We start from the raw sequence: 55,968 nt of genomic DNA, 5'->3' as shown, positions 1-55,968 counted from the left end.
GCGGCGCTCTTCGCCGGCGTGGCCGCCCACACCCCCGGCCGGCAGCCGTCCCCGGCCTCGGCGGGCGCGGGGCTGCTGCTCGCCGCGCACGCCCACGGCCGCGGCTGGGGGTACCCGGTCGGCGGTTCCCAGGCCATCGCCGACGCGCTCGTCGCCGATCTGCTCGCGCACGGCGGCAGCCTGCGGCTGGACACCGAGGTGCGTTCCCCGTCCGACCTGGAGCCCGCCCGGGTCACCCTGCTCGACACGTCGCCGGGCTTCCTCGCCCGGTTCGCCGGCCCCCGCCTGCCCGATCGGTACCGCCGGGCACTGGCGCGCTTCCGCTACGGCGCCGGGGTGGCGAAGGTCGACTTCGCCCTCTCCGGCCCGGTCCCGTGGACGAATCCGGATGTGGCCCGGTCGCCCACGGTGCACGTCGGCGGCACCCGGGCCGAGGTGGTCGGCGCCGAACGCGAGGTGGCCCGGGGGCGGTCGGCGGAGCATCCGTTCGTGCTGGTCACCCAGCCCAGCGTGCTCGATCCCACGCGGGCGCCGGCGGGCTGCCACGTGCTGTGGGCCTACGCCCACGTGCCGCCCGGCTCGGACGAGGACCTGACCGAGGCGATCGTGTTGCAGATCGAGCGCTTCGCGCCCGGATTCCGGGACACGATCCTGGCCAGCACCGCCCGGTCCGCCCGGGGGATGGCCGCGCAGGACCCGAACCTCGTCGGCGGCGACATCCTCGGCGGCGTGGTGTCGCTCCGCCAGCTCGTCAAACGCCCGGTGGTGTCATCCCGGCCCTGGCGGACGCCGGTCCCCGGCCTCTACCTCTGCTCGGCGTCGACCCCGCCCGGTCCCGCCGTGCACGGCATGAACGGATGGTACGCGGCCACCCTGGTCCTGCGGCACGAGTTCGGCCTCGACGCGTTCCCGTCGCTCGCGCCCGACAGCACGGCACCCGACAGCGCCCGCGCCTGAGCAGCGCCACGGCTCGGGGTCAGTCCTCATCCGTCTCGTACCGGGCCGGCTGTTCGGGTGCGCGGAGGCGGTCGATCTCCCGGCGTTCCCGCTTGGTCGGGCGCCCGGCGCCGCGATCGCGCATCGGGAGCAGCGCCACCTCCTCCCGGGGCGGGGGCGGCGGGGTCATGTCGACGAAGCACTCCGCCGCGACCGGCGCGCCGACGCGCTTGGTGACGATCTTCGCCACCACCAGCACCCGGTCGAAGCCGCTGCTGCGCACCCGCACCTCGTCGCCCACGCGCACGGGCTGGGCCGACTTGGCCCGTTCGCCGTTGACCTTGACGTGACCGGCCCGGCAGGCCGCGGTGGCCTGGGAGCGGGTCTTGAACATCCGCACGCCCCAGGTCCAGCTGTCGACGCGGGCTGAGCCCAGAGGTTCCATGCCTCGACTCTAGGCCAGGCGGCTAGAACGGTCCGAGCATCACCCAGGCGATGAGCAGCATCGTGACCAGGAAACCGGTCAGGAAGTTGAGCCAGAGAAACCGCTTCCAGCCCGCGTTCGCGGTCTCCGCGCGCTCGTCCGTGACCGAGCGGAACGGCCAGGCCGCACCGATGTACGGCAGCGCGAGCACCGCGCCGAGCAGTCCGGGCCAGCCGGTGAAGAGCATCAGCAGCCCGGCGAGGGCCCAGAACGCGATCGCCAGGCGAACGGTGCGCGCCGCGCCGAGTGCGGTCGCGATCGAGGCGATCCCGCCTTCCCGGTCCGGCACGATGTCCTGCACCGCGCCGAACGCGTGGCTCGCCATGCCCCAGAGGAAGAACGCGAGGAGCAGGGCCACCAGCCCGGGCGTGAAGACGGCGCCGGCCACGACCAGGCCGTAGACCGCGGGGCTGACGAAGTGCGTGCTCGACGTCGCCGAGTCGATGAACGGGCGTTCCTTGAACCGGAGGCCGGGCACCGAATAGGCGGCGACGGCGAAGAGGCTGATCGCGAGCACGAGCCAGGACAACGGATGCCCCGTGCCGGCCAGCAGGAGCATCGCCGCGAGCACGGGAACCGCGGTCACCACCCCGGCGACCAGCACCAGCCGGTGCAGGCCCGGGTCGAGCATGGCGCCCTCGACGCCGCCCTTGCGCGGGTTGCGGAGGTCGGACTCGTAGTCGAAGACGTCGTTGATGCCGTACATCAGCAGGTTGTAGGGAATCAGGAAGAACAGCGTTCCCACGATGAGCAGGGCGTCGACCCGGCCCGTGGTCACGATGTAGGCGGCCGCGAACGGGTAGGCCGTGTTGACCCAACTCAGCGGCCGCGACGAGAGCAACACCTGGCGGGTCTTCCACAGCGTGGGGGTGGGGGTCTCAGTCATCGGTCTCAGTCATTCGTTTTCTTTCCAGCAGCGCCCAGACCGCGGGCAGCAGGAGCGCTGCCCCCACAGGATAGGCGAAGTCTTCGATCGGGGCCACACCGATGCGCAGCCCGGAGATCCGGTTCGGATCGTAGTCGACCAGCCCGATCGCGATCATGATGTTGTCGAAAATGGCCGTCAGCACGATCACGACGGCCAGAGCTATCAGGGTGGCGGCGATCCCGCGCCGGGAGAGCGCGCCGCGGCGAACGGCCACGAGGTACACGGCCGCCGCGAGCACGAGGAAGACACTGTTCAGGAGCAGGTACGTCATCCGTGTGTCCCGTCGTCGACGCCGGGGCGGGCCGGCCGGGCGCCCCGCCGCCCCAGGAGGAGGCGCGCGCCCTGCACCGCGTTCAGGGTGAGGTAGCAGAGGAAGGTGAGGAAGACGAGTTCCTCCACCGGCAGCTCCGGGGCCAGCTGCAGGCCCGTCATCAGGTCGGTCTCGCCGCGATAGAAGATGCCCAGACCGATCCCGAAAAGGTCCCAGAGCAGGAAATACGCCACCCCCGCGCCGAGCACCACGGATGCCCGCACCGGGTTCTGCCAGAAGGACAGCCGGAAGCGCGCGTCGAGCAGCACCATCGCGCCCAGGCTCGCCAGCAGGGTCAGCAGGTAGGCGACCTGCACCGCTACCGGGCTTCCGGCCGGGCGTGCCGCACGGAGTTCGGCAGCGGTTTGTCGGGCAGCGGCTCCGGCAGCGGTCCGGTGGACGTGTCCGCGTTGATGCGTTTGAGCAGGATCTCAGCGCTGATCAGGCACATCGGAAGCCCGATACCCGGAATGGTGGTGCCGCCGGCGTAGAACAGGCCCTCGACCTTCGCGGAGGCGTTGGAGCCGCGCAGGAACGCGCTCTGACGCAGGGTGTGCGCCGGGCCAAGGGCCCCGCCGCGCCAGGAATTCAGGTCGTCGGCGAAGTCGCCGGGGCCCACGGTGCGGCGCACCACGATCCGATCGAACAGGTCGGGGATGCCGGCCCACTCGCTGAGCTGACGGATGGTGTCGTCCGCGATCTTCTCGATCGCCGGCGAACCGGCGCCGTTGATCCCGCCGTGGCCGAGGCCCGGGTCGGCGGGGATCGGCACCAGCAGGAACATGTTCGTGTGCCCCTCGGGGGCGACGCCCGGGTCGGTGGCGCTGGGCATGCACGCGTAGAAGGAGGCCGGCGAGGGCACGCTGGTCGTCTTGCCGAAAATGCGGCCGAAGTTCTCGGCCCAGTCCTCGGTGAAGAAGAGGGTGTGGTGCTTCAGCTCGGGAAGGTCGCCCCTGATCCCGAGCATCACCAGCACGGCGCCGGGTCCGGAGACCTTTTTGCGCCACCAGCTCTCCGGGTAGGTCCGGGAGGCGGCCGGGAGCAGCTCGGTTTCGGTGTGGTGCAGGTCGGCGGCCGAGACGACGGTGTCGGCGTCGAGGGTGACCAGGGTGCCGTCCTCCGTGCGGTAGCTGACGCCGGCGACGGCGGTCCCGGCGCCCGGGGTGGTGCGGATGGCCGTGACTCTCGCCCCGGTGATCACGGTCACGCCCTGGGCGCGGGCGATGTCGGCGATGCTGTCGATCAGCCGGGTGAACCCGCCCTGGGGATAGAGCACGCCGTCGGCCATGTCGAGGTGACTCATCAGGTGGTACATCGAGGGGGTCTGGTCCGGGGAGGAGCCGAGGAACACGGCCGGGTAGCCGAGGATCTGGCGCAGCCGGTTGTCCTTCACATAGCCGGCGGCGAACCGGTCCAGCGGCTGCAGGAGCAGGCGCGCCAGCCGACCGAGCCGGCGGAGGACATCCGGAACCAGCAGCGGCCGGAAGCTCGCGAAGCTCGTGTACAGGAAGCGCTTGACGGCCATGTCGTACGTCTCTTTGGCGGAAACGAGGTAGCGGTCGAGGGCGGCACCCGCGCCGGGTTCCAGGCTTTCGAACAGGGCGATGTTGTCGGCCCGCTCGGCCGCGATGTCCACCGGCTCGCGGGTGTTCTCGAAGAACACGCGGTAGCCGGGGTCCAGCCGGGTCAGGTCGAGCTGTTCGGCGGAGGACGTGCCGAACAGACGGTAGAAGTGGTCGAACACCTCCGGCATCAGGTACCACGACGGACCGGTTTCGAATCGGAACCCGTCCACCTCCCAGGAGCCGGCCCGGCCGCCGAGGGTCGCGTGCGCCTCGAGCAGGGTGACCCGGTGGCCGTCCCTGGCCAGCAGGGCGGCGCTGGCCAGCCCGGCGATGCCGCCGCCGATGACGACGGTGTGCCCAGCGGCGTGTCCAGCCGTGCTGCTCATCGCTTCCACGCTCCCGGGCCGAACGATGCGGCGAGTGCAATCATGATTTTCTCCGGATCCGGCACCCGTACCCGGGCGCTCATCAGTGCTCGCGCGGGGGTGACGCGCAGCTTCGCCGACAGGCGGGCGAAGAGGCGGTGTGCGGCGGCGACCGCGCGGCGGCTCCCCACCGGAAGCATGGGCAGCACGCGTGCGGCTGCGTCGAGGTCGGCGTCCATATCGTCGAGGAGCTCGTTCTTCTGTGTCTCGGTCAGGGTGAGCAGGTTCACGCCGGGGAAGTAGTTGCGTCCGAGGGCGTCCCGATCGGCGGCCAGGTCGCGCAGGAAATTGACCTTCTGGAACGCGGCGCCGAGGCTGCGGGCGCCGGTCTCGAGCACCTCGAGCTCGGCGGCCGTGCGCGGGGTGTCCTGAACGAAACAGCGCAGGCACATCAGCCCGATCACCTCGGCCGAACCGTAGATGTACTCCGCCACGCCGGCGGCATCGAACGGCGACGGGTCGAGGTCGCGGCGCATCGAGGCGAAGAAGGGCGCGGTCAGGCTCGTCCCGATCCCGGCCTCCCGGGCGGTCGCGGCGAAGGCGTGCACGACCAGATTGGTGCTGAAGCCCGTCTCGATGGCCCGGCCGGTCTCCCGTTCGAGCCCGTCCAGCAGCTCCCGCTGGCCGCCCACGCTGACCCCGGCCTGACTAGCGGCGCCGTCCACGATTTCGTCGGCGATCCTAACGAGGGCGTAGATGGTGCGCACCTGGCTTCGCACGCGCGGCTCCAGGAGCCGGGCCGCGAGGCCGAACGAGGTGGAGTAATGGCCGATAACCGTGGCCGAACTGGCCCGGGCGGCGGCGTTGTACTTGGCGATGCCGGTGTGCTCGGCGGGGGTGTCCCGGATCATCGGCTGCGATTCACTGCGGTGCCGGCCAGGGTGGTGAGCAGCGCCCGGAGCGCCGCCGGGATGGCGGGGGTGTCCAGCGCCCGGGCGGCGCGGTCGGCGTGGTCCGCGGCGAGCTCGGTCGCCGACTGCAGGGCGCCGCAGTCCCGGATGCTGGCACGAACGGCCTCGGCCTCCGCCTCGGTGAGGTCTGCCTTTCCGATGAAGGGGGCGATGCCGGTCCAGGCCGGTGTGGTGCCCGCATGGGCGATCAGGGCCGTCTGCTTGCCTTCACGCAGATCGGTGAGCACGCTCTTGCCGGTCACCGCCGGGTCCCCGAACACGCCGAGGATGTCGTCGGTGAGCTGGAAGGCCACCCCGATCAGCCGGCCAAACGCACCGAGGGCGTCGATCGCTTCGGCCGAGGCGCCGGCGAGGACCGCGCCGGCCTGCAGGGGTGCTTCGAAGGAGTACACGGCCGTCTTCTGCTCCAGCGTCGACACCACCCGGTCCACCGACAGGGGATGCTTCGAGGCGGTGTTGGTCACGTCCGCCAGCTCCCCGGCAGCGGACACGAACACGGCCCGGTCGAGAAGGTCGAGCAGTCGCCCGCGCAGTTCGAGCTCCACAGGAAGCAGGGCGAGGGCGCGGTGCGCTTCGCTGAGGGCCAGGTCGCCGGCCAGGATGGCGGCGGTCGCCGCCCAGGCATCCGCCTGGTCTTCGGCTCCGTGGGCGAGCGCCCGCTCGGCGAACGTGCCGGCGATGTTGGCCACGCCGCGTCGGGCCAGGTCCCGGTCGATCACGTCGTCGTGGATGACGAATGCGGTGTGCAGCAGCTCGAAGCTCACGGCGACGGGGGTGGCCAGGGTGAGGTCGGTGCCGCCGAGGCCCGAGAACGCGGCCAGCACGAGGGCGGGGCGCACCCGTTTTCCGCCCGTGCTGGCCCGCTCGAGGCAGTCCCAGAGGGCGACATAGTGGTCCCCGTAGTCACTGGCCCGCAGGCGTGCCGCCGCGAAGAAGCGTCCCAGTTCCGTTTCCACCCCGACGGTCTGGATTTCATGCATCGAAGCTCGTCAGTTCGGCCAGCTGCAGGCCGAGCCAGGGGCTGAAGGCCCAGGGGGCGTCGCGCACGGCACGCTGGAGGGTGGCAGGGTCGACCCAGGCGAACTCCATCACCTCGTCGGGGTTGGGAACCGGGTCGGCGTCCGCGCGGGCCAGGTAGACCGGGCAGATCTCGTTCTCGACGATGCCGCTGCTGTCGACGGCCCGGTAGCGGAAGTCCGGCAGTGTGACGGCCAGGTCCGTGACCTCGAGGCCGAGTTCGAAGCGGGCACGGCGCGTGATGGCCTCCGTCATCGGCTCGTCGGGCAGAGGGTGGCCGCAGAAGGAGTTGGTCCAGACGCCCGGCCAGGTCTTCTTGGCCAGGGCTCTCCGGGTGACGAGCACGTCGCCGGCCGGATTGAGCACGTGGCAGGAGAACGCGAGGTGCAACGCCGTGTTCGTGTCGTGCACGCTGAGCTTGGGGGCAGTGCCGATTTCATGCCCCGCTTCATCCAGCAGAACCACGAGTTCCTCTAGCACTTCGACCCCTGCATAGCTGCCCTTTCTGGCGTTCCAGCAAAGATACCGGAAAAAGTGTCTAACTTTGTTAGCTAAATCTGAGGCTAGCACGCAGCACCGTGCGGACGCGTCATCCGGGGGACTGGCGGGGCGGGTCAGGGCGAGCCGGAGAACGCTTAAACTGAGGGGGTGAACACCCCCGCAGCAGACCATGTGCACGCCCTCCTCGCCTCGTACCCCGATTTCCCGCAAGCGGGCATCCTGTTCCGCGACCTCAACCCGGTGTTCGCCGACGCCAAGGCGTTCCGGTCCCTGATCGACGAACTGGCCGGCCGGTTCGACGGCCAGTTCGACGCCGTCGCGGGCATTGAGGCTCGCGGCTTCCTGCTGGCCGCCGCCGTCGGCTACGCGGCGGATGTCGCCGTGCTCGCCGTGCGCAAGGGCGGCAAACTGCCCGGCTCGGTGCTGAGCGAGGAGTACGACCTGGAATACGGATCGGCGTGCCTCGAGCTCGAGATCGGCCAGCTGGCCGCCGGCTCGCGTGTGCTCGTCCTCGACGACGTCCTGGCCACCGGCGGAACCATCGCCGCCACCTCGCGCCTGGTCGAGCGGGCCGGTTACCACCTGGCCGGGGTCGGCGTCGTGCTCGAGCTGACCGACCTGGTCGGCCGGTCCCGCCTCGGCGACGCCCCCGTGCACGCCATCGTGGCCCTTTAGTAGTTCCCGTTCCGGTCGAGAGTGGCCGCTGTGCCGGGCACTCTCGACCGGAACGGGCACGGTCGCCCGACGACCGGGTGACACCGGGCAACACGAAGGGTTTTCACGGCCGGGGTGCCCCATGCTTGTGCCATGAGCAGTAACGGCGACAGGTGGGTGTACGGGCCCGATGGCGGCAAGTTCTGGGGGCTGTTCGGCGCTGCCGGCCTGCTGGTGCACCACCTCGAGCTGGGGGTGCTGCTGCAACACCGCGCTCTCTGGAGCCATCAAGGTGACACCTGGGGGCTGCCCGGGGGAGCGCGGCACGAACACGAGACCGCCCTCGAGGCGGCGCTGCGCGAGGCCGGGGAAGAGGCCGGCGTCCCGGCCGACCTGGTCACGGTGCAGTTCAGTTCGGTCCTGGACCTCGGGTTCTGGTCGTACACCACGGTGGTGGTCCGGGCCACGGAGCCCTTCGACCCGGTGATCAGCGACCAGGAGAGCATTGCGCTCCGCTGGGTCCCCACCGAACAGGTCGGGGATCTTCCGCTGCATCCGGGATTCGCCGCCAGCTGGCCCGCCCTGCGCGCCCGTCTCGCCTGAGCCGCGCTACGGCGCTTCCCTGACCACGTCCGCCGGCGTTTTGTCCGGGCGCCACCCGCGCCAGGACGGATGCCGGAGGCGGCCGGCCGCGGTCCAGTCCGCGAACTCGACCTCGCCGACGAGCACCGGACGAACCCAGCGGGCGTCCCGGGCGTCGGCGACGGGCACGTCCGCGAACGGGCCGTCCGCCGTTTCGAGGGGGTCCAGCCGGGCCCGGAGGTCGTCCAGGTCCCGGTCCCGGAAGCCCGTACCCACCCGGCCGATATAGCGAAGCCGGCCCCCATCCGGGATTCCCATCAGCAGAGACCCCGCCGAGCCCGACCGCCGGCCGTTGCCGGGCCGCCACCCGCCGATGACGACCTCCTGGCTGAGATGATGCCTGATCTTGATCCACGACCGGGAGCGGCGCCCGGCCTGGTAGCGGCCGTCGAGGGTCTTGGCGACCACGCCCTCCAGACCGAGGTTCCGGCTGGATCGCATGGCCTCGGCGGAGTCGCCGTCGAAAGCCGGCGGAACCTGCACCGCGCCGGTCACCTCCAGGATGTCCGCGAGGACGGCCCGGCGTACGGCGTAGGTGCGGTCCAGGAGCGGCTCCCCGTCGCGTTCGAGCACATCGAAGGCCATGAACCGCACCGGCGTCGCCGCGACGGCGGCGTCGATCTGGCGTCGGTCGGTCAGGCCCATCCGGGTCTGGAGCAGGCCGAAATCCGGCCGCCCGGCGCGGTCGAGGGCGACGATCTCCCCGTCGAGCACGGCCGAATCGGCCCGGAGGGCGCCGGGCAGCGTCGCCACCAGCTCCGGATAGGCCGGCGTGACGTCGTTGCCGTTTCGGGTCAGCAGGCGCACCTCCGCGGCGGGATCGTCCTCCGCCCGGACATAGGCCAGGGCACGGATCCCGTCCCACTTCATCTCGAAGGCCCAGGCGTCGTCCTCCGGCAGATCGGTCACCGAGCCGAGGGTGGCGAGCATGGGCCGGTAACGGATGCGCCGGTCGGCCCCGGCGGAGGAACCGACGCTCCCCGAACGCGCCGGCGGATACGACCCGGACGAGGGCCGGGGCTTCATCAGGTGGATCAGCCAGTTCTTGCCGCCGGTGCGGATCAGCGCGAACCGGGCCGATCCGTTCAATCCTCCGCGCGGCTCGCCGTTCAGGGTGGCGATCACCTCGTCGTCCCGCCATTTCTCCAGGTCGTACGCGCCTCGGTCCCAGATGCTGACCGTGCCGGCACCGTACTCACCTGCCGGGATGACGCCCTCGTACGCGCCGTATTCGAGCGGGTGGTCCTCCGTCCTGACGGCGAGCCGGTTCTTCGCCGGATCAGTCGGCACGCCGCGCGGCAGGGCCCAGGAGGCCAGCACCCCCTCGTGCTCGAGGCGCAGGTCGTAGTGCAGATTGCGGGCATGGTGCTCCTGGATCACGAAGGACCGGCCGTCGCCCGCCGTCACGACGCCGGCCGGCATCGGCTCCGGGGTCGTGGACGCGTCTCGCTTGCTGCGGTAGACGGCCAGGGCATCCGCCCCCGGCCCGCCGACGGCGGCGACACCGGCCGGGTCCCCGCCACCCGAGTGCGCGGTGAGCAGGCCGGCCAGCGGATCGCCCCCGCGCTCGACCCGGTGCATGGCCTGCCGAAAATCGACCTGCGCGAGGCCGGGGGAGGCCAGCTCGCGCCAGGTGCGGGGCATCGCGACCATGGGGCGCAGCGTCCCGCGCAGGGAATACGGCGTGATGGTCGTTTTGGAACTGTTGTTCTGGCTCCAGTCCACGAACACCCGGCCAGGGCGCTTCGCCTTCTGCATATCGCTGACCACCTGGTCCGGGTGGTCGGCCTCGAGTGCCCGCGCCAGTTCGTGGGCGACCTGCGAGACCTGCTCGGACGTGTGGCTCAGGTCCAGGGCCGCATACAGATGAATGCCCTTGCTTCCGCTGGTAACGGGCAGCGGGTCGAGACCCATGTCCCGCAGGATCGCCCGGGCCAGGCGGGCGACCTCCGCGCACTCGGACAGGCTCACCCCCTCGCCCGGGTCGAGGTCGAGCACGAGCCGGTCGGGATTGCGCGGACTGCCGTCCGGCCCGAACTGCCACTGCGGCACGTGGATCTCGAGGGCGGAGATCTGGCCCAGCCAGGTCAGCGTGGCCAGGTCGTTCACCAGCGGGTACTCGTTCACGTGGTGAGTGTGCTGCAGCCGGCCGCGCCTGACCCAATCCGGGGTGGAACTGTCGAGGTTTTTCTGGAAGAAGACGTGGCCCGGTCCCTCCGCGGTCCCGACGCCGTGCACCCACCGCTTGCGGGTGGCGGGCCGGTTGGCGGCGTGCGGGATCAGCACGTCGGCCACGGCGGCGTAGTAGCCGAGCACATCCGCTTTGGTCGTGCCCGTCTCCGGGTACAGCACCTTGTCGAGGTGGGTGAGCGTGATCCGGCGCCCCCCGACCATCACGACCTGCCTCGAACCCCCGTGTTCCGGCACCTCGCTCATGAGGTCAGCATGCTCTCCGGTCCCCGGCGCCGCTAGGCCGTGCAGGCTAGCCCCGGGCCCGTGACCGGTGTCTACTGAGGGAATGAGATCGTTCTGGAAAGGCGCGATCACCTTCGGACTCGTCAATGTGCCCGTCAAGGTGTACAGCGCGACCGAAGACCACGACGTGGCGCTGCACCAGGTGCACGACGCGGACGGCGGGCGCATCCGGTACCAGCGGCGGTGTGAGAAGTGCGGCCGCGTGGTCGACTACGCCCATATCGGCAAGGCCTGGGACAGCGGCGACAGGACGGTGATCATCTCGGATGAGGACCTGAGCCGGCTGCCGGCCGAGCGAAGCCACGAGATCGAGGTGGTCGAATTCGTGCCCAGCGAACAGCTCGACCCGATCATGTTCGAGCGCAGCTACTACCTCGAACCGGACGGGTCGTCGGCCAAGGCGTACGTGCTGCTGCGCCGGGCGCTCGAGGCCACGGATCGCACCGCGATCACGCGGTTCGCGCTGCGCCAGAAGACGCGCCTCGGGGCGCTCCGGGTGCGCGATGACGTCCTGCTGCTGCAATCACTGCTCTGGAGCGACGAGGTGAGGGACGCCCGCTTTCCCGCCCTCGACGAGCCGGTGCGCATCTCGGCCCAGGAACTCGAGCTCTCGGCCGCCCTCGTGGAATCGTTCGCCTCCGACTTCTCCCCGGAGGATTTCCGGGATGACTACCAGGACCAGCTGCGGGAACTCCTCGACGCGAAACTCGCGGCCGGGGACGCGGTGGACACCGAGGCCACCCTCGGCCGTCCGACCGGCGAGGAGGGCGGGGGAGAGGTCCTCGATCTGATGGAGGCCCTGCGCCGCAGCGTGGAGCGGAGCCGCAGCGGGCAGCAGGACCGTGGTTCGGAGCAGAAGAAGCCGGAACACGGACGGGCCCAAAAACGCGGGTCGGTCGGCTGACGGGATGGCGCAGACCGATCCGGCGGTGCCTCGGTAGACTCGGGATCGTGGCCGGGTCAGAGGGAACCAACGTCAGTACGAAGGTCATCACGCTGCCCAATCTGCTCAGCATGCTCCGACTGGCCCTGGTGCCGGTCTTCCTGGTCCTGCTGATCCAAGGTGAGGATGCCTGGGCTCTCCTCGTCCTGGCCGTCGCCAGCTTCACCGATTTCCTCGACGGTTTCCTGGCCAGGCGGTTCAGTCAGATCACCCGACTGGGACAACTGCTCGACCCCGCGGCCGACCGGTTGTACATCTTCGCCGCGCTGCTCGGGCTGGCCTCGCGCGACCTCGTGCCGTGGTGGATCGTGCTGGTCGTGGTGGGGCGGGACATCTTCCTGCTCGGGCTCGGCGTGATCCTGGCGAACTTCGGGTTCGGGCCCCTCCCGGTGCACCTGCTCGGCAAAGTGGCCACGTTCTGCCTCTTCTACGCCCTGCCCATGATCATGCTGGGCGAGGCCTTCCCGGCGGTGGCCTGGTGGTCGATGCCCGTGGGCTGGGCCTTCGGGCTGTGGGGAGCTTTTCTTTACTGGTGGGCGGGCATTATCTACGCAATCGAGACGGCCAGGGTGATTCGCCTTCCGCGGGTAAATCCGGCCCTCCGATCCGATACGCTGGAGGACTAGGAGGTGTACGGTGATTGATTCCAAAAAGACGAATGAACCCCAGCGCAAGGCTGCGCCGCAAAACTTTGCCAACACCGACACGACCATGACCTTCGGGCAGGAGTTCGCGGCGCAGTTGGCCGCGATCGACGGCGTAGTGACGGCCGAGGAGCAGGAAGCCATCGCGGCTCTGCCCTCAGGGTCCGCCCTGCTCGTGGTGCGTCGGGGTCCCAACGCCGGCGCGCGTTTCCTGCTGGACGCGGACGTGACGACGGTCGGTCGCCACCCCAACGCGGACATCTTCCTCGACGACGTCACCGTCTCGCGGCGGCATGCGGAATTCCTGCGGCACGGAACCGCCTTCGAGGTCAAGGACCTCGTCTCCCTCAACGGCACCTACTTCGACGGCGTGCGGATCGACTCCGCGCTGCTCCACGACGGAGCCGAAGTCCAGGTCGGCAAATTCCGCCTCACCTTCTACGCCTCCCGGCACGACCTCAAGCTCCTGGCGAGCGACTAGTGTCGGCGTCCTCCGCCCAGGCCAGAGCGCCGGGCGCGACGTCACTCTTGAGCATCGGACAGGTGCTGGCCCGGCTGACGCCGGAATTCCCGGACCTGACTCCGTCGAAGCTGCGGTTCCTCGAGGAACAGCGGCTGGTTTCGCCTGCCCGCACCGAATCCGGGTATCGCAAGTTCTGCGCGGGCGACCTGGATCGCCTCCGCCTGGTGCTCTCCATGCAACGGGACCACTACCTCCCGTTGAAGGTCATCCGCGCCTACCTCGACGATCTCGATGCCGGGCTGTCGCCGGTCCTCCCCGGCGGGGTGACGCCGGGCCCCTCGATGCTGACCACGGCGCGCCGGCTCAGCCGGGACGAGCTCGCTCGCGAGGCCGGGGCCTCCGCCTCCCTGCTCCACGACGCCGTGTCAGCGTCGATCATCCTGCCGGCCGACGTCTACGGCGACGATGCACTGAGTGTGCTCCGCGCCCTGGTGGAACTGCAACGCAGCGGCATCGAGCCTCGCCACCTCCGCAGTTTCCGCGGGGCGGCCGAACGCGAACTCGGCCTGATCGAGAGCGCCCTCGTTCCGCTGTCCCGTCGCAAGGACGCCTCCAGCCGCGCCAAGGCCGCCGAGATGGCGGTGGAAATCGCCGGACAGCTCGAGGTGATTCGCGGCAGCCTGATACGCTCCGCCCTGGGCCGACTGACCAAGTAAGTCCTACACTGGGCCTGACCCGACCTTTTCGGCCCGACACGCAAAGTGTTCGACCGGATGTCGTTGATCAGGGCCGCCCACCTCGGTAGCGTTGATCCAGCGATCATCTGCGTCGCAGTCCCACCCCGAGAGGCAAAAAGTATGAGCGAGCTCCATCAGCGTGACGAGGGCTCTCGCTACAGCGAGGGTCTGCTCTTCACCGACGGGATGCCGGAGCTCGACGACAAATCGGGTTACCGCGGCGCTGTGGCGGCTCGGGCCGCCGGGATCAGTTACCGCCAACTGGACTACTGGGCCCGCACCGAACTGGTCCAGCCCACCGTGCGCGGCGCTGCCGGGTCCGGCACCCAACGTCTCTACGGATTCCGCGACATCCTGGTTCTGAAGCTGGTCAAACGACTGCTCGACACCGGAATCTCCCTCCAGCAGATTCGCACCGCCGTGAACCAGCTGCGCGAATCCGGCGTCAGCGACCTGGCCCAGACGACGCTCATGAGCGACGGGGCCAGCGTCTACCTGTGCACGTCCAACGACGAGGTCATCGACCTGGTCAGCCGCGGCCAGGGCGTCTTCGGCATCGCCGTCGGCAAGGTGCTCCGCGAGGTCGAGACGACCCTCGTCGAGCTGGACACCCAGGCGGTCGACCCCGCGGACGAACTCGCCGTCCGCCGTGGCAGCCGCAAGGTCTCTTGAGAACAGCCGAGACCAGCTGAGACCACCCGGCCGGCTCACGCCAGGCCGGTGCCCGCTCGGGCGCCGTCCTCAAGACAGGGCGCGCTCAGGTCAGCGCTGCTCCGCGTACTCGGCGATGCGGGCCGTGCGCAGAATCCGCTCCAGCAGCTGGTCGAAGTAGCGCGCCATCTCCTGGGCGCTGTCTCCGGGCCACGTGTGCAGCGGCTTCGCCGCGCCCTGAGCCTGCTGCAGGGAGGTGCGCTCGGGAAGCTGGGGGCTGAGCACGAGCGGACCGAACATGTCCCGCAGCTCCTTGATCCGGAACTGGTGTTCGAGGGAGGCGACTCGGGCCCGGTTGACGATGATGCCGAGCGGCTGGAGTCTGGGGCTGAGTCCGCGCCGGATCTCCTCGATCGCGCGCAGAGCGCGGTCGGCGGCGGCCACGGAAAAGAGGCCGGGTTCTGTCACTACGGCCACCCGGTCACTCGCTGCCCACGCCGTGCGCGTGAGCGCGTTCAGGGACGGGGCGCAGTCGATCAGCACCAGGTCGTAGTCCTTCTCGACCGTGGAGAGAGCCTCCTCGAGCTTCCAGATGTCCCGGATGCTGGGGTGCGGGCCGTCGAAGTTGATGGCGGACGGGCTGCCGATCATCACGTCGACGGTGCCGGGCCGGCCGCGGGTCCACCCGCTGGGAACGATGGCCGCGCGAACGACCTTTTCCTTGGGAGAGGCGAGCACATCGGCGATGTTGAGGTGGCCGGCGACCTCGATATCCATCCCCGTCGACACATCCGACTGTGGATCAATGTCCACAACCAGGGTTCGCACGCCGCGGGCGAAGGCAGCAGACGCCAGACCCAGGGTCACTGTGGTCTTGCCTACTCCTCCCTTGAGGGAGCTAACGCTTAGTACGTGCACAAGTAGATACGTTACCTTCACTAGTCTTGGAGAACCTAACCGTTGGCTGTGTGCGGCTCCGCGCTTGAGAGGTCCTGATGTTCACGAAAATCCTTGTTGCCAACCGCGGTGAAATCGCGATCAGGGCCTTCCGGGCCGCCTACGAGCTCGGCGCGAAAACGGTCGCGGTGTTCCCGTTCGAGGACCGCAACTCCCTGCACCGGCTGAAGGCCGACGAGGCGTACCAGATCGGCGAACCGGGTCACCCGGTGCGTGCCTACCTCACGGTGAGCGAGATCATCCGGGTGGCCAAGGAGAGCGGCGCCGACGCGATCTACCCCGGTTACGGCTTCCTGTCCGAGAACCCGGAGCTGGCCCTCGCCGCCCGGCAGGCCGGCATCACGTTCATCGGCCCGGGCGAGCATGTGCTCGAAATGGCCGGCAACAAGGTCACCGCCAAGGAGCACGCGATCGCCGCCGGGGTGCCCGTGCTCAAGTCCAGCGCGCCCTCCCGCGACGTCGACGAGCTGATCGCCGCGGCAGAGGAGATCGGCTTCCCGATCTTCGCGAAGGCCGTCGCGGGCGGCGGCGGGCGCGGCATGCGCCGGGTCGCCCAGATGAGCGAGCTGCGCGGGTCCCTCGAAGAGGCCATGCGCGAGGCGAACAGTGCCTTCGGCGACCCGACGATGTTCCTGGAGCAGGCGGTCCTCCGGCCCCGCCACATCGAGGTGCAGATCCTGGCCGACTCCACCGGCGAGACCGTGCACCTGTTCGAGCGGGACTGCTCCGTGCAGCGTCGCCACCAGAAAGTGATCGAGATCGCTCCCGCGCCGAACCTGTCCGACGAGATCCGCCAGCGGCTCTACGCCGACGCGGTCGCCTTCGCCCGGTCGATCGGCTACGTCAACGCCGGCACCGTCGAGTTCCTGCTCGACACGGTCGGCGAACGTGAGGGCCAGCACGTGTTCATCGAGATGAACCCGCGCATCCAGGTCGAGCACACCGTGACGGAAGAGGTGACGGATGTCGACCTCGTGCAGTCCCAGATCCGCATCGCGGCGGGCGAGAGCCTTCGCGACCTCGAACTGACCCAGGACAAGATCCAGCTTCGCGGGGCCGCGCTGCAGTGCCGCATCACGACGGAGGACCCGACCATGGGTTTCCGCCCGGACACCGGCAAGATCACCACGTACCGCTCGCCCGGCGGCGCCGGGATCCGGCTCGACGGCGGCACGATCAACCCCGGCGCCCACATCAGCCCCCACTTCGACTCGATGCTCGCCAAGCTCACCTGCCGTGGCCGTGACTTCCCGTCCGCGGTCACCCGCTCCAAGCGCGCCCTGGCCGAGTTCCGCATCCGCGGCGTGTCCACGAACGTCTCGTTCCTGCAGGCCGTCCTCGACGACCCCGACTTCGCGGCCGGCAACCTCAGCACCTCCTTCATCGACGAGCGGCCGGAGCTCCTGCGCGGTCGGGCATCCAAGGACCGCGGGACCAAGATCCTGAACTGGCTCGCCGACGTCACGGTGAACAAGCCCAACGGGGTGCCGATCACCCTGCTGAACCCGGCCGAGAAGCTGCCGAAGCTCGACCTGGCCGAGCCGGCACCTTCCGGCTCGCGCCAGCGACTCCAGCTGCTGGGCCCGGCCGGCTTTGCCGCCGCGTTGCGCGCCCAGACGGCCCTGGCCGTGACCGACACCACGTTCCGCGACGCTCACCAGTCGCTGCTGGCGACCCGGGTGCGCACCCGCGATCTCGTCGCCGTGGCGCCGTACGTGGCACGGATGACCCCGCAGCTACTTTCGGTCGAGGCCTGGGGCGGCGCCACCTACGACGTGGCCCTGCGTTTCCTCGGCGAAGACCCGTGGGAGCGGCTCGCGTCGTTGCGGGAGGCTCTGCCCAACATCAACCTGCAGATGCTGCTGCGCGGGCGGAACACGGTCGGATACACGCCGTACCCGACCGAGGTGACCGACGCGTTCGTGCGGGAGGCCGCCGCGACCGGTGTCGACATCTTCCGCATCTTCGACGCCCTCAACGACGTCTCCCAGATGCGCCCGGCCATCGATGCCGTGCTCGCGACCGGATCATCCGTCGCCGAGGTCGCGCTCTGTTACACCGGCGACCTGCTCGACCCGGCGGAGAAGCTGTACACCCTCGACTACTACCTGCGGCTCGCCGAGCAGATCGTCGAGTCGGGCGCGCACGTCCTCGCGATCAAGGACATGGCCGGCCTGCTCCGGCCCGCGGCCGCGGAGAAGCTCGTCACCGCTCTCCGGGACCGGTTCGACCTCCCGGTCCATGTGCACACCCACGACACCCCGGGCGGCCAGCTGGCCACCCTGCTGGCGGCGGCACGCGCCGGCGCCGACGCGGTCGACGTGGCCAGCGCCCCGATGGCCGGCACCACCAGCCAGCCCTCGGCATCCTCTCTCGTCGCCGCGCTGGCCCATACCGAACGCGACACTGGCATCTCGCTCAAGGCCGTCTGTGACCTCGAACCGTACTGGGAAGACGTGCGCCGGGTCTACCACCCCTTCGAATCGGGCCTGCGGGCGCCGACCGGGCGGGTGTACACCCACGAGATCCCGGGCGGGCAGCTGTCCAACCTGCGCACGCAAGCGGTCGCCCTCGGCCTCGCCGACGACTTCGAACTGATCGAGGACATGTACGCCGCGGCCAACGACATCCTCGGCCGCGTGCCCAAGGTGACGCCGTCGTCCAAGGTGGTCGGCGACCTCGCCCTCTACCTGGCCGCGGTGCGCGCCGACCCCGCCGACTTCGCGGAGAACCCCGGCAACTACGACGTGCCCGACTCGGTCATCGGCTTCATGGCGGGGGAGCTGGGTGACCTGCCCGGCGGCTGGCCGGAGCCCTTTCGCAGCAAGGTGCTCGCCGGACGCACCGTCCGCATCGGCGTGACCGAGCTGACCGCGGACGAGCGCGGCGCCCTGAACGGCGACAGCCTCACCCGCCGCGCCATGCTCAACCAGCTGCTGTTCCCCGCTCCGACCAGGCAGTTCGAGCAGATCCGCGAACTGTTCGGCGACCTCTCCGTACTGGACACCGTCGACTACCTCAACGGGCTGCAGCAGGGCGTCGAGCATGCCGTCGAAATCGACAAGGGCGTGCGACTCTACGTCGGCCTCGAGGCCATCGGCGAGCCGGATGAGAAGGGCATGCGCACGGTCATGACGACCCTGAACGGCCAGCTGCGCCCGGTGTTCGTGCGTGACCGCAGCATCACCGTCAGCAGCAAGGCGGCGGAGAAGGCGGATGCGAACCGGCCGGGCCAGATCGCCGCGCCGTTCTCCGGAGTGGTGACCCTCAAGGTCGAGGAAGGCGCCTTCGTCGAGGCCGGTGAGAGTGTCGCCTCGATCGAGGCCATGAAGATGGAGGCCGCGATCACCTCGCCCATCGCGGGCGTCGTCGAGCGCGTCGCGATCCCGAAAACGCAGCAGGTCGACGCGGGGGATCTGCTCGTGGTGGTGCTGCCGCGCTAAGATTGGGGCCGATCTCCGACGAAGGGGCTGATCTTTTGTCCGAAAAGCGCACAGGCGCCGAGGGTTCCGGTCGGGAACCCTCGGCCGTGCCGCTCACCCAGCCGGGTGACGAGTACCACAGCGAGCTGCCGCCGCACACGATCGTGAACCTCGCGGCCGCTCTGCCGGCCTCGGCGCCGGTTGCCGCCCGCAGGGGACCTGTCGGCCTGTCCCGTCCCGCCGACGCACCCAGCCACCCGACGACCCACACGATCGAAATCAGCACCCCGGCCGTGCCCCGTGCCGAGCGCTCCTCGGCGGCCGTCACCGGCGCCGTGCGGGCCCTGTCCGCACCCGCCGCCGAGACCGCGACCCAGCAAACCCGCCGTGACCGGCTCCGCCCCGAAACGAGCTCCTCGCCCGAATCCGCCGCGATGCTCACCTCCGACCGCCTGCTGGCGGTCAACCGGCGCACCAAGCCGCCGCCCCGCGGCGTCTGGAACACCTTCGTCTTCGCGGCGACCCTGCACCTGGTGAACCTGGGCGATTCCGCCCGGGTGCGGGCGCAGAAGGAACTCGACGACCGCATCCGCAAGGAGTTCGACGGCGGCACCCGCTTCGTCCCGATCCTGACCCGCAAGGGCGGCGTGGGCAAGACGACGGTCACCGCACTCCTCGGCATGGCCCTGGCGGATGCCCGTGAAGACCGGATCATCGCCGTCGACGCCAACCCGGACCGGGGCACGCTCTCCGAGCGCGTGACCAAGCAGACGCGTTCCACCGTGCGCGACGTGGTCACGAAGGCCGCATCCATCGGCGGCTTCACCGACTTCTCCGCCCTGGTGTCCCGGGACGCCACCCGGCTCGACATCCTCGCGTCCGACACCGACCCGCTCCTGTCGGAGGCCTTCGACGAGGACGACTACAACGTCGTCGCCGACCTGGCCGCCCGGTACTACTCGATCATGCTCACCGACTGCGGCACGGGAATCGTGCACTCCGTGATGCGGGCGACCCTGCAGCGTGCCGATTCGATCGTCATTGTGTCCGGCGGCAGCGTCGACGAGGCCCGGCTGGCCTCGGAAACCCTGACCTGGCTCGAGGCGAACGGCTACGGCGACCTGGTGCAGAACGCCATCGTCGCGCTCAATACGGCGACCCAGGGCACCAACCTGGTCAAGCTCGAGGAGATCGAGTCGCACTTCCGGTCCCGGGTGCGGGAGATCGTGCGGATCCCCTGGGACCCGCAGCTGGCCGCGGGAAGTGTCATCTCGTTCGACGATCTGAAGCCGATCACGCGGCTCGCCGCCCGCACCCTGGCCGCCATGGTCGTGGAAGGCCTTCCGGCCGACCGCGGCGTGTGATCGCCACGGGCTGCTCTTCCCTCGCCCCTTGCATCCCCTGTACCAACGACTTGGAGTTCCACTGTGCCTGAGCGCCAGATCCGTCTCTTCGGAGATCCCGTCCTGAAGACCGTCTCCGACCCGATCGTCACCATCGACTCCCGGGTGGAGAGCCTGGTCGAGGACCTGCTCGACAGCGTGCTCCTGCCCGGGCGGGCGGGGGTCGCGGCGTCACAGATCGGCGTCAACCTGCGGGCGTTCAGCTACAACATCGACGGCAAGATCGGGTACATCCTGAACCCGGTCCTGGTCGAGGTCTCCGGCGAGCCCGAACTCGTGGAGGAGGGCTGCCTCTCCGTGCCCGGCCTGTGGTACCCGACCCGGCGCTACCCGTTCGCCCGGGTGACCGGTGTGGACCTGGACGGGGACGCCGTCGAACTCTCCGGCACCGGCATCATGGCGCAGGCGCTGCAGCACGAAACCGACCACCTCGACGGCTTCCTCTACCTCGACCGCCTCGACAAGGAGAACCGCCGGGCGGCCATGAAGGAAGTCCGCGAGTCCACCTGGTTCTGATCGATACCGGTCGGGTCCGGGCGGACCCGACCAGAACGTGTCCGGCTACCCGGCCTGGCTGTACACCTAGCCCTTGACCGGGGTCGTCCCGGTCACCGGGGCGCCGATATACATGGCCTCGATGGTGTCGGCGAAGTCCCGCAGGATGATGTCCCGCTTGATGCTGAGCTTCGGCGTGAGATAACCGTTGTCCTCGGTGAGCTCCGTCGAGAGCACCGTGAACTTACGGATCGACTCGGCCCGGGACACATGGTCGTTGGCGTGGTCGATCGCTCGCTGCACCTCGGCGAGAACCTTGGTGTTGACGGATGCCTCGGCGACCGACATGCCCGCATCCTCGCCGTTGTTGTTCAGCCAGACCGCAAGCATGTCCGGGTCGAGGGTGACGAGAGCGGCGATGAACGGCTTGCGATCGCCGACGACGACGACCTGGCCGATCAGCGGGTTCGAACGAATGGGGTCCTCGAGCGCGGCCGGGGCGACGTTCTTGCCACCCGCCGTGACGATGATCTCCTTCTTGCGCCCGGTGATGGTCAGGTAACCCTCACTGTCGAAGTCGCCGATGTCACCGGTGCGGAGCCATCCGTCGTTGAAGGTGGCCGCGGTCGCCTCCGGGTTCTTCCAATACTCCTTGAAGACGTTGACGCCCTTGACCTCGATCTCGCCGTCGTCCATGACCCGAACGGAGACGCCGGGCAGGGGCGGCCCCACGGTTCCGATCTTGAACTGGGCGGGGCGGCCCACGGTGGTTGGGGCGGTGGTCTCGGTCAGCCCGTAGCCTTCGAGGATCTTGATGCCCAGGCTGTGGTAGAAGTGGCCGAGGTGCATGCCGAGGGGGGCCGAACCGGACACGGCGTACTTCACGTTCCCGCCCATGGCGGCGCGCAGCTTGCTGTAGACGAGCCGGTCGAACAGGGTGAACCGGATCTTCATCATCAGGGGAACGGGCTTGCCCGCGTTGACCAGCATCGAGTGGTCGACGGCCGTTTGGGCCGCGGTCTCGAAGATCCTGCCGCGCCCGGCGGCGAGCGCCTTCTGTTCGGCGGAGTTGTAGACCTTCTCGAAGACCCGGGGCACCGCGAGCAGGAAGGTCGGTTTGAACGTGCCGAGGGATTCGAGCAGCTTCTTGGTGTCGGGCTGGTGGCCCACGCGCACACCGGCGTGCACGCAGAGCACGGAGATGAACCGGGCGAAGACGTGCGCGGTGGTGATGAACAGGAGCGTCGACGCGCCATGCTCGTCGGTGAGCACCTCGTCCAGCGCGACGGCCGCGTTGCGGCTGGTCTCGACGAAGTTGGCGTGGGTGAGCACGCAACCCTTGGGCCGGCCGGTGGAACCGGACGTGTAGATCAGGGTGGCCATGTCGGCGCCCACCGCGAGGGAGCGGCGTCGCTCGATTTCCTCGTCCGGCACGTCGACCCCGGCGGCCCCGAGCTTGTCGAGGTCGCCGAGATTGATCTGCCAGACGCGCTGCACGCTGGGGAGCTCGGGGTGCACCTCATCGAGGCGGGAGAAGTGCTCCGGGGTTTCCACGATCACGGCGACGGCGTCGGAATCGCCCAGGATCCACTGGATCTGGGTGGGGGAGCTGGTCTCATAGACGGGGACGAGCACGGCGCCGGCGAACCAGGCGGCGAAGTCGATCAGCGTCCACTCGTAGCGGGTCTTGCACATCAGCCCGATCTTGTCGCCGGGCTGGATGCCGGCGGCGACGAGGCCCTTGGCCAGGGCGATGACCTGTCCGTAGAACTGGCTGGTGGTCACCGGGAGCCAGGCGCCGTTCTGCGGCAGGGAGAACAGCACGGACTCCGGGGTTGCCGCGAGGCGGTCGACGAGCAGGTCGGTGACGTTGGCTGCGGGATCCGCAGGAACGATTGCGGGCAGATCGAACTGTTTCACGGTAACTCCTCTGGTACCGGGCGGGCATTTCCGACCACTCTATCCGCGTGGGACGAATGAGGCTGGTGTTTCGCCGTGCGGTGTGTTGACTCAGTACACTCTAAAGGGCATGCTTCGGCACTGCCGCTCGCTCGGGGGCCTGATTCCCCTGTTCCCCCTACGAAAGAAGAATGCTGTGCACGCCATTGGGATTGACATCGGCGGCACAAAAATCGCCGCGGCTCTCGTTGACGAGTCCGGTTCGATCATCCGTTCGGACCGTCGTCCGACGACCGCGAGCGACCCGCGCGGCATCGAGGATGCCGTCGTCGAGATGATCACGGAACTCGCCGCCGGTGAAGAGGTCGTCGCCGCCGGCATCGCCGCGGCCGGCTTCATCGACGCTGCCCAGTCCACCGTGTATTACGGGCCCAACGTCAATTGGCGCCACGAGCCGCTTAGAGCCACGCTCGAGGCGCGGCTCGACATGCCGATCCTGATCGAGAACGATGCGAACGCCGCGGGCTGGGCGGAATTCGTCTTCGGCGCCGGTCGCGGCTACAGCGATATGGTGACGCTCACCATCGGCACCGGCGTCGGCGGCGCGATCATCTCCGGCCACCGGCTCTTCCGCGGCGGCTTCGGCTGCGCGGCGGAGCTCGGGCACCTGCGAGTGGTGCCGAATGGGCGACTGTGCGGCTGCGGCGCGCACGGCTGTATCGAACAGTACGGCTCGGGCCGGGCCCTGCTCCGCATCGCCACCGAGCTGGCTGACGCCGGCGGAATCGGTCTCGGGCTCGCCGCCGCGCGGGAGCGCAAGGGCAAGCTCACCGGCAAGGAGGTCGGCCGGCTGATCCAGGAGGGCGACAACGGCGCCCTCGCCGCCCTGCGTCAGCTCGGCGGGTCCCTCGGCCAGGCGTGCGCCAGTCTCGCGGCCGTGCTCGACCCGCAGTTGTTCGTCTTCGGCGGCGGAGTCGCCGCTGCCGGTGAACTGTTGCTGGAGCCGATCCGCGCCGCGTACCTCGAAAACCTGCCGGCCCGGGGCTATCACCCCGAGGCGGAATTCGCCATCGCCCAACTCGTCAACGACGCCGGTGTCGTGGGCGCGGCCGACCTCGCGCGGAAACACGTCTTCGCGCAGTAGGCTGTGCCGGTCACCGAGGGAGGCAACGATGTTCTACTGGTTCATGAAAAACATTGTCATCGGCCCTCTGCTGCTGGCGATCTTCCGGCCCTGGGTGGTCGGTCTCGAGAACATCCCCAAAGAGGGCGGTGTCATCCTCGCGAGCAATCACCTGTCGTTCATCGACTCGGTTTTCCTCCCGCTGGTCGTACCCCGGCGGGTTGTCTTCCTGGCGAAAAGCGAGTACTTCACCGGCAAGGGACTCAATGGCTGGGCCACGCGCCAGTTCTTCAAGGCGACCGGCCAACTGCCGATCGACCGGTCCGGCGGCAAGGCGTCAGAGGATTCCCTGAACACCGGGCTGCGCATCCTCTCCGGCGGCGGCGTGCTCGGCATCTACCCGGAGGGAACCCGCAGCCCCGATGCCCGGATGTATCGGGGCCGCACGGGCGTTGCCCGGATGCTGCTCGAAGCCGAGGTGCCCGTGGTGCCCGTCGCGATGATCGACACGGAGAAGGCCATGCCCACCGGCACGCGCATCCCCAAGGTGCGCCGGATCGGCATCGTGATCGGCAAGCCCCTGGACTTCACCCGGTTCGCCGGCATGGAGGGTGACCGCTTCGTGCTCCGCTCCGTGACCGACGAGTTGATGTACGAGCTGCAGGCGCTGAGCAAGCAGGAGTACGTGGACGTGTATGCGACCAGCGTGAAGGAAAAGCGCGCGAGCCTTTCGCGATAAGATCGCTCCATTGCCTTGTGGCCGATTCCGGCCACCAAAGCCATCGTTCGGTGCGGAGTTGTGCGCGCCGGCCCAGAGAAAACAGGAATAGCCGCGTGGTAGACCCAACCGAACCAGTCGTCGTCGCAGATCGATCTGTGGTTGCCGGCCTGGACTATTGGCGCACGCTTCCGATCAAGCAGCAGCCGACCTGGCCGGATGCGGACGCGGTCGCCGCCGCGTCCGCCGAGCTGTCCGCGCAGCCGCCGCTGGTGTTCGCCGGTGAGGTCGACATCCTGCGGGATCGCCTCGCGGAGGCCGCCAGCGGCCACGCGTTCCTGCTCCAGGGCGGGGACTGTGCCGAGACCTTCAGCGGCGCGACCGCCGAGCAGATCCGCAACCGCGTCAAGACCGTGCTGCAGATGGCCGTCGTCCTGACGTACGGCGCCTCGATGCCCGTGATCAAGATGGGGCGGATGGCCGGCCAGTTCGCCAAGCCCCGCTCCAGTGACTTCGAAACCCGCGGCGGCGTCACCCTGCCCGCCTACCGCGGCGACATCGTCAACGGCTACGATTTCACCCCCGAATCGCGCGAGGCCGACCCGGCCCGCCTGGTCAAGGGCTACCACACCGCGGCATCCACCCTCAATCTGATCCGCGCCTTCACCCAGGGCGGTTTCGCAGACCTGCGCCAGGTGCACAGCTGGAACCAGGGCTTCGCCGCGAACCCGGCGAACCAGCGCTACGAGAAGGTGGCCAAGGAGATCGACCGTGCGATCAAGTTCATGATCGCCTGCGGGGCCGACTTCGAGGCGATGCGCCGCACCGAGTTCTACACCAGCCACGAGGGCCTGCTGATGGACTACGAGCGCCCGATGACCCGGATCGACTCCCGCACGGGCACGCCGTACAACACCTCGGCCCACTTCATCTGGATCGGCGAACGCACCCGCGACCTCGACGGCGCCCACGTGGACTTCCTCTCCCGGGTGCGGAACCCGATCGGGGTCAAGCTCGGCCCGACCACCTCCGCCGACGACATGCTGCGCCTGGTCGACAAGCTCGACCCCAACCGCGAGCCCGGCCGCCTCACTTTCATCACCCGGATGGGCGCCGGCAAGGTCAGGGATGCCCTTCCGCCCCTGCTCGAGGCGATCAAGGCGAGCGAGGCCAAGCCGCTGTGGGTCGCCGACCCGATGCACGGCAACGGCGTCACGACCCCCACCGGCTACAAGACCCGTCGCTTCGACGACGTCGTCGACGAGGTGCGCGGCTTCTTCGAGGCGCATCGCAGCGTCGGGACGCACCCGGGCGGCGTGCACGTGGAACTCACCGGCGACGACGTCACCGAGTGCCTCGGCGGTTCGGAGCACATCGACGAGGCCGCGCTGGCCACCCGGTATGAGTCGCTCTGCGACCCGCGCCTGAACCACATGCAGTCTCTGGAACTGGCCTTCCTGGTCGCCGAGGAACTCGCCGCCCGCTAGTCCCACCCCAACGCCGCGGCGCCACAGTGCCCGTTCCGGTCGAGAGTACCCGTTCAGCCGGGCACTCTCGACCGGAACGGGTGCTCTCGTTTGCCTGCGAACCGACCGGCTATGGCCGGTCCCGGACCCGCATCCACCGGTCCTGAGGCCGGAGTCGGCGAACGAATTCGACGGATATATCGCTCTAAAAAGGCACTTTTGGCCGGTTTCGGGCCGATTCGGGCAGAATCTCCGTCGAATTGGTTCAGGGCGGGCGGAGCAAGCGGCCGAGAACCGCGCCGGCTCGGCGGTGCGAGCGGTGCGAGCGGGCGGACGGACCGTGAGGGCGAGCGGGCGGGTGACGAGGGGGAGAAGCCAGCAGGCTAGGCCAGGGAGCCAGCCAGGCTGATCGTTGATCCCTTGGGGGCCAGTGTGCCGGCCGCGGGGTCCGTCGACTGCACGACGATCGCGAAGCCGGGAGTGTCCCAGAGCGCGTTGTACTTGAGCTTGAAGCCCAGGTCGGTGAGGATCTTCTTGCCCTCGCCCCACGACTTGCCGACGACGTTGGGGACCTCGACCGGGGCCGGCCCCTTCGACGTGGTCAGCGTGAACGTGTCGCCCGCGCGCACCGGGCCGTCCTTGGTGGGGCGGGCGCTGATGACGTCACCGTCGGCGACCGAGTCGCTGAATTCCTCCCCGCCGGCGGTGACGAGCAGTCCCTTGTCGCCGAGGGCTGCCGTCGCGTCGTCGACCGACTTGCCCGACACGTCGGGTACGGCGCCGAGTGAGAGCACGAGGTTGACGTTCATACCCTCGAAGTAGCCTCCGCCCGGGGAGACGTCGCCGCCATCGCTTTCGCGGCTCGCGGAGATGACGAGGCCCGCATCGACGTCGGCGTCGAAAACGGAATCCGTGCTGCCGATCGCGGCCTTGAGGTCGGTGACGGCGGCGGTCGCGGCCTCCTGCGTGAGTCCGGCCAGCGCCGGAAGCGTGATGGGCTGCGGACCCTGGGAAACGCGGAGGGTCACCGTGCTGCCCTTGGCGATCCGGGTGCCCGGCTCCGGGTCGGTGCTGGAAACGAGGCCGGCGGCGATCGTGCCGCTGTATTCCACGTCGCGCGCGGCTTCCAGGCCGAGTTCGGCCAGTTGGGAGGTCGCATCCTCCGGGCTGGCCGAGGTGAGGCTCGGCACCGGAACCTGTGACCCGGGGCCGCTGCCGAAGTACCAGCCGCCGCCGCCGGCGAGGGCGGCGAGCAGCAGGACCAGCGTGAACAGCCAGTAACCCTTGCGCTTGCGCTTGCGGGCCTTGTCGGTCAGGACGACGGTGTTCACCGGGCCGGAATCACCGGCCGAGGGGAATGCGGAGGCGTTATGGGGAGCCCCGGCCGCCGCGAGCACCGTGGTAGCGGCGAGCGGCGCCGCCCCGAGGATCTGAGTGTCGGCGTCGGCCACTCCGGCGGCCATGCCGGCCCCGCGGGGCATCACCATGGTCTCCGCCTGCCCGGACCCGGTCGCCGCGGGGCGCACCAGTTTGTCCAGGTCGAGCAGCTGGTCGAGCATGACCCGGGCATCACGGGGGCGCTGCTCCGGGTCGCGGGCGGTGGCCCAGAGCACCAGCTCGTCGAGCTCGTGTGGAATCGTCGGAATCCGCGTGCTCGGCATGGGGACCGTGTCATTGGCGTGCTGGTACGCGATCTGCATGGGCGCCTCGCCCACGTACGGCTGCTCTCCGGTGAGCATCTCGTAGGTCATGATGCCGAGGGCGTAGATGTCGCTGCGGGCGTCCGCGATCCCCCGGGTGACCAGCTCGGGGGAGAGGTAGGCGATGGTGCCGAGCAGGGCCTGGCCGGTGGCGGTGTTGTTGTTGACGGCGCGGGCCAGGCCGAAGTCGCCGATCTTGATTCGGCCGTCGTCGGCCAGTAGCACGTTCTCCGGCTTGAGGTCGCGGTGCACGATCCCGGCCTTGTGCGCGGCTGCGAGCCCGCTCAGTACTGCCTCGAGGATGTCCATGGTCTGCTCGCTGGTGAGCCGTCCGTAGTCTTTGAGCAGGTCACGCAGGGTGATGCCCGGTAGGTACTCCATCACCAGGTAGGCCATGTCGGCGTCCTGGCCCTGGTCGTACACGTTCACCACGTTCGGGTGCGCGAGCCGTGCGGCGGAACGGGCTTCCTGCACGAAGCGGGCCTTGAACGTATTGTCGTCAGCCAGATGTCCGTGCATGATCTTGAGCGCTACACGGCGTTCCAGTCTCAGGTCGGTGGCGACGTAGACGGTGGCCATGCCGCCGCGGGCGATCCGGGAGCGCACCTGATAGCGGCCGTCTATCAGACGGCCGATCATCGGATCGGCAGAGGTATCGCTCACTAGTCGAGTCTAGGGATCGTCCGGGGCCTCGGGCTGCCAGGACACCCGGTAGTCAGGGTTTTGGGGGGATGTTCCGGGTCAGCCGAGCTCGGCCAGCCAGGCCCGTGCGGATGTCTCCCACTTGGCGTAGTGGTCGGGGTAGGCCGAGATCTGCACGGCCTGGGCCGCCTGGGTCACGGTCATCGATTCCCAGCCGGCGATGTCGAGCAGACCGCGGGTGACGCCCGCGTTCGGGTTTCCGTCCCCGCCGAAGAAGGCGAGGCTGGCCCGGACGGGGTCCAGTACCTGCTCGGTCGTGCCCCAGCCCGAACTCGGGCGCTGTTGGAACAGCCCGAGAGAGTCCCGGTCGCCGTAGGCCACGTTCCGGAGGCCCGATTCCTGGGCGGCGGCAGCCAGGGCCACGACGAGGCCCGAGTCGCTGACTCCCGCCTGGCGACCGACGAGGATGATCGTCTCCGCGTTGCGGCGCATGTCATCGGTGAGCGGCGTCACCACGCCGAAGATCGCCGTCGGCTCCGGCAGGGTCGGGGCCGACGGCGCCACGGCTTCGAGCGGGAGCGCCGACGCCGACGCCGACACCGACGGGGACGACGAGAAGGGGACGGCCAGGACCTGGCCGGGATAAATGATGCTGGACCAGCCCAGGCCGTTGGCGTCGAGGACCGCCTGCACCGACACGCCCGCCGCGGCAGCGATGGCCCCGATGGTGTCGCCGGCCGCGATGGTGTGCGAGCCCGGAGCCGTGGCGGCGGTGGCCGAAGGCGGGGGAGCGGCCACGGTGGCGGGCGCTGCCTCGCCGGGTCCGGGCAGCACGATCGCCTGGCCGGGGAAGATGGTGCTGTTGCCGTCGAGGCCGTTGGCGCTGAGGACGGCGCCGGTGGAGAGACCGTGCGCGGCGGCGACGCTGCTGATGGTGTCCCCGTCCCGGATCGAGTACTTCGCGATGTCGGCCGGGGCCGGTGCGGAAGCTGCCGGCTTCGCCTGGCCGAGGATCAGCGTCTGACCGGGGAAGATGCTGGCGGACCAGCCCAGGCCGTTGAGGGCGAGCACGGATGCCGTGGACAGCCCGAACCGACCGGCGACGCCGCTCACGGTGTCACCTTCGACCACCTGGTACTGGCCGGGGGCGGCCACGCCGGAGGTGCCGGGGGCCTGCCGCGCGAGGTCGGCGGGCGGCGAGGGCAGGTTGCTCCTGCTCTTGACGGGCTTCTTCGCCAGGGTCGCCGCGTCCGCGGGCGACGCCAGGTTCAGGCTGATCGCGATGGTGCTGATCAGAACGAGGGGAACGGTAGCCAGGATGCCCAGTCCCCGGCGGGTGCCGGACGATGCCTGGCGGTGCCGGCCTTCGGCGGGCGACGGCGTCGCGTTGGTGCTGATCCTGCTGGCTTTTGCCGACATGGGACTCCTCGTCCTGATTGCGTGCCCAGTTACGCTGACACAGATGACTATTAGAGTCAAACAGTGTGGCCCCTGTTATGGGCGTCAACACGCGCAAAAAACCGGCGCGGGGTTTGTCGAGTCCTGGGAATCATGGGAGGCTGGAACCGTGACCGAATCGTTTTCAGATCAACTGTGGCTGTCCATTCCCGACCTCGTACGGGAGCTCGGCGTCAGCCAGAGCCGCGTACGCCAGCTGATCGATGACAGGCAACTGCTCGCGGTCCGGCGGGACGGCGGCCCGCTCCAGGTTCCGGCCGCGTTCATCAAGGACGGCGCGCCGCTGCCCGAGCTGCGCGGAACGCTGATCGTGCTCGCGGACGACGGCTTCACCGACGAGCAGGCCATGGACTGGCTCCTCGAGGTCGACGCCAGCCTCGGAGTTCCCCCGATCCAGGCGCTGCTGGCCGGCCGCAAGGCCGAGGTGCGACGCGTCGCCCAGGCCCTCGCCTGACCCCTTTGTTTCTCTGACCCGGCCGGGTCAGAAGGCGCGCCGGGTCACCGTTTCCGCCAGCTCGACCAGGCGGCCGGTGACCTCGGCGCTGATCGGTGATCCCTCGAGGGCGGCGAGGGCCTCGGCGACGTGGGAGGCGATCAGATCCTCGATCGCTTCGACGGCGCCGCTGTCCGTGATGGCGGCCTGCAGCAGCGCGATCTGGGCGGGCTCCAGCAGGGAATCCCCGAGGAGCGCGTCCAGGTGCCGCCGGCCTGCGTCGGGCATGGCCTCGCGGGCCAGTGCGATCAGGACCGTGCGCTTTCCCTCGCGCAGGTCGTCGCCGCTCGGCTTGCCGGTCACGGATGCGTCCCCGAAGACCCCGAGGAGGTCGTCGCGCAGCTGGAACGCGATGCCCAGCGGCAGCCCGAAAGCCCGCAGGGCGTCCAGGTGATCCCGTCCGGCGCCGGCCAGGGCCGCGCCGATGACGAGGGGTGCCTGCACGCTGTACTTGGCGGACTTGAAGACGATGACCCGCAACGCCCGATCGAACAGCTCGGCTTCGGGCTGGGTCAGCCAGGCTCGCTCTTCGAGAATGTCGAGGTACTGGCCGGCGGTGACCTCGGTGCGCATCCGGTTGAATTCGTCCCGCGCGTTCCGGGCGGCCGACGAATCCGGCGCGAGCTCCAGACCCTCGTCGAGCAGCTCGTCGCTCCAGCCCAGGAGGAGGTCGCCCAGCAGGATGGCAGCGGCCCGGCCGAACTCGAACCGGCTGCCCGCCCAGCCGTTGTCGCTGTGCATCCCCTCGAAGAGTTTGTGGGCCGAGGCGGCTCCTCGACGGGTGTCCGAATTGTCGATGATGTCATCGTGCACCAGTGCGGCGGCGTGGAAGATCTCCAGGGCCGCGGCGGCGGAAATGACCGCTCCGAGCCGGCCCTCGTCCGGCACGGATGCGCCGGTCCCGGGGCCCCCCGCGCCGGTGCCGACACTCTGCCAGCCCCAGTAGCAGAACAGGGCCCGGAAGCGCTTGCCACCGCTGAGAAACTGCCGTGAGAAGTCCACCAGGGGCGTCAGATCCGGGCTGATGCTGGTCACAATTGGTTGACGGGTTTTGAGGAAATCGTCGATGCGAGAATGAACCAGATCGATCAGTTGATTGCTTTCAGCCACCTGCCTAGCCTAGCCATCCCGGCGGGGTTAGAATCGGGGAGTAAACCGCTCGATCCCAAATAGGAGGAATGAGATGCCGCTTTCTGAACAAGAGCAGCGACTCCTCGAAGAGATGGAGCGCGGCCTATACCACAACGACGCCGACTTCGTGGCGAACGTCGGAGGCTCATCCCTCCGGCCCAACTACCGCTCGATCGCTATCGGAGTTCTGGCTGCCGTCGCCGGAATCGGTGGCTTGATCGCCGGTGTGGCCCTGCAGCAGTTGTGGATCGGCATCTTGGGCTTCGTGGTCATGTTCGCCGGCGTCCTGATCGCGACCACCCCGGGCAAGTCGGGCCGCCGCATGACCGGTCCTCCCCGTCGCCAGCCGACGCAGCGCACCGCCGACCGCGGATTCATGGACCGCATGAACGACCGCTGGGACCGCCGCCAGGACGGCCAGCAGTAACACCAACCGCAGCAACGCCAACCGCAGCAACACAAACCGCAGAGAACAATCGGGCCGATCATCTGATCGGCCCTTTTTTTGTGCCCGAAAACGGCCCGGGGATGGCGGGACCGGTGCCCAATGACAATTTTCCCTCCACCGGACCAGCCCAGTGTTTGTGCGGGTCAGTGGGGAAAATATCTCGAGTTTTCTCGGTTATTTCCGACTTTGTGGATGAAAGTGGAGTAAAGTGGAGCAAGACCTGGAACTTGGCCGGAAGAGAAGGGGTGATGAATGTTTCTCGGGACCTACGCACCCAAGCTCGACGAAAAGGGGCGCATCATCCTCCCCGCGAAGTTCCGCGACGAGTTGGCCACCGGGATCGTCATGACCCGTGGGCAGGAGAACTGCCTCTACGTCTTCACGACGCGCGAGTTCGAGGCGTTCCACGAGAAGCTCAGCCAGGCACCGCTCACGAGCAAGCCCGCCCGTGACTACGCCCGTGTGATGCTGTCGGGTGCGAGCGCCGAGATGCCGGACAAGCAGAACCGGGTGACCATCCCGGCCCACCTGCGCAGCTTCGCCGGACTCGACCGCGAGCTCACGGTCATCGGTGCGGGCACCCGGGTCGAAATCTGGGACAGCGCGGCGTGGGAGACCTACCTCGCCGAACAAGAAGCCTCATTCGCAAACATCACGGAGGAGGTGATTCCGGGACTCATCTAGCTCCTGGCGCCTGACTCCCAGCCGTTCTGCCTGACACACTTCCCCGGTGGCAGGAACGAATGGATGGGGATCAGGACTCAGGGTCTGACCCGGATTATGGCCATCAACGACATCCACACCCCAGTACTGCTCGAACGCTGCGTCGAGTTGCTCGGCCCGGCGCTGGAGCGCCCCGGCGCGGTCCTCGTCGACGCCACCCTCGGCATGGGCGGGCACGCCGAGGCGTTCCTGCAGCGCTTCCCCGGGCTGACCCTGGTCGGACTCGACCGGGACCTCGACGCCCTGGCCATCGCCGAGGAGCGGCTGAAGCCGTTCCGCGACCGGATCCACCTCGTGCACACCATCTACGACGGCATCCAGGACGCCCTGGCCGGCCTCGGCATCACGGAGGTGTCCGGTGTGCTCTTCGACCTGGGCGTGTCCTCCCTGCAGCTCGACCGGGTCGAGCGCGGGTTCTCCTACTCCAAGGACGCGCCCCTGGACATGCGCATGGACAACACCAGCGACCTGACCGCCGAGCGCATCCTCGCCACCTACAGCGAGCAGGAACTGCGCCGGATCTTCCACGAGTACGGCGAAGAGAAACTGGCCGCACGCTACGCCAAGGCCATCGTCGAAGCTCGGGAAACGACGCCGTTCGTGCGCTCCGCCCAGTTGGTCGCCGTCATCACCGCCGTCACCCCGGTCGTCGTCCAGCGCGCCGGCCACCCGGCGAAACGGGTCTTTCAGGCGCTGCGCATCGAGGTGAACCAGGAACTCGCCGTGCTCGAACGCGCGATCCCGGCGTCGCTCGATGCGGTCTCCGTCGGCGGCCGCATCGTCGTCATGGCCTACCAGTCCCTCGAAGACCGGATCGTCAAGAAACTGCTGGCCAAGGCCTCCAGCTCCAGCGCCCCGGCCGGCCTCCCGGTCGAGCTGCCCGAACACAAACCACTATTCAAGCTTCTGATCCGCGGCGCCGAAATGGCCTCGGAAGACGAAAAAGCGATGAACCCGCGTGCCACGTCGGTTCGACTTCGCGCCGCCGAGCGACTGAGGAGAGCAGCATGAGCGACAACCTCGCACGCGCACCACGACCGAACTGGGCGACCGAGCCCGCCGCCGCGGTGGAGGAACGCCGCCACATCGAGATCGTGTCCTCGAGCAGCCAGCGCCGGGCCCGACCGAAGATCGTCTACGCCCTCTCCGCCGTCACCGGCGTCTCACTGATCGTGCTCGCCCAACTGCTCCTCAGCGTCGGGATCTCCCAGTCCGCCTACGAGGTCTCCCGGCTCCAGGCCAGCCAGGTCGAACTCGGGCGCACCGCGGAGAGCGTGACCGAAGACCTCGTGCGGTCGTCCTCGCCGCAGAGCCTCGCGGCCAACGCGGAGGCCCTCGGTATGGTCAGCAACTCCAACCCGGTCTACCTCCGGCTGTCCGACGGCGCCGTGCTCGGCGCTCCGGCCTCGGCCGCCGGCAGCCAGGGCGGCGCCGCCAGCCTGGTGCCCAACTCCCTCCTCGCCGGGGTGCCTCTCGTGACCCAGCTGCCGCAGGGCAGCGGCCAGGGTGCCAGCGTGGGCGGCTCGGTGGCCCCGGCCGCCGCGCCTGCCGCAGCTCCGGTCGCCTCGACGGCCACGCCGAACGGACTGCCGACGCCCGCGACCCGGTAACGGTTAGGCTGTTCCGGACCGCGGTCTCGTTCCAGCACGCTCGCCCGCCGCTCACCTCCAGAACCCGCCAAACCAGTGGCCCCGGCCGCAGTAAGGACTCACAGGTGGCGAGCAGCACCCGGTCAGGCAGACGGCGCATCGCAGTGACGGTCGTGCTGCTGTTCGCATTCGTCGCCGTGTTCGTGGTCCGGCTGGTGGACATCCAGATCGTGCGCGCCGACACGCTCAACGCCGACTCGCTCGGCAACCGATCGGTCGAGCAACCCGTCTACGGCTCCCGCGGCGACATCGTCGACGCCAACGGCGTGGTCCTGGCCGGCACGGTCATGCGCTACAACATCACCCTGTCGCCACGGAACGCGGCCGAATTCGAACGCACCACCGACGCCGGCAAGGTGACCGTGACCGTCGCCCAGGCCGCGGCCGAGGTCGGCGCCCTCACCGGGCAGTCCGGGGACGCCATCCTCAAGATCATCGCCGACGCCCTCGCCGAGAACAAGGACTCCGACTACGCCTTCGTCGCCCGCGCGGTGGACGTCTCGGTCTTCCGGGCCATCGACAAGCTCGAGATTCCGTGGATGTACGCCGAGAAGAATCCCAGCCGGGTCTACCCCGACGGCGCCGTCGCCGGCAACCTGGTCGGGTTCGTGTCGTCCGTGGGGGAGGCGCAGGCCGGGCTCGAGCTCGGCCAGGACGCCTGCCTGGCCAGCAGCAACGGGATCGAGACCTACGAGAAGGGCGCCGACGGTGTTCGCCTGCCGCAGAGCACGGTGACCACCAGGCAGGCCGAGAACGGCGGCGACGTCGTCACCACGATCGACTCCGACCTGCAGTGGTACGTGCAGCAGGTGCTGGCCAAGCAGGCCATCGCGACCGGGGCGGCGTGGGGCAACGTCGTCGTGCAGGAAGTGAAGACCGGCAAGCTGGTGGCTGTGGCGGACTACCCCTCGGTGGACCCCAACAACGTCAACGGCACCCCGAACCCCGACGACCGCGGGTCGCGGGCGTTCACGGCCTCCTTCGAACCGGGCTCGACGTTCAAGGCACTCACCGCGGCATCCGTGCTCGATGCGGGCGTGGCCACGCCGTACAGCAAGGTCGTCGCGCCCTACCGGTACCTCCCGGCGAACGGTGCCAACGTGAACGATAGCTCCGGCCACGCCGACCTGAACCTCACCCTGACCGGCGTGCTGATCGAATCCTCCAATACCGGGATGTCCAAGTTCGGCGAGATGATCAGCGATGAGCAGCGCTACGACTACATGACCAAATTCGGGATCGGCGCGGTCACCGAATCGGGCTTCCTCGCCGAGGACTCCGGCATCCTGCACCCGTGGCAGGACTGGGACAACCAGACCAAGTACGCGACCATGTTCGGGCAGGGTCTGACGACCACGGCACTGCAGGTGTCCAGCATCTACCAGACGATCGGCAACAACGGGGTACGCATGCCCGTGCAGCTGGTGGCGGGCTGCCGGCACGCCGACGGCACCATGACCGAGGTCCCGCCGACGACCGGGACACCGGTGATCTCGGCCACCGCCGCGCGCGACACCGCCGACATGCTCGAGATGGTCTACCAGAAGGGCTGGCTGGCCGCGAAGTGGAACATTCCCGGCTACCGCGTGGCCGCCAAGACCGGCACGGCGCAGATGCCGGACGGGCAGGGAGGGTACACCAAGGGGTACCTGGTGTCGGTCTCCGGCTTCGCCCCGGCCGACGATCCGCAGTACGTCGTGTCCGTCAGCCTCGCCGATCCTGTTAAACTGAACTCTTCGGCGGCATCTGCTCCGGTCTTCCAGGAGGTCATGAGCCAGGTGCTGAAGAAGTACCGGGCGGTTCCATCGGGCGCCACCGCGCCTGCCCTTCCCGGTACCTGGTAAGAAAGCGAGCCCCCGTGACCGAATTGGCACCCTCGGCTCTCCGTCCTCAGCATCCGGTCCCCAGATCGTTGTCGGGACTGGTCGATGAATTCGAACTTTATTTGCGCGGCGACGTGGATGGCCTCGAGGTCACCGGCGTCAGCCTGAGTTCGCGCACCGTGCAGCCCGGAGACCTCTACGTCGGCGTACCCGGACGGGCCAGCCATGGCGCGTCCTTCGCCGCGGCCGCCCGCGAGGCCGGCGCCGTCGCCATCCTGACCGATGAGGCCGGCGCGCTCCTCGCCGCCGGCAGCGGCCTCCCCATCCTGGCGACCCCCGACGCGCGCGCCGCGCTGGGAGCCGTCGCCGCCTGGATCTACCGCACGGAGGACAACCCGGCGACGCTCTTCGCCGTCACCGGCACGAACGGCAAGACCAGCGTGGTCTACCTGCTCTTCGCCATCCTGAATCAGCTGGGCGTCGTGTCCGGGCTCACCTCGACCGCCGAACGCCGCATCGGCGAGCTGGCCGTCGTGAGCGCCCTGACCACCCCGGAAGCCACCGAACTGCACGCGCTGCTGGCACGGATGCGCGAGGCCGAGGTTCGGGCCGTCGCCATCGAGGTGTCGGCGCAGGCGCTCAGCCGCCACCGGGTCGACGGCCTCGTCTTCGACGTGGCCGGGTTCACCAACCTGAGCCACGACCACCTCGACGACTATGCCGGCCTGGACGAGTACTTCCAGGCCAAGCTCGAGCTCTTCCAGCCCGACCGCTCCCGCCGCGGCGTGATCACGGTGGACTCCGGCTGGGGTCGCCGGATCGTCGAGGAGTGCCGCATCCCGGTCACCACCCTCAGCAGCAACCCCGCGGTCGACGCCGACTGGCACATGAGCATCGTCGACGAGAGCGCGCTCTACACCGAGTTCCTGCTCGAGGGCCCGGAAGGCCGTCGGCTGCAGACCCGGGTTCCCCTGGTCGGCTGGTTCATGGCCGCCAACGCGGCCCTCGCCATCCTGCTGCTGGTCGAATCCGGCTACGACCTCGAGGCCATCGCGCACACGCTCGACCGCGACGGCGGCATCGACGTCTACATCCCCGGTCGGGCCGAGCGCATCTCGGGCGACGCGGGCCCGCTCGTCTACATCGACTACGGCCACAGCCCGGATGCGTTCCTGAACACCCTGGCCGCCATCCGCAAGTTCACGCCCGGCCGCCTGATCATGGTGTTCGGGGCCGACGGCGACCGCGACACCACCAAGCGCGCCGACATGGGCGCCATCGCGGCGCGCGGGTCGGACATCGTGGTCGTCACAGACTTCCACCCGCGGTTCGAAGACCCCGCGGCCATCCGTGCCACGCTCCTGGCAGCAGCCAGGGAAGCCGTCCCCGACGGGGAGTTCTACGAGGTCGCGGATCCCCGCACGGCGTTCCGCACGGCACTCTCACTAGCGAAAGAAGGCGACGCGATCTTGTACGCGGGACCAGGGCATGAAAATTATCACGAAGTCGCCGGCGTCAAGATTCCGTACTCCGCCAGGGACGATTCCCGCCAGGCGCTGCGCGAAGCCGGGTGGCTGTAGATGATCGCCCTCACCCTGACCGAGATCGCCGCGGCCGTCTCCGGGGTCCTCCACCTCGACGGCAGCGCGCTGACCGCCGAGTCCGTCGTCGACGGCACGGTGCACACCGACTCGCGCGAATCCGTGCCCGGTTCGATCTTCGTGGCCAAGCCCGGGGACGTGACCGACGGCCACCTCTTCGCCCCGTCCGCCGCCGGGCAGGGCGCGGCGCTTTTGATCGTCGAACGGCGCCTGGACCTGCCCGTGGCCCAGATCGTCGTCGCCGACGCCGTGGTGGCGCTGGGCGACCTGGCCACCGAGGTCGTGCTCCGCGTGCGTGCCGCCGGCAACCTGAAGATCGTCGGCGTCACCGGCTCGAACGGCAAGACCACCACCAAGAACCTGATCCGGGCCGTGCTCGAACGGGTCGGGCCCACCGTCGCCGCCCGGGCCTCCTTCAACAACGAGGTCGGCGCGCCGCTGACCATGCTCGAACTCACGATGGACACCCGATTCCTCGTGGCCGAAATGGGTGCGAGCGCCGTCGGCGAGATCGCCCGGCTGATCAGGATGGCCCGTCCCGACATCGGCATCGTGCTCAAGGTCGGCCTCGCCCACGCGGGCGAGTTCGGCGGCATCGAGGCCACCGTCCTGGCCAAGACCGAGATGGTCACCGACCTGCTGGCCACGGATGTCGCCGTGCTGAACGCCGACGACCCGCGCGTCGCCGGGATGGCCGCCGCCACCGCGGCCCGGATCGTCTGGTTCGGCCAGTACTGCGACGAGGGCGTGCGCGCCACCGACGTGCACGGGACCGCGACCGGCACCACCTTCACCCTGCAGCTGGCCTCGGGGGAGTCACGGCCGGTGTCCTTCCAGGTGCTCGGCGAGCACCACGTGATGAACGCACTGGCCGCCGCGGCCGCCGCCGAACTCCTCGGCGTCGGGATCGACGACATCGTCTCCGCCCTTGAATCCGTGCAGACCGCCGAGCGCTGGCGGATGCAGGTGATGGGTGGGCGTGAGGGCGTGACCGTGATCAACGACGCCTACAACGCGAGCCCCGACTCGATGACCGCCGCGCTGAAGACACTCGCCCAGATCGCCGCCCCCGGGCAGCGCACCTTCGCCGTCCTCGGCGAGATGAGCGAACTGGGCGAGCTGGCCGGCGAAGAGCATGACCGGATCGGCCTGATGGCCGTGCGGCTGAACATCTCCCAGCTCGTCGTCGTGGGCCGCGGCGCGCGGCGCATGCACATCAGCACGATCAACGAAGGATCCTGGGACGGGGAGTCGGCGTTCGTCGAGTCGTCGGACGAGGCCTTCGACCTGCTGACGAAGACGGTGCGACCGGGAGACACTGTGCTGGTCAAATCGTCCAATTCCGCCGGCCTGCGCTTTCTCGGCGACCGGCTCGGAGAGTGGTTCTCATGAGAGCACTGCTGATGGCCGGAGCCTTCTCCCTCGTCTTCACCCTGGCGTTCACGCCACTGTTCATCCGGCTGTTCAAGAAGCTGGGCTGGGGGCAGTTCATCCGCGACGACGGGCCGCAGAGCCACCACGCCAAACGCGGCACCGCCACCATGGGCGGCATCATCATCATCCTCGGCACCGTGATCAGCTACTTCTCGGCCATGTGGATCACCGGGAGCCACATCCCGATGTCGCCGCTGCTGGTGCTATTCATGATGGTGGGCCTCGGCTTCGTCGGTTTCATCGACGACTTCCTCAAGACCCGCAACCAGCGCAGCCTCGGTCTCGGCGGCTGGGCCAAGGTCATCGGGCAGGTCATCGTGGCGAGCACCTTCGCCCTCCTCTCGATCCAGTTCCCGAACATCAACGGGGTGACGCCGGCGTCGACGAAAATCTCGCTGCTGCGGGACCTGCCGCTGGACTTCATGCAGCTCGGCGCCATCATCGGCACCATCCTCTTCGTGATCTGGATCTGCCTGATCGTGGCGGCCACCTCCAACAGCGTCAACGTCACCGACGGGCTCGACGGCCTCGCCACCGGTTCCTCGATCCTCTCGATCGGCGCCTTCATCGTGATCGGTTTCTGGCAGTCCAACCAGGCCCGGTTCGGGGGAGCGGACGTCGCCGACCTCTACCGCTCCTACGACGTGCGCGACCCGCTCGACCTGGCGATCGTGTCGGCGGCCATCGTCGGCGGCCTGATCGGCTTCCTCTGGTACAACACGTCGCCGGCGAAGATCTTCCTCGGCGACACCGGGTCACTCGCCATCGGCGGCGCCCTGGCCGCCCTGGCCATCCTCAGCCGCACCGAGCTGCTCCTAGTGCTGATCGGCGGGCTGTTCGTGTTCGAGGCCGGCTCCGTCATCGTGCAGCGCGCCTACTTCAAACTCACCCGCGGCAAACGCATTTTCCTGATGAGCCCGATCCACCATCACTTCGAGCTCAAGGGCTGGGCCGAAGTCACCGTCGTGGTGCGCTTCTGGATCATCGGCGGCCTCCTGGTGGCCGCGGGCGTCGGGTCGTTCTACCTCGAATGGCTGGCCAGCTAGTGACCGGAAGACACTCCGGCGGCGCCTCGCTCGCCGCAGCGGATGCCGCGCGCCTGGACGGCCTGACCAGCTGGCACTCCGACTGGTCCGGCCTGCGGGTGGGCGTGCTCGGCCTGGGCGTCACCGGCTTCGCGGCCGCGGACACCCTCGCCGAACTCGGCGCCGAGGTGCTCGTCGTGGCCGGGACGGCACCGGAGCAGACCATCCGCCTGCTCGACGTGATCGGGGCGGGCCTCGTGCAGGCCGCCCCGGCCACCGTGCCCGCCGAACTGATCGAGCACCGGCCGGACGTGCTGATCGCATCGCCGGGCTTCCACCCCGACCACCCGCTACTGCTCTGGGCTGCGACCGCCGGCATCCCGGTCTGGGGTGACATCGAGCTGGCCTGGCGCCTGCGGGACAAGGTCGGTGCCCCGGCCGAATGGATCCTCGTCACCGGCACCAACGGTAAGACCACCACGGTGCAGCTCACCGCCACCATGCTCGCCGCAGCAGGCCACCGGGTGGCGCCCTGCGGCAACATCGGCGTGCCCGTGCTCGACGCCGTGCGCGACCCGCAGGGCTGGGACGTGCTCGTGGTCGAGCTCTCCAGTTACCAGCTGCACCACCTGCCCCGCACCGGTCCGGGAGCGCTCGTGCCCTGGGCCAGCGTCTGCCTGAACATCGCCGACGACCACCTCGACTGGCACGGCTCGGCCAAGGCGTACCGCGACGCGAAAGCCACGGTCTACGCGAACACGAAGTCGGCCTGCGTCTACAACAAGGCGGATGCCGCCACGATGCGCATGGTCGAGGACGCCGACGTCGTCGAGGGGGCTCGGGCGATCGGCTTCGGCCTCGGTGTGCCCGGTCCCAGCGACCTCGGCATCGTGGACGGAATCCTCTGCGACCGCGCGTTCCACGAGGACCGGCACGAGACGGCCGTGGAGATCACCACCGTGCAAGACCTCCGCGCCAACGGGCTCAGTGCGCCGCACCTCCTCGCCGACATCCTCGCGGCCAGCGCCCTCGCCCGGTCCTTCGGCGTGCCCGCCGCGGTCATCCACGACGCGCTCGAAGACTTCAGGCTCGACGCGCACCGGATCGAGATCGTGGCCGAGGCCGCCGGCATCCGCTGGATCGACGATTCGAAGGCCACCAACCCGCACGCGGCCGACGCGTCACTGACCGCGTTCGACTCCGTCGTCTGGCTCGTCGGAGGCCTGCTCAAGGGCGTCGACATCGACCAGCTGGTGGCCGGCCACGTCGGGCACCTGCGGGGCGCCGTCATCATCGGAGTCGACCGTTCCGTGCTGCGCGACGCATTCCGGCGACACGCGCCCGAGCTGCGGGTGTTCGAGATCGAGGCCGACGACACTGGTCAGGTCATGCCGGAGGCCGTGCGGCTGGCGGCCGACCTCGCCGAAACCGGCGACGTCGTGCTACTCGCGCCGGCCGCCGCATCCATGGACCAGTTCACCGACTACGCCCAGCGCGGCCGGTTGTTCGCCGAAGCCGTGCACGAATATCTTGGAGGTGATCGGGGTGGCGACTCCGCCTCGGACCCGCGCGCCCAGGCCTGACCTGGCCGCGGCGACCGCCGCCACCCGGACGGCGGGGCCCCATGCTGCGGGACCCGCTCCGGAGGCCGAGGACGCGGGGCACGCCGCCCGCATCCATCTCGGCCGGGTCCTGCACGCCGAGTCCGCCAGCTACTTCCTGCTGCTGGGCACGACCCTGTTCCTGATCGTGTTCGGACTGGTCATGGTGCTCTCGTCCTCCTCGGTGGACTCCTACCTGGAGAACACCGGGTTCTTCGGCACAGTGCTGCGCCAGGGCGGGTTCGCCCTGATCGGGGTGCCCCTGATGTTGCTGATCAGCCGGCTGCCGCTCAAGTTCTGGCGGCGCGTCTCCTGGCCGGCGCTGATCATCTCCTGCCTGCTCCAGTGCCTGGTAGTGTTCACGCCGCTCGGCATCGAAGTGGCCGGCAACACCAATTGGCTCTCCATCGGCGGGATCCAGTTCCAGCCCTCCGAGGGCATCAAGCTGGCCCTGGTCATCTGGCTCGGCATGATCTTGTCCCAGAAGCAGAACAAGCTCGACGACTGGCGCCACGTCTACATCCCCGTCTTCGGCGTGGGCGGCGGCGCCGTCATGCTGGTCCTGATCGGCGGGGACCTCGGCACCGTCATGATCATGGCGGGCATCCTCTTCGGCGCGCTCTTCTTCGCCGGGGTGCGCCTGCGCATGCTGGGCCTTCCGCTCGGGGTCGGTGCCGTGCTCGCTCTCCTGATGGCGTTGACCAGCTCCAACCGGATGACGCGCATCCTGAGCTTCCTCGGTGACGGCTGCGACGCGGTCGACGGCCCCATCTCGGCCGCCTGCTGGCAGCCGTTGCACGGTACCTGGGCCCTCGCCAACGGGGGAGTGTTCGGCGTGGGGCTCGGCAACTCCAAAGCGAAGTGGTCCTGGCTGCCCGCCGCCGACAACGACTATATCTTCGCCATCATCGGCGAGGAGCTCGGCCTGATCGGCGCGATCGTGGTGCTGGCCATGTTCATCCTCCTGGCGTTCGCGTTCCTGCGGATCATGCGCACCAGCGTGAGCATGCAGGCCAGGGTCTCCACCGCGGCCGTCATGGTCTGGCTGATCGGCCAGGCGTTCGTCAACATCGGCGTGGTCCTCGGCGTGTTCCCCGTTCTCGGCGTGCCGCTCCCGCTGGTCTCGTCCGGCGGCACAGCCCTGCTGTCGACGCTGGGCGCCATCGGAATCGTGCTGTCCTTCGCCCACGGCGACCATGCCGGCTCGCCGGCCAACGCGGCCTCGCCGGCCAACACAGCGCTGACGGGAGAGAACCGGTGACCACCTACCTTCTGGCCGGAGGCGGAACCGCCGGCCACGTGAACCCCCTGCTGGCGGTGGCGGACACCATCGCCGCGCGGGAACCGGACGCCACTCTGATCGTGCTCGGCACCCGGGAGGGGCTCGAGGCCAGGCTGGTTCCCGCCCGCGGCTACGAGCTCGTGTTCGTGCCCCGGCTGCCGTTCCCGCGTCGTCCGAACCGCCAGGCCCTCACTTTCCTGCCGCGGTTCAACCAGGCGGTCGCCGACCTTGCCGACCTCCTCGCCGCCCGCGGCGTCGACGTCGTGGTGGGTTTTGGCGGCTACGTGTCCACGCCGGCGTACCTGGCCGCCCGCCGGTCAGGCATCCCCATCGTCATCCACGAGGCCAATTTCAAGGCCGGCCTGGCCAACCGGCTGGGCGCCTGGTTGACCCACCATGTCGGTGTCGCCTTCGCCGGCACCCGGATCCGGCGCGCGCACACCGTCGGGATGCCGCTGCGCGCCGAAATCGCCGAGCTGGACCGGGACGCGACTCGCCCGGAGGCGCTCGCCTTCTTCGGCCTCGCCGAGGAGCGGCCCACCCTGCTCGTCACCGGCGGATCCCTCGGCGCGAGAAGACTGAACACGACGATCGTCCAATCCGCGCCCGCGCTGATCGCCGCCGGGTGGCAGGTGCTGCACATCACCGGCGACAAGTCCGAGGTGAGCGACCCCGGTCTGGGGCACTATCGCATGATCTCCTATTGCGACCGGATGGACCTGGCGCTGTCAGCGGCGGACTTCGCCGTGTCCCGGTCCGGCGCCGGCACGGTGTCCGAGCTGAGCGCCCTGGGCATCCCGGCCGCGTACGTGCCGTACCCGGTGGGCAACGGCGAGCAGCGCTTCAACGCGGCCGACGTCGTCGCGTCCGGCGGCGGAATCCTCGTCGATGACGCGGACTTCCTCCCCGAATGGGTCCGGGACGAGCTCATCCCCGTGCTGAGCGACCGGTCGCGGGTGCGCCGGATGGGCGTCGCGGCGGCATCCGCCGGGGCCAGGGACGGCGCCGCCAGAATGGTCGACTTCATTCAGGGCGCGGTCCGGGGGTAACCGCCCGGGTTCGCGCCCGCCGCGGTCAATCCGGCATTCCGGGGCCGCGGCGGCTAACGTGGTTTCAGCACACCGAGCACCTGTCTTCAACCATTCGTCTCCACATTCGTCTCCGACTGAGAAGAGCGCAGCAACCGTGATCAAGCCCGATCTGAACCTCACCATTCCCCGAGATCTCGGAACGGTGCATTTCGTGGGCATCGGCGGCTCGGGGATGAGCGGCATCGCGCGCCTGTTCATCGACGCCGGGCACACGGTGACCGGGTCTGACGTGCGGGAGTCGGACAACGTGCTGGCACTGCGCAAACTGGGCGCGCGCATCGCGATCGGCCACGCGGCCGAGAACGTCGGCGACGCCGACAGCCTCGTCGTCACGGGCGCGCTCTGGCAGGACAACCCCGAGTACGTGCTGGCCAGGGAGAAGGGCCTCCCGGTGCTGCACCGGTCGCAGGCCCTGGCCTGGCTGATCGAGAAGCACCGTCTGGTCGCCGTGGCCGGCGCCCACGGCAAGACCACCTCCACCGGCATGATCGTGACCGGCCTGCTCGGCCTGGGACAGCACCCGAGCTTCGTCAACGGCGGCGTGATCGAGTCCCTCGGCGTGTCGGCGGCCAGCGGAACCGACGATCTCTTCGTCGTCGAGGCCGACGAATCCGACGGGTCGTTCCTGCTCTACAACACGGCCGTGGCTTTGGTCACCAACGTCGACCCCGACCACCTCGACCACTACGGCTCGCTGGAAGCGTTCGAGGCGGCCTTCGTGGAGTTCGCCCAGAACGCGACCGAACTCGTCGTCATCTCCTCCGACGACCCTGGCGCGGTCAGTGTGACCGGCAAGCTGGCCGAAAAGCGCGTCATCACCTTCGGCGAGGACGACGGCGCCGACGTGCGGCTGCACTCCGTGGTCACGGACGGGCCGGTGCGCTTCGGCGTGGCGTGGGCCGGCCACGACTACTTCGCCACCCTCCGCATCCCGGGCCGGCACAACGCCATCAACGCCGCCGGGGCCTTCGCTGTGCTGGTGGGACTCGGGTTCGAGGCTGAAGCGTCCCTGGCCGCCATCTCGGAGTTCGGCGGCACGGAGCGCCGGTTCGAACTGCACGGCACAGTCGGCGGCGTGAGCGTCTACGACGACTACGCCCATCACCCGACCGAAGTGGCCGCAGCCCTGTCCGCCGCCCGAACCGTGGTCGGCTCCGGCCGCATCATCGCCGTGCACCAGCCGCACCTGTACAGCCGCACCCGGCTCTTCGCGCAGGAATTCGCGGACGCCCTCGAGACCTGCGCCGACCAGACCGTCGTACTGGGCGTGTACGGCGCCCGGGAAGACCCCGAGCCCGGCGTCACCGGCACGCTCGTCGCCGACCGGTTCCTCGACCCGTCCCACGTGGTCTACGTGCCCGACTGGCAGGAGGCCGCGGACTACGTCGCCTCCATCGCCCGGGACGGCGACTTCGTGGTCACCCTCGGCTGCGGCGACGTGTACCGCATCGTTCCCCAGCTCCTCGGCTCGCTCACGCGGGCGCGCGGATGAGCCGCGCCCGGGCATGAGGCGGCCACAGGGCTTCGAACGTCCGGTCGTTCCTCCCGCCGAAACGCCGACCGACAGCGCCCCGCCGGCGCGCAAGGGGGCCGGCATCCGTCGCCCCGTGCGCCCGCCCGCCGCCCAATCTTTCGTGCGCGGTTCGTGGCCCTCGCGTGGCGCCGCGTCCACCGAACCGAACACCGAGTCGTTCACCGAGCCGATCACCGTGCAGCCGGCATCCGCCCTTCCGGGTCCCCTGGCCTCGGTGTCTCCACTGCGGCCGGGCTCGGGCGCGAGCCCCGCACCCACGCCGCCTGCGGACACGCGCTCGACGAAGACGCAGCCGGCCGACAAACCTGCGGCGCCCCTCACACCGGCCGGGGCCAGGCTCAAGCTGCGGGCCGCCCGGCGGGCTCGGAAACGCTACGAGCGCGAGGAGGTCAGGCGGTTCACCTGGCGGTCACGCCGCCGGCGCAATGCCTGGCTGGCGTCCCTGGGCGTCACCGTCGTCCTGGCCGCTTTCGTCGTCGTCGGCGTCTACTCGCCGCTGATGGCGCTGCGCACGATCGAGGTCGTCGGAGCGAACCGGATCCCGGCGGACAAGATTCAGGCGGCTCTGGGCGACCAGCTCGGCACGCCGTTGCCGCTCGTCGATCTGGCCGAGGTGAAGAAGGACCTGTCCGAGTTCACCCTGATCCAGAGCTACGTCACCGAGAGCCGCCCGCCCGCCACACTGGTGGTGCGCATCGTCGAGCGCGAGCCGGTCGGGGCATTGGCGACCGGCGCGGGCTTCGACCTGGTCGACGCGGCCGGAGTGGTGATCCAGAGCAGCCCGGAGCGCCCGGCCGGGTACGCCACCATCGATGCGCGCTCGGGGTCGGGCAGCGCCGGCTTCCTCGCCGCGACGGCCGTGATCGCCGCTTTGCCGGAGAGCATCCGCACCGGACTGGACACAGTGACCGCGGCCACCAAGGACGATGTCACCCTGACGCTGGTCGGCGGGGCCCGCGTGGTCTGGGGAAGCGCGGAGAAGTCGGAGTACAAGGCGGTCGTCCTGGCCGCCCTGATCGTGAGCCACCCGGTGGGCACCGTCGGCGAATACGACGTGTCCTCGCCCGACAGCGCCGTTCTTCGCTGAATCGGCGAGTTCTTCGCTGAGTTCTGGGCTGAATCTTCGCGACACGCGGGCGCGCCTCCCCGTCCCGGCACGGCTGGCGCATAACTTCGATACAGGAATTGCATACTCAGCATAACTTTAAACTTCGACAAGAGGTTTAGGGTTCCACCGGAGGCCGGACGTGTCAACAACAAATCAGAACTACCTCGCAGTCATCAAGGTTGTTGGAATCGGTGGCGGCGGTGTCAACGCCGTCAACCGCATGATCGAGCTCGGCCTCCGCGGGGTCGAGTTCATCGCCATCAATACGGATGCCCAGGCGCTCCTGATGAGCGACGCCGACGTCAAACTCGACGTGGGCCGCGACCTCACCCGCGGCCTCGGCGCCGGCGCCGACCCCGAGGTGGGCCGTCGCGCCGCCGAGGATCACGCCGAAGAAATCGAAGAGGCCCTGGCTGGCGCGGACATGGTCTTCGTCACGGCAGGCGAGGGTGGTGGAACGGGCACCGGCGGTGCGCCCGTCGTCGCCCGCATCGCCAAGTCCATCGGCGCGCTCACCATCGGTGTCGTCACCAAGCCCTTCGGCTTCGAGGGCAAGCGCCGCCAGGCGCAGGCCGAGGCCGGCGTCGCCTCCCTCAAGAACGAGGTCGACACCCTCATCGTCGTGCCGAACGACCGCTTGCTGGAGATCAGCGACCGCGGCATCAGCATGCTCGAGGCGTTCGCCACCGCCGACCAGGTCCTCCTCGCCGGTGTGCAGGGCATCACCGACCTGATCACCACCCCCGGCCTGATCAACCTCGACTTCGCCGACGTCAAGTCGGTCATGCAGGGCGCCGGTTCCGCGCTGATGGGCATCGGCTCCTCCCGCGGCGCCGACCGTGCCATCAAGGCCGCCGAACTGGCCGTGGCATCGCCGCTGCTCGAGGCGTCCATCGACGGGGCGCACGGCGTACTCCTGTCCATCCAGGGTGGCTCGAACCTCGGAATCTTCGAGATCAATGACGCCGCCCGCCTGGTGCAGGAAGCCGTCCACCCCGAAGCCAACATCATCTTCGGTGCCGTCATCGACGACACCCTCGGCGACGAGGTGCGGGTCACCGTGATCGCGGCCGGGTTCGACGGCGGAGAGCCGGGTGCCAAGGCCGTCGAGGTGCGCCGGGCCGACCTCGTCGCCGCCGGCGTCGCGGCGGGCGTCTCCTCGAACGGCGCCGGTTCGAATGGTACCGCCGCGGACGCGAACGATTCCGCCGCCTATTCCGTCGGTGACGCCTCCGCGTCCTCGGTCTGGTCCGGCGTCGAACCGGGTGCGGCCGTCGCCGACCCCGCCTTCGAAGAAGACCCGGACGACCTGGACATCCCGGACTTCCTGAAGTAGCGGGGCGAACGGCGAGATGAGTGACCCCGACCTGGCCGGCCTGCGCGACCTGGCCGGCCTGGCGGAGCGCCTGGCCGCCGTGCGCAGTGGAATCGCTGCCGCGGCGGCCTCGGCCGGGCGCGACGAACGGGACATCGTGACCGTCGTCGTGACCAAGTTCCACCCGGTCACCCTGATCGAGCAGCTCGTCGCCCTCGGCGTGCACGATGTCGGCGAGAACCGTCATCAGGAAGCCCAGGCGAAGGTCGAGGCCCTGGCCGGACTGGACCTGACCTGGCATTTCGTCGGCCAGGTCCAGGGCAAGAAGGCCAAACAGGTTCGGGCCTACGCCGACGTCATTCACTCCGTCGACCGGGCCTCACTGGTCGACGCGCTCAGCTCGGAATCCGACGTCATCGACTGCTTCGTGCAGGTGAACCTCACCGACGACCCGGCACGCGGGGGAGTCGACCCCGGCCTGCTCGACCCCCTGGTCGAACGAGTCCTGTCCACCTCGGGGCTGCGCCTGCTCGGACTGATGGCGGTGGCCCCGCTCGGCGAGGAACCCAGGCGGGCCTTCGCCCGGGTTCGTGAGCTGGGCGAGCGCATCCGGCTGCTGGCGCCGGAGGCGAAGTTCCTGTCCATGGGCATGTCCCAGGACTACCCGGAGGCGATCAGCGAAGGGGCGACACACCTTCGAATTGGCACAGCAATCACCGGTAATCGCCCGGTACCCGGTTAATCTGGATAAGTAGAATCACCAACACGGAGGTCGAGATGTCCAACCCGCTCAAGAAAACCATGGTTTACCTGGGCCTGGCAGACGAGGAACTCGAATACGAGGCGCCCGCTGCTGCGCCCGTGTCGACCGCCCCGCACTCCGCTGCGTCCAGTCCAGCATCGTCGCACTCGGCGGCCCCGAAGACCGCGGCTCCTCACTCCTCCGCCTCCACCTCTTCGCACTCCGCCTCGTCGCACTCCGCCGGCTCGGCCGGCCGTGCACCGGTGACACCGCTGCGCAAGACTTCCACCCCTAAGAATGTGGCTACCTCAGACATGAATGAAATCCTCACCGTCCACCCGCGCCAGTACAAGGACGCCCAGGTGATCGCCGAATCCTTCCGGGACGGCATCCCGGTCATCATCAACCTGTCCCAGATGAGCGACGCGGATGCCCGGCGTCTGATCGACTTCGCCAGCGGCCTGTCCCAGGGCCTGTACGGCAAGATCGAGCGCGTCACCGCGAAGGTCTTCCTGCTGTCCCCGTCCCACGTCGTCGTGTCCGGCGACAACGCGGCTGAGGAAACCGACGCCGAGGCGTCCTTCTTCGCCCAGTCGTAGCGCGCACCGTGTCCATCATCGGGATCATCGCGGGCCTCGCGTACTTCGTTCTGCTGCTCTATTTCTTCGTGATGTGGGGGCGGTTCATCGTCGATCTGGTGCGCAGTGTCAACCGGTCGTGGCGCCCTCAGGGCTTCACGCTCGTGCTGATCGAGTTCGTATACACCGTGACCGACCCGCCGATCAAGTTCTTCCGGCGGCTCCTGCCGCCGCTCCGGCTCGGCCCCATCGCGTTCGATTTCGGCTGGAGCCTGACCATGCTCTGCGTCATCATCGGAATGTCCGTGATGACGTTCGCGCAGAGGTTATAGACCCCCTCACACTCGGGCCATGTATTCTTGACCGACGACGCGTCCGGTCGGCGCGGTTCGACATCACGTCGGACCTTGGTACCGTTGGTCGAACGCAAACAAATGTTCACAACTCAAGTTTTAAGGGTGGAAAGCCATGGCGTTAACTCCGGAAGATGTAGTCAACAAGCGGTTCCAGTCGACTAAATTTCGCGAAGGTTACGATCAGGACGAGGTCGATGACTTCCTTGACGAGGTCGTTGTCGAGCTTCGTCGACTGACCGCTGAGAACGAGGAGCTCAAGGCTCGCGTTTCCTCCGGTGGCGGCGCCTCCGAGCCCGTTGCCGAGCCCGTCGAGTCCGCGCCGATCGCCGAAACGGTTGCCGAGCCCGTCGTGGCCGCAGCCGTGCCCGTCCCGGCTCCGGTTGTCGCCGAGCCCATCGACGAGACCGCCGGCACCACGAACCTCCTCCAGCTGGCCCGCCGCCTGCACGAGGAGCACGTCAAGGAGGGCGCCGAGAAGCGCGATGCACTCATCGCCGAGGGCCACGCCACCGCCGCCCGTCTCGTCGCCGAGGCGGAAGCCAAGCAGCGTGCGCAGCTCAACATCCTCGACCAGGAGCGTTCGGTCCTCGAGACCAAGATCGATGACCTGCGCACCTTCGAGCGCGAGTACCGCCAGAAGCTGAAGAGCTACATCGAGTCCCAGCTGCACGACCTCGACGCCACGTCGCCGGTCGAGTCGAGCAACGCCTCGAAGCCGAGCTTCCAGAGCTTTGGCGCCTAAGGTCGGAGCGAAGAAACGCTCCACTGCGCTGATCGTCCTCGCCCTCGTGGCGCTGGCCATCTACGCACTGGATCAGATCAGCAAGTTCCTCGTCGTCACGAGACTGACCGAGGGTGACGTCGTCCGGGTTCTGGGAAGCGTGCTGCAACTGCAGTTCGTCCGGAACCCGGGCGCGGCTTTTTCCCTGGCCACGGGGATGACCTGGGTTTTCTCCATCATCGCCGTCGTCGTGGTGTTCCTCATCGTCTGGTTCGCCGGACGCATCCGCTCACTCGCGTGGTCGCTCGTCTTCGGTCTGCTGCTCGGCGGCGTGCTCGGCAACCTGACCGACCGTCTCCTGCGGGAGCCGTCTTTCGGTCAGGGACATGTCATCGACTTCATCGCGACACCCTGGCTGATCCCCGCCATCTACAACGTCGCCGACATGGCCATCGTGTCGAGCATGATCATCTTCATGTACCTGACCATTCGCGGCATCGGCCTCGACGGCCGCCGCACCAGCGCTTCAGACACGTCCGACGTGGCTCCCACCCAGTTAGCACCCTGATCCTCTCTATGGAAACTCGCTCCCTTCCCCTTCCGGACGGACTCGCCGGCGTGCGCGTCGACGCCGGCATCGCCAAGCTCCTCGGCTTCTCGCGGAGTTTCGCGGCCGAGGTGTGCGAGGCCGGCGGGGTCACTCTCAACGGTGCCGTGGTCGGCAAGTCCGACCGCCTGCACGGGGGAGCCTGGCTGGAGGTGACCTGGCAGCCCCGGGAAGCCCTGGCGATCGTTCCCATCGCGGTGCCGGACCTCACCATCGTTCACGACGACGAGAGCATCGTCGTCGTGAACAAGCCGTCCGGCGTCGCCGCGCACCCCAGTGTCGGCTGGACCGGGCCGACCGTCCTCGGCGCCCTCTCCGCGGCCGGCTACCGGATCGCGACCTCAGGGGCCAGCGAACGGGCCGGGATCGTGCACCGCCTCGACGTGGGCACCAGCGGCCTGATGGTCGTCGCCAAATCCGAAGCTGCCTACACCTGGCTGAAGAAGGCATTCCACGATCGCGAAGTCGAGAAGATCTACCACGCCGTCGTGCAGGGGCACCCCGACCCGCTCGCGGGAACCGTCGACGCTCCCATCGGCCGCCACCCGCGGTCGGACTGGAAGTTCGCGGTGATCGCCGGCGGCAAGGACTCCGTCACGCACTACGAGACCCTGGAGGCGTTCCGGTCGGCGTCGCTGGTGGAGGTACACCTGGAGACGGGACGCACCCACCAGATCCGAGTGCACATGGCCGCGCAGCAGCATCCGTGCGTCGGCGACGCCATGTATGGTGCAGACCCGTCGATCACAGCGCGTCTGGGCCTGACCCGGCAATGGCTGCACGCCAGGCAGCTGGCCTTCTTCCACCCCGATTCCCGGGACTGGGTCACGTTCACCACCGAATACCCCGCCGACCTCGCGCATGCACTCGACGTGCTGCGCGATGCCTAGGCTGGAGAGTCCAACCTCAACACCTCGGAGCCGTTTTGTCCTCTCAGAATAAGTCGGGTGGATCGAATGATTCGTTCGTGCACCTCCACGTGCACAGCGAGTACTCGATGCTCGATGGTGCCGCGCGCGTCAAACCGCTGATCAACGCGGCCATCGAGCAGGGGATGCCTGCGGTCGCCATTACCGACCACGGCAACGTGTTCGGCGCCTTCGACTTCTGGCGCACCGCCACCGAGGCCGGCATCAAGCCGATCATCGGCACCGAGGCCTACATCACTCCCGGCACCGACCGGCGCGACAAGACCCGGGTGCGCTGGGGCGCCTCCGGCCAGAACCGGGACGACGTCGGCGGCGCCGGCTCCTACACCCACATGACCCTGCTCTCCGAGACCACGGCGGGGATGCACAACCTGTTCCGGCTCTCGTCCAAGGCCAGCCTGGAGGGGTACTATTTCAAACCAAGGATGGACCGGGAGCTGCTCTCCGAGTTCTCCACCGGCCTGATCGGCACGACCGGATGCGTCGGTGGCGAGGTGCAGACCCGCCTCCGCCTCGGGCAGTACGAGGAGGCGAAGAAGGCCGCCGGCGACTTCCAGGACATCTTCGGCAAGGAGAACTTCTTCTGCGAGATCATGGACCACGGCATCGACATCGAACGCCGCACCATGACCGACCTGCTGAAGCTCGCCGGAGAGCTCAAACTTCCGCTGGTCGCCTCCAACGACCTGCACTACACCCACGCCCACGACGCGACCGCCCACGCGGCCCTGCTCTGCGTGCAGTCCGCCTCGACCCTCGACGACCCGAACCGCTTCAAGTTCGACTCCGACGAGTTCTATCTCAAGACCGCCGCGCAGATGCGGCACCTGTTCCGCGACCACCCGGAAGCCTGCGACAACACGCTGCTGATCGCCGAACGCTGCCAGGTGGACTTCAACACCAAAGCCAACTACATGCCCCGCTTCCCCTGCCCGGAAGGGGAGAACGAGGAGAGCTGGTTCGTCAAGGAGAACGAGATCGGGCTGGCCAAGCGCTACCCGAAGGGCATCCCGGACGACGTGCGCAAACGAGCCGACTACGAGATCGGCATCATCATCCAGATGGGCTTCCCCGGCTACTTCCTCGTGGTCGCCGACTTCATCATGTGGGCGAAGCAGCAGGGCATCCGGGTGGGTCCCGGCCGTGGCTCGGGCGCCGGCTCGATGGTGGCCTACGCCATGGGCATCACCGACCTCGACCCGCTGATCCACGGCCTGATCTTCGAACGGTTCCTGAACCCGGACCGCGTCTCCATGCCCGACTTCGACGTCGACTTCGACGAGCGCCGGCGCGGTGAGGTGATACACTACGTCACCGAGAAGTACGGCGAAGAACGCGTCGCCCAGATCGTCACCTACGGCACGATCAAGGCCAAGCAGGCCCTGAAAGACGCCTCCCGGGTGCTCGGGTTCCCATTCGGCATGGGCGACAAGCTCACAAAGGCCATGCCGCCGGCCATCATGGGCAAGGACGTGCCCCTGACCGGCATGTTCGACAAGGACCACGCGCGCTACCGCGAGGCGGCCGACTTCCGCGCGGTGATCGAATCCGACCCCGAGGCCCGCACCGTCTTCGACACGGCCCTGGGCCTGGAGAACCTGAAACGCCAGTGGGGCGTCCACGCCGCCGGCGTGATCATGAGCTCCGACCCGCTGATCGACATCATCCCGATCATGAAGCGCGAAGCGGACGGCCAGGTCGTCACGCAGTTCGACTACCCGGCATCCGAGGCCCTGGGCCTGATCAAGATGGACTTCCTGGGGCTGCGCAACCTCACCATCATCGACGACACCCTCGACAACATCGCGGTCAACCGTGGTCACCGGCCCGTGCTCGAGGAGCTCGGGCTGGACGACCCGCTGGCCTACGAGCTGCTCGCCCGGGGCGACACCCTCGGGGTGTTCCAGCTGGACGGCGGGCCCATGCGCTCCCTGCTGCGCCTGATGAAGCCCGACAACTTCGAAGACATCTCGGCTGTCATCGCCCTCTACCGGCCCGGCCCCATGGGCGCCAACTCGCACACCAACTACGCGCTGCGGAAGACCGGTCAGCAGGAGATCATCCCGATCCATCCCGAGCTCGAAGAAGCCCTGCAGGACGTCATCGGCACCACCTACGGCCTGATCGTCTACCAGGAACAGGTCATGTCGATCGCGCAGAAACTGGCCGGCTTCTCCCTCGGCCAGGCGGACCTGCTGCGCCGGGCGATGGGCAAGAAGAAGAAATCCGAACTGGACAAGCAGTTCGAGGGTTTCTCCGGCGGAATGGTCGCCAACGGCTACTCCATGGACGCGGTGAAGACAGTCTGGGACATCCTGCTCCCGTTCTCCGACTACGCCTTCAACAAGGCGCACTCGGCCGCGTACGGGGTGCTCTCGTACTGGACCGCCTACCTCAAGGCCAAATACCCGGCCGAGTACATGGCCGCGCTCCTGACCAGCGTCGGCGATTCGCGCGACAAGCTCGCGCTGTACCTGAACGAGTGCCGCAGGATGGGCATCCAGGTCCTGCCGCCGGACGTGAACGAGTCCATCGGCTACTTCGCGGCCGTGGGCACGGACATCCGTTTCGGTATGGGGGCGGTGCGCAACGTCGGCTTCAACGTCGTCGACGCCATCCGCCTCGCCCGGAAGGAGAAGGGGCGGTTCGAGTCGTTCCACGACTTCCTGCGCAAGGTACCGATCCAGGTGGCCAACAAACGCACGATCGAGTCCCTCGTCAAGGCCGGTGCGTTCGACTCCCTCGGAGCGACCCGGCGCGGCATGGTCGAAATCCATGAGGCCGCGGTCGAATCGGCCGTGAAAATCAAGCGCGACGAGGAACACGGCATGGTCGGGTTCGACTTCGACAGCCTGTTCGACGACCCGCAGGAAACCGAGCAGGTGCCGGACCGTCCCGAGTGGGGCAAGAAGGAGAAGCTCGCCTTCGAACGGGACATGCTGGGGCTGTACGTGTCCGACCACCCGCTGGCCGGGCTCGAGATCCCGCTGGCCAAGCACGCCAGCACCACCATCGTCGACCTGATGGCGTCGGAGCAGACCCAGGATGCCGACACCGTCACCATCGCCGGGCTGATCACGAGCGTGCAGCACCGGATCGCGAAGAAGTCGGGCAACCAGTACGGCATCATCCAGGTCGAGGACTTCGGCGGGGAGATCGCCGTGATGTTCATGGGCAAGGCCTACCAGGAGTTCTCGCCCGACCTGATCAGCGACTCCATCGTGGTCGTGCGGGGCCGGGTGAGCATGCGCGACGACGGGATGAACCTGCACGCGTACAGCATCTTCGCGCCGGAACTCGGGCAGGCCTCCGACTCGGGGACGCTGACCGTCACCCTGGCGGAGTCCCGGGCGACGACCGACACCGTGACGGCGTTGGGCGAGGTCATCACCCGCCACATCGGAACGTCAGAGGTCAGGCTCAAATTGATCAAGGGCAACACCGCGCGCGTGTTCGAGCTGCCCCACCAGGTGAAGATCAGCGCGGACCTCTTCGGGGAGCTGAAGAGCCTGCTCGGGCCCAACTGCCTGACCTAGGGTAGTATTTATCTTCTAAATCNCGTTCTATGTTTGCTAAAATTGTGCGTATGGATGACCCCACTGCAACCCTCGACGCCGCTGTGGTGGCTGCTGCGTTCGCGGCCCTCGCGGGCGAGGTGGGTGCCACGCTGTGGTGTTCAGGGGGTGCGGGGGTGCGATGACGATGGCCTGCTGCAGGTGACCGCGGCGGTGGAGCAGCTCGGCCGAAGGGTGGACGCCCTGCGGGTGGCGACGGCGGCGGCGATCGCCGACCGGTCCCGGCCCGAGCTCGATACCGGGCGGCTCTCGGTCCGGAAGGCCTGCCTCACCCCGTCGGACCTGATCCAGCGGGTGACGCTGGTCTCGCGTCCGACCGCGCAGCGCCGGATCCGGCTGGGCGCGCAGCTGCGCACCCGGTTCACCCTCGCGAGGCAGGCCCTGCCGCCCGCGTTCCCGGCGACCGCGGCGGGCCTGGCGTCCGGGGAGATCGGCCTCGACAGCGTCGACGCGATCCTGACCGCCCTGGTACCCACGCTCCGCTGCACCGACCTGGACCAGGTGCAGACGGCCGAGTCCGAACTCGTTGCCGCCGCCACCGGAGGCGGCGGCGACCACCCGGTGGCGGTGCCCGCGGACGAGATCCGGATTCAGGCCCTGGTCTGGAAGACCGTGATCGCGCCCGACGGGTCC

The 55,968-nt window shown here is 68.8% G+C and carries 51 protein-coding genes; 37 read left to right on the top strand and 14 right to left on the bottom strand.

Annotated features, from left to right (window positions below):
* A partial coding sequence (locus E3T42_RS16615; protein ID WP_166789191.1) for an NAD(P)/FAD-dependent oxidoreductase occupies positions 1-957 on the top strand: 957 nt, incomplete at its 5' end.
* 19 nt (positions 958-976) lie between these two features.
* Here E3T42_RS16615 and E3T42_RS03215 read toward each other — a convergent pair.
* The 8 genes from E3T42_RS03215 to idi are packed head-to-tail and all read right to left on the bottom strand — an operon-like array spanning position 977 to position 7,041.
* Positions 977-1,381, bottom strand: a complete 405-nt coding sequence (locus tag E3T42_RS03215; RefSeq protein WP_134367472.1) for an RNA-binding S4 domain-containing protein — start codon at positions 1,379-1,381, stop codon at positions 977-979.
* Positions 1,382-1,403: 22 nt separating this feature from the next.
* Positions 1,404-2,306 (bottom strand): prenyltransferase, encoded by a 903-nt coding sequence (locus E3T42_RS03210; RefSeq protein WP_134367470.1) that lies wholly within the window; start codon positions 2,304-2,306, stop codon positions 1,404-1,406.
* Positions 2,299-2,619, bottom strand: coding sequence for a lycopene cyclase domain-containing protein (locus E3T42_RS03205; RefSeq protein WP_134367468.1), 321 nt, complete (start codon positions 2,617-2,619; stop codon positions 2,299-2,301). Before E3T42_RS03205 ends, E3T42_RS03210 begins: the two co-directional genes overlap by 8 nt.
* Positions 2,616-2,975: a lycopene cyclase domain-containing protein gene (locus tag E3T42_RS03200; protein WP_134367466.1), complete on the bottom strand. Its 360-nt coding sequence runs from the start codon at positions 2,973-2,975 to the stop codon at positions 2,616-2,618. Before E3T42_RS03200 ends, E3T42_RS03205 begins: the two co-directional genes overlap by 4 nt.
* Before the next feature lie 2 nt (positions 2,976-2,977).
* Positions 2,978-4,609: a phytoene desaturase family protein gene (crtI, locus tag E3T42_RS03195; RefSeq protein WP_134402438.1), complete on the bottom strand. Its 1,632-nt coding sequence runs from the start codon at positions 4,607-4,609 to the stop codon at positions 2,978-2,980.
* On the bottom strand, positions 4,606-5,499 hold the full coding sequence (locus E3T42_RS03190; RefSeq protein ID WP_134367462.1) for a squalene/phytoene synthase family protein: 894 nt from the start codon (positions 5,497-5,499) through the stop codon (positions 4,606-4,608). Before E3T42_RS03190 ends, crtI begins: the two co-directional genes overlap by 4 nt.
* Positions 5,496-6,539: a polyprenyl synthetase family protein gene (locus E3T42_RS03185; protein WP_134402437.1), complete on the bottom strand. Its 1,044-nt coding sequence runs from the start codon at positions 6,537-6,539 to the stop codon at positions 5,496-5,498. Before E3T42_RS03185 ends, E3T42_RS03190 begins: the two co-directional genes overlap by 4 nt.
* A complete protein-coding gene (gene idi, locus E3T42_RS03180) occupies positions 6,532-7,041 on the bottom strand; it encodes an isopentenyl-diphosphate Delta-isomerase (protein ID WP_370261585.1) in 510 nt (169 codons plus the stop codon). Before idi ends, E3T42_RS03185 begins: the two co-directional genes overlap by 8 nt.
* Positions 7,042-7,224: 183 nt before the next feature.
* Between idi and E3T42_RS03175 the strand changes: the two genes are divergently transcribed.
* The gene (locus E3T42_RS03175; protein WP_134367456.1) at positions 7,225-7,752 is read left to right on the top strand and encodes an adenine phosphoribosyltransferase; all 528 of its coding nucleotides are present in this window, start codon (positions 7,225-7,227) and stop codon (positions 7,750-7,752) included.
* Between the two features lie 132 nt (positions 7,753-7,884).
* Positions 7,885-8,334 carry an NUDIX hydrolase gene (locus E3T42_RS03170; RefSeq protein WP_134367455.1) on the top strand — a complete coding sequence of 150 codons (450 nt, stop codon included), beginning with the start codon at positions 7,885-7,887 and terminating at the stop codon, positions 8,332-8,334.
* A 6-nt stretch (positions 8,335-8,340) separates the two neighbouring features.
* On the opposite strand, the gene E3T42_RS03165 is transcribed toward E3T42_RS03170, so the two are convergent.
* Positions 8,341-10,809 carry an ATP-dependent DNA ligase gene (locus tag E3T42_RS03165; protein ID WP_134402435.1) on the bottom strand — a complete coding sequence of 823 codons (2,469 nt, stop codon included), beginning with the start codon at positions 10,807-10,809 and terminating at the stop codon, positions 8,341-8,343.
* A gap of 82 nt (positions 10,810-10,891) precedes the next feature.
* Between E3T42_RS03165 and E3T42_RS03160 the strand changes: the two genes are divergently transcribed.
* The 5 genes from E3T42_RS03160 to E3T42_RS03140 all read left to right on the top strand — a co-directional run bounded on the left by E3T42_RS03160 (position 10,892) and on the right by E3T42_RS03140 (position 14,307).
* Positions 10,892-11,752, top strand: a complete 861-nt coding sequence (locus E3T42_RS03160; RefSeq protein WP_134367451.1) for a Ku protein — start codon at positions 10,892-10,894, stop codon at positions 11,750-11,752.
* 47 nt (positions 11,753-11,799) lie between these two features.
* Positions 11,800-12,417, top strand: coding sequence for a CDP-alcohol phosphatidyltransferase family protein (locus E3T42_RS03155; protein ID WP_255572881.1), 618 nt, complete (start codon positions 11,800-11,802; stop codon positions 12,415-12,417).
* Between the two features lie 85 nt (positions 12,418-12,502).
* On the top strand, positions 12,503-12,916 hold the full coding sequence (locus E3T42_RS03150) for an FHA domain-containing protein (protein ID WP_134367520.1): 414 nt from the start codon (positions 12,503-12,505) through the stop codon (positions 12,914-12,916).
* Positions 12,916-13,614, top strand: coding sequence for a MerR family transcriptional regulator (locus tag E3T42_RS03145; RefSeq protein WP_134367449.1), 699 nt, complete (start codon positions 12,916-12,918; stop codon positions 13,612-13,614). Before E3T42_RS03150 ends, E3T42_RS03145 begins: the two co-directional genes overlap by 1 nt.
* A gap of 141 nt (positions 13,615-13,755) precedes the next feature.
* The gene (locus tag E3T42_RS03140) at positions 13,756-14,307 is read left to right on the top strand and encodes a MerR family transcriptional regulator (protein WP_134367447.1); all 552 of its coding nucleotides are present in this window, start codon (positions 13,756-13,758) and stop codon (positions 14,305-14,307) included.
* A 90-nt stretch (positions 14,308-14,397) separates the two neighbouring features.
* Here E3T42_RS03140 and E3T42_RS03135 read toward each other — a convergent pair whose 3' ends face one another.
* Entirely contained in the window at positions 14,398-15,204 is an 807-nt protein-coding gene (locus tag E3T42_RS03135; RefSeq protein ID WP_134367518.1) for a ParA family protein, read from the bottom strand.
* Positions 15,205-15,281: 77 nt separating this feature from the next.
* Here E3T42_RS03135 and E3T42_RS03130 point away from each other — a divergent pair, with 77 nt between their 5' ends.
* The 3 genes from E3T42_RS03130 to def all read left to right on the top strand — a co-directional run bounded on the left by E3T42_RS03130 (position 15,282) and on the right by def (position 20,584).
* Positions 15,282-18,686: a pyruvate carboxylase gene (locus E3T42_RS03130; RefSeq protein ID WP_134367446.1), complete on the top strand. Its 3,405-nt coding sequence runs from the start codon at positions 15,282-15,284 to the stop codon at positions 18,684-18,686.
* Positions 18,687-18,772: 86 nt separating this feature from the next.
* Positions 18,773-20,029 carry a MinD/ParA family protein gene (locus E3T42_RS03125; protein WP_241975796.1) on the top strand — a complete coding sequence of 419 codons (1,257 nt, stop codon included), beginning with the start codon at positions 18,773-18,775 and terminating at the stop codon, positions 20,027-20,029.
* A gap of 63 nt (positions 20,030-20,092) precedes the next feature.
* Positions 20,093-20,584, top strand: coding sequence for a peptide deformylase (gene def / locus E3T42_RS03120; protein WP_134367444.1), 492 nt, complete (start codon positions 20,093-20,095; stop codon positions 20,582-20,584).
* Between the two features lie 66 nt (positions 20,585-20,650).
* Here the strand turns inward: def and E3T42_RS03115 are convergent, their stop codons facing one another.
* A complete protein-coding gene (locus tag E3T42_RS03115; protein WP_134367442.1) occupies positions 20,651-22,483 on the bottom strand; it encodes a long-chain fatty acid--CoA ligase in 1,833 nt (610 codons plus the stop codon).
* A 175-nt stretch (positions 22,484-22,658) separates the two neighbouring features.
* On the opposite strand from E3T42_RS03115, the gene E3T42_RS03110 reads away from it, so the two are divergent.
* The 3 genes from E3T42_RS03110 (at position 22,659) to E3T42_RS03100 (ending at position 25,790) form a co-directional block, all read left to right on the top strand.
* Positions 22,659-23,606 carry an ROK family glucokinase gene (locus E3T42_RS03110; RefSeq protein WP_134367440.1) on the top strand — a complete coding sequence of 316 codons (948 nt, stop codon included), beginning with the start codon at positions 22,659-22,661 and terminating at the stop codon, positions 23,604-23,606.
* 28 nt (positions 23,607-23,634) lie between these two features.
* Positions 23,635-24,324: a 1-acyl-sn-glycerol-3-phosphate acyltransferase gene (locus E3T42_RS03105; RefSeq protein WP_134367438.1), complete on the top strand. Its 690-nt coding sequence runs from the start codon at positions 23,635-23,637 to the stop codon at positions 24,322-24,324.
* Between the two features lie 95 nt (positions 24,325-24,419).
* Positions 24,420-25,790, top strand: coding sequence for a class II 3-deoxy-7-phosphoheptulonate synthase (locus E3T42_RS03100; protein ID WP_370261575.1), 1,371 nt, complete (start codon positions 24,420-24,422; stop codon positions 25,788-25,790).
* A 362-nt stretch (positions 25,791-26,152) separates the two neighbouring features.
* On the opposite strand, the gene pknB is transcribed toward E3T42_RS03100, so the two are convergent.
* Positions 26,153-28,132, bottom strand: coding sequence for a Stk1 family PASTA domain-containing Ser/Thr kinase (gene pknB, locus E3T42_RS03095; RefSeq protein ID WP_134402434.1), 1,980 nt, complete (start codon positions 28,130-28,132; stop codon positions 26,153-26,155).
* 78 nt (positions 28,133-28,210) lie between these two features.
* The gene (locus tag E3T42_RS03090; RefSeq protein ID WP_134367434.1) at positions 28,211-29,530 is read right to left on the bottom strand and encodes a LysM peptidoglycan-binding domain-containing protein; all 1,320 of its coding nucleotides are present in this window, start codon (positions 29,528-29,530) and stop codon (positions 28,211-28,213) included.
* A gap of 148 nt (positions 29,531-29,678) precedes the next feature.
* On the opposite strand from E3T42_RS03090, the gene E3T42_RS03085 reads away from it, so the two are divergent.
* Positions 29,679-30,023 carry an Rv2175c family DNA-binding protein gene (locus tag E3T42_RS03085; protein WP_134367432.1) on the top strand — a complete coding sequence of 115 codons (345 nt, stop codon included), beginning with the start codon at positions 29,679-29,681 and terminating at the stop codon, positions 30,021-30,023.
* Between the two features lie 27 nt (positions 30,024-30,050).
* Here the strand turns inward: E3T42_RS03085 and E3T42_RS03080 are convergent, their stop codons facing one another.
* The gene (locus E3T42_RS03080) at positions 30,051-31,172 is read right to left on the bottom strand and encodes a polyprenyl synthetase family protein (RefSeq protein WP_134402433.1); all 1,122 of its coding nucleotides are present in this window, start codon (positions 31,170-31,172) and stop codon (positions 30,051-30,053) included.
* 73 nt (positions 31,173-31,245) lie between these two features.
* Between E3T42_RS03080 and E3T42_RS03075 the strand changes: the two genes are divergently transcribed.
* The 22 genes from E3T42_RS03075 to E3T42_RS02970 all read left to right on the top strand — a co-directional run.
* Positions 31,246-31,620: a DUF3040 domain-containing protein gene (locus tag E3T42_RS03075; RefSeq protein WP_134367428.1), complete on the top strand. Its 375-nt coding sequence runs from the start codon at positions 31,246-31,248 to the stop codon at positions 31,618-31,620.
* Positions 31,621-31,893: 273 nt separating this feature from the next.
* On the top strand, positions 31,894-32,325 hold the full coding sequence (gene mraZ, locus E3T42_RS03070) for a division/cell wall cluster transcriptional repressor MraZ (protein WP_134367427.1): 432 nt from the start codon (positions 31,894-31,896) through the stop codon (positions 32,323-32,325).
* Positions 32,326-32,421: 96 nt separating this feature from the next.
* Entirely contained in the window at positions 32,422-33,375 is a 954-nt protein-coding gene (rsmH, locus tag E3T42_RS03065; RefSeq protein ID WP_134367513.1) for a 16S rRNA (cytosine(1402)-N(4))-methyltransferase RsmH, read from the top strand.
* Complete coding sequence (locus E3T42_RS03060) at positions 33,372-33,974, top strand: hypothetical protein (protein ID WP_134402432.1); 603 nt, start codon at positions 33,372-33,374, stop codon at positions 33,972-33,974. The genes rsmH and E3T42_RS03060 overlap by 4 nt, the downstream gene beginning before the upstream one ends.
* Positions 33,975-34,078: 104 nt before the next feature.
* Entirely contained in the window at positions 34,079-35,857 is a 1,779-nt protein-coding gene (locus E3T42_RS03055; protein ID WP_241975795.1) for a penicillin-binding protein 2, read from the top strand.
* Between the two features lie 14 nt (positions 35,858-35,871).
* Positions 35,872-37,416 carry a Mur ligase family protein gene (locus E3T42_RS03050; RefSeq protein ID WP_134402431.1) on the top strand — a complete coding sequence of 515 codons (1,545 nt, stop codon included), beginning with the start codon at positions 35,872-35,874 and terminating at the stop codon, positions 37,414-37,416.
* Positions 37,417-38,829 carry a UDP-N-acetylmuramoyl-tripeptide--D-alanyl-D-alanine ligase gene (gene murF, locus E3T42_RS03045; RefSeq protein ID WP_134402430.1) on the top strand — a complete coding sequence of 471 codons (1,413 nt, stop codon included), beginning with the start codon at positions 37,417-37,419 and terminating at the stop codon, positions 38,827-38,829.
* Complete coding sequence (gene mraY, locus E3T42_RS03040) at positions 38,826-39,917, top strand: phospho-N-acetylmuramoyl-pentapeptide-transferase (RefSeq protein WP_134367419.1); 1,092 nt, start codon at positions 38,826-38,828, stop codon at positions 39,915-39,917. Before murF ends, mraY begins: the two co-directional genes overlap by 4 nt.
* The gene (gene murD / locus E3T42_RS03035; protein ID WP_241975794.1) at positions 39,917-41,479 is read left to right on the top strand and encodes a UDP-N-acetylmuramoyl-L-alanine--D-glutamate ligase; all 1,563 of its coding nucleotides are present in this window, start codon (positions 39,917-39,919) and stop codon (positions 41,477-41,479) included. The genes mraY and murD overlap by 1 nt, the downstream gene beginning before the upstream one ends.
* Entirely contained in the window at positions 41,442-42,758 is a 1,317-nt protein-coding gene (gene ftsW, locus E3T42_RS03030) for a putative lipid II flippase FtsW (protein WP_134402429.1), read from the top strand. Before murD ends, ftsW begins: the two co-directional genes overlap by 38 nt.
* Complete coding sequence (locus tag E3T42_RS03025; RefSeq protein ID WP_134367413.1) at positions 42,755-43,828, top strand: glycosyltransferase; 1,074 nt, start codon at positions 42,755-42,757, stop codon at positions 43,826-43,828. The genes ftsW and E3T42_RS03025 overlap by 4 nt, the downstream gene beginning before the upstream one ends.
* A gap of 136 nt (positions 43,829-43,964) precedes the next feature.
* Positions 43,965-45,362 (top strand): UDP-N-acetylmuramate--L-alanine ligase, encoded by a 1,398-nt coding sequence (gene murC, locus E3T42_RS03020; RefSeq protein ID WP_134367412.1) that lies wholly within the window; start codon positions 43,965-43,967, stop codon positions 45,360-45,362.
* A 13-nt stretch (positions 45,363-45,375) separates the two neighbouring features.
* Complete coding sequence (locus E3T42_RS03015; RefSeq protein ID WP_134367410.1) at positions 45,376-46,491, top strand: FtsQ-type POTRA domain-containing protein; 1,116 nt, start codon at positions 45,376-45,378, stop codon at positions 46,489-46,491.
* 160 nt (positions 46,492-46,651) lie between these two features.
* On the top strand, positions 46,652-47,848 hold the full coding sequence (gene ftsZ, locus E3T42_RS03010; RefSeq protein WP_134367408.1) for a cell division protein FtsZ: 1,197 nt from the start codon (positions 46,652-46,654) through the stop codon (positions 47,846-47,848).
* Between the two features lie 16 nt (positions 47,849-47,864).
* On the top strand, positions 47,865-48,569 hold the full coding sequence (locus E3T42_RS03005; protein ID WP_134402428.1) for a YggS family pyridoxal phosphate-dependent enzyme: 705 nt from the start codon (positions 47,865-47,867) through the stop codon (positions 48,567-48,569).
* A gap of 35 nt (positions 48,570-48,604) precedes the next feature.
* Entirely contained in the window at positions 48,605-49,168 is a 564-nt protein-coding gene (locus E3T42_RS03000) for a cell division protein SepF (RefSeq protein ID WP_134367404.1), read from the top strand.
* An 8-nt stretch (positions 49,169-49,176) separates the two neighbouring features.
* Positions 49,177-49,479, top strand: coding sequence for a YggT family protein (locus E3T42_RS02995; RefSeq protein WP_134367402.1), 303 nt, complete (start codon positions 49,177-49,179; stop codon positions 49,477-49,479).
* 136 nt (positions 49,480-49,615) lie between these two features.
* The gene (locus tag E3T42_RS02990) at positions 49,616-50,245 is read left to right on the top strand and encodes a DivIVA domain-containing protein (protein WP_134367400.1); all 630 of its coding nucleotides are present in this window, start codon (positions 49,616-49,618) and stop codon (positions 50,243-50,245) included.
* A complete protein-coding gene (gene lspA, locus E3T42_RS02985) occupies positions 50,235-50,792 on the top strand; it encodes a signal peptidase II (protein WP_241975793.1) in 558 nt (185 codons plus the stop codon). Before E3T42_RS02990 ends, lspA begins: the two co-directional genes overlap by 11 nt.
* An 8-nt stretch (positions 50,793-50,800) precedes the next feature.
* A complete protein-coding gene (locus tag E3T42_RS02980) occupies positions 50,801-51,721 on the top strand; it encodes an RluA family pseudouridine synthase (RefSeq protein ID WP_134402427.1) in 921 nt (306 codons plus the stop codon).
* A 107-nt stretch (positions 51,722-51,828) separates the two neighbouring features.
* On the top strand, positions 51,829-55,296 hold the full coding sequence (gene dnaE, locus E3T42_RS02975) for a DNA polymerase III subunit alpha (RefSeq protein ID WP_241975797.1): 3,468 nt from the start codon (positions 51,829-51,831) through the stop codon (positions 55,294-55,296).
* Between the two features lie 180 nt (positions 55,297-55,476).
* Positions 55,477-55,968: DUF222 domain-containing protein (locus E3T42_RS02970; RefSeq protein WP_166805298.1), on the top strand; the 492-nt coding region annotated here is incomplete at its 3' end.

The organism is Cryobacterium sp. TMT4-10 (genome assembly GCF_004403275.1).
Classification (GTDB): domain Bacteria; phylum Actinomycetota; class Actinomycetes; order Actinomycetales; family Microbacteriaceae; genus Cryobacterium; species Cryobacterium shii.
This window is presented reverse-complemented; position numbering and strand designations above follow the sequence as displayed.

What these genes read in the sequence shown, in the direction of transcription:
- E3T42_RS03215 (WP_134367472.1), bottom strand. Translation starts at nt 1,381, where the DNA reads ATGGAACCTCTGGGCTCAGCCCGCGTCGACAGCTGGACCTGGGGCGTG.
- E3T42_RS03210 (WP_134367470.1), bottom strand. Translation starts at nt 2,306, where the DNA reads ATGACTGAGACCCCCACCCCCACGCTGTGGAAGACCCGCCAGGTGTTG.
- E3T42_RS03205 (WP_134367468.1), bottom strand. Translation starts at nt 2,619, where the DNA reads ATGACGTACCTGCTCCTGAACAGTGTCTTCCTCGTGCTCGCGGCGGCC.
- crtI (WP_134402438.1), bottom strand. Translation starts at nt 4,609, where the DNA reads ATGAGCAGCACGGCTGGACACGCCGCTGGGCACACCGTCGTCATCGGC.
- E3T42_RS03190 (WP_134367462.1), bottom strand. Translation starts at nt 5,499, where the DNA reads ATGATCCGGGACACCCCCGCCGAGCACACCGGCATCGCCAAGTACAAC.
- E3T42_RS03185 (WP_134402437.1), bottom strand. Translation starts at nt 6,539, where the DNA reads ATGCATGAAATCCAGACCGTCGGGGTGGAAACGGAACTGGGACGCTTC.
- E3T42_RS03170 (WP_134367455.1), top strand. Translation starts at nt 7,885, where the DNA reads ATGAGCAGTAACGGCGACAGGTGGGTGTACGGGCCCGATGGCGGCAAG.
- E3T42_RS03165 (WP_134402435.1), bottom strand. Translation starts at nt 10,809, where the DNA reads ATGAGCGAGGTGCCGGAACACGGGGGTTCGAGGCAGGTCGTGATGGTC.
- E3T42_RS03160 (WP_134367451.1), top strand. Translation starts at nt 10,892, where the DNA reads ATGAGATCGTTCTGGAAAGGCGCGATCACCTTCGGACTCGTCAATGTG.
- E3T42_RS03150 (WP_134367520.1), top strand. Translation starts at nt 12,503, where the DNA reads ATGACCTTCGGGCAGGAGTTCGCGGCGCAGTTGGCCGCGATCGACGGC.
- E3T42_RS03140 (WP_134367447.1), top strand. Translation starts at nt 13,756, where the DNA reads ATGAGCGAGCTCCATCAGCGTGACGAGGGCTCTCGCTACAGCGAGGGT.
- E3T42_RS03130 (WP_134367446.1), top strand. Translation starts at nt 15,282, where the DNA reads ATGTTCACGAAAATCCTTGTTGCCAACCGCGGTGAAATCGCGATCAGG.
- E3T42_RS03105 (WP_134367438.1), top strand. Translation starts at nt 23,635, where the DNA reads ATGTTCTACTGGTTCATGAAAAACATTGTCATCGGCCCTCTGCTGCTG.
- E3T42_RS03090 (WP_134367434.1), bottom strand. Translation starts at nt 29,530, where the DNA reads ATGTCGGCAAAAGCCAGCAGGATCAGCACCAACGCGACGCCGTCGCCC.
- E3T42_RS03075 (WP_134367428.1), top strand. Translation starts at nt 31,246, where the DNA reads ATGCCGCTTTCTGAACAAGAGCAGCGACTCCTCGAAGAGATGGAGCGC.
- mraZ (WP_134367427.1), top strand. Translation starts at nt 31,894, where the DNA reads ATGTTTCTCGGGACCTACGCACCCAAGCTCGACGAAAAGGGGCGCATC.
- rsmH (WP_134367513.1), top strand. Translation starts at nt 32,422, where the DNA reads ATGGCCATCAACGACATCCACACCCCAGTACTGCTCGAACGCTGCGTC.
- E3T42_RS03060 (WP_134402432.1), top strand. Translation starts at nt 33,372, where the DNA reads ATGAGCGACAACCTCGCACGCGCACCACGACCGAACTGGGCGACCGAG.
- murF (WP_134402430.1), top strand. Translation starts at nt 37,417, where the DNA reads ATGATCGCCCTCACCCTGACCGAGATCGCCGCGGCCGTCTCCGGGGTC.
- mraY (WP_134367419.1), top strand. Translation starts at nt 38,826, where the DNA reads ATGAGAGCACTGCTGATGGCCGGAGCCTTCTCCCTCGTCTTCACCCTG.
- E3T42_RS03015 (WP_134367410.1), top strand. Translation starts at nt 45,376, where the DNA reads ATGAGGCGGCCACAGGGCTTCGAACGTCCGGTCGTTCCTCCCGCCGAA.
- E3T42_RS03005 (WP_134402428.1), top strand. Translation starts at nt 47,865, where the DNA reads ATGAGTGACCCCGACCTGGCCGGCCTGCGCGACCTGGCCGGCCTGGCG.
- E3T42_RS03000 (WP_134367404.1), top strand. Translation starts at nt 48,605, where the DNA reads ATGTCCAACCCGCTCAAGAAAACCATGGTTTACCTGGGCCTGGCAGAC.
- E3T42_RS02990 (WP_134367400.1), top strand. Translation starts at nt 49,616, where the DNA reads ATGGCGTTAACTCCGGAAGATGTAGTCAACAAGCGGTTCCAGTCGACT.
- E3T42_RS02980 (WP_134402427.1), top strand. Translation starts at nt 50,801, where the DNA reads ATGGAAACTCGCTCCCTTCCCCTTCCGGACGGACTCGCCGGCGTGCGC.
- dnaE (WP_241975797.1), top strand. Translation starts at nt 51,829, where the DNA reads ATGCTCGATGGTGCCGCGCGCGTCAAACCGCTGATCAACGCGGCCATC.